Genomic DNA, 57,671 nt, shown 5'->3' with positions numbered 1-57,671 from the left:
CCCCATTGCAAATACAATTCTGCTATTGTGTATCGCTCTTCGTCATCAGCCATTGGTAAATAGTTTTCCAATAATTCTACCGCTTTTTCTGCGTGCTGGGCTTCCATTAAACGAACAGCTTCCATAATTGTTTCCACATTGAACTTCCTTTCTTCACGTTCATCAGGTCTTTATCATAACGGAAAACGAGCAGATGTTCAAAATAAACGCATAGCCAATCATTTTAAAGGTTAACACCTTAGAAAAACTTGGCTATCTCCAAAGTCTTTCTAACGATAACCGTAGTTTTTCTTATACCATAAACCAAAAAAATCTTATACACCCAACTATATACTAACGTTTCCTCATTATCACTCCAATATTCGCCAGATAAGCTTGATAAACATCCAAATAGCAGCAAGCCGAACCATTAAATTATAAAATAGTTCGGCTTGTTTGTACTATAGACATGTTTATCTTGTAAAAAACTTCCATGGGGCATCTTGGGATAAAGACTACATAATTTGGCTTCGCAGCGTAAATAATGGGCTTTTATTGTTCGTTAGCTTGATCGCTGATGTAGTTTTGTCATGACCTCTTTTTAGAAATTATTCGCTCACTGATTTTAAATCTGCATAAAAAGTTGGGTAAGATGTTGCAATTGGAGTTATGTCATTAATTACGACTTCACTTGTGGTGATCAAAGATGCAATAGATGCCATCATAGCCATTCGGTGATCATGATAGGATTCAATTCTATTGCCGTGCAGTTTCGATCGTCCATGAATTAGTAGCCCATCCTCTTTTTCTTCGACTTTTGCCCCTAAATTAGTAAGTGTTTCTGTCACAGCGTGAATGCGATCCGTTTCTTTGACACGAAGTTCTGCAGCATCCTTAATTACTGTCGTTCCTTCAGCTTGAGTAGCTAATAAAGCGATGATCGGTATCTCATCTATGAGTCTTGGAATCATATCTCCTTCAATAATTGTTGCTGTTAACTCCTTGTAACGAATATTAATGTCACCAATACGTTCACCACCTTTTGTTTCTTCCCTCTCAATGGTTATGTCAGCTCCCATTGCTTGTAAAACGTCAATGATTCCTGTACGCGTTTCATTCAACCCAACATGTAATAGTTTTAATTGACTACCTGGAACGATAGCAGCTGCAACGAGAAAGAACGCTGCAGATGAAATATCACCGGGAACGTAAATATCTGTAGCTGTTAATGTTTGTTGTCCACGAACGGAAATATCTAAACCGTTATTTAACAATTCCACACCAAAAGCTTGTAACATTGATTCTGTATGATTTCTTGTAGGTGATATTTCAGTAACAGTAGTAGTTCCGTTTGCAAATAAACCAGCTAAAAGAACAGCTGATTTAACTTGCGCGCTTTTTACAGGTAAATGATAATGAATGGCTTGCAATGTTTTCCCTTCTACAGCTAAAGGGAGATAGTTTCCTTGTGAGCACCCTGTAATGCTTGCTCCCATTAGACGAAGTGGTTCAACAACGCGATTCATAGGGCGTTTTGTTAACGAACGATCTCCATAAAAAGTAGTAAAAAGAGGTAAGCCTGCTAAGATACCTAGTATTAGTCTTGCCGTCGTACCAGAATTACCTAAATAAAGAGGCTCAACTGGCTCAGTAAATGATTGTGGACCTTCTCCGTAAATAGTTAAACTGGATTCTTTCTGTTCAATAGAAACACCCATAGACCGAAAAATATTTACTGTACGCAAACAATCTTCACTGTTTAAAAAATGTTCCACAATTGTAGTCCCATGAGCTAGTGAGCCAAACATAATGGATCGGTGTGAGATCGATTTATCACCTGGTACTTCTATCTCCCCTTGTAAAGGGTTGCCTATCGGTTGTAATATTCGTTCTTTCAACTTTCTATCATCCTTTATCAAACATTATTTTTCGATCATCGTTTCATAACCCGATTCATTTAGGGTGTGTGCACTTATTTTTTGGAGTTTTTCAGTTGCAAAACTTAACCTAAGAGCTCCCATTATCCCTTCCCTAATTTCTAATATTTGAATATTATTTATGCTAATGTTATTATCTGCCAACAGTTTTGTTACATGGGCTAAAGCCCCTGTTTGATCTTGAATATCTACATACAAATCGTAATATGAAGGAATGGCTCCTTTATCTTTCGTACCTAAACCATCACGGTACCGTTTAGCTGTTTCTAAATACGTAATCATCTCTTGCTTATTATTTTCTTCAACTAAATTTTTTACATGTTTCATTTCTGTAATCCATTCTTCTAAAAACAGCGACATTTTCTTTCGATTATGATAAAAGATATCCTGCCAAAGTGTAGGGTTGCTAGATGCAATTCTTGTAATATCGCGAAATCCACCTGCAGCAAGGTTAGGTAAATAAGCGTGCGTCTGTTCCCAATGCTTTGCCTGGTGAACGAGTGAAGATGCAATTAAATGCGGGAAATGAGAAATCACACCAGTCATTTCATCGTGTTCCTTCGCATCTAGTATGAGAAATTTGCTACGTGTCGGTTCAAGAAGCCTTTTTAATGATTGAACATCACACTCTTTACTACGCGTCGTGGGAGTCAATACATAAATTGCGTTTTCAAATAGATGCGCTTTTGCAGCCTGCACCCCTTTTTTATGGGAACCTGCCATTGGGTGTCCACCAACAAAAGATATGTCCATATTTTGTAACTGATTAGCCGCTGTTATCATGGATTGTTTCACGGAAGAAACATCAGAAACGATTAACTTTTGGGATAATTGTATTTCATCTAAAGCTGCTAGTAATTCAATTGACTTAGATATTGGGGCTGCCAAAATAAGATAGTCAACTTGACATACTGTGGTTGTAAAGTCTGTTTTTGCTTCGTCAATGATACCATGGGTCTTGGCGTATTGTAATGTCTCTAAGTCAATATCATAACCAATTACATAATTATCAGCTATTGTTTTTAATGCTTTTGCTATCGACGCGCCGATAAGACCAAGACCTGCTATAGCTATTTTTCGCTTCACATATACATCTCCTTAGCTGTTTTGGTGCTGATAGAGTGAAAGTAATTCCTGCATGCGATACATATCATCCTGTAACCCTAACGTAAATCGAAAAGTATTTGGTATTCCCAACAGCTCACCAGGGCGAACGATAAACCCATGTTGGATTAAATAATCAAACACTTTTGTTCCACTAGTAGGTGTAGAAACAAGCATGAAATTTGTTTCAGAAGGGTAATAATGCCAGCCTATCCTATCCAAGAATGCTTGGAAATCGAGCTTTACTTTTAAGTTTTGCTGCCTTGTTTCTTCAATAAAAGCTTCATCAGCAAGTGCAATTTGTGCGATTTGCTGAGCGATGGAAGTTGTATTGAAAGGTCCACGTACAACGTTTAATTGATTAATGATCTGCTTATTTGCAACCCCATACCCAATACGCAATCCCGCAAGTCCGTATGCCTTTGAAAAAGTTCGTAAAATTATAAGATTGTTGTATTTTTGAATCTGTTCCATTGCATGAAGGTCTTTCGTTTCGTCTAAATACTCATAATATGCCTCATCTAATACGACTAAAACATGTTGTGGACACGTATCCATAAAAGCAATAAAATCCTGCTTGGTTATTGGAGTACCAGTTGGATTATTAGGAGAACAAAGCCAGATAACATTTGTATCTTGATCGATAGCTTCAAGCATACCATTTAAATCATGGTGGCCTTCTATAGTTGGTATCTCCTTTATTTTTGCTCCTTCAATTATTGCGTTATGCTTATATTGAGGGAAAGTTGGTGTAGCCATCACTGTGTTAACTCCTTGAAATAAATAAGCTCGGCAAATCATTTGAACAATTTCTTCAGAGCCACTCCCAAAAATTATTTCTGACTCACTTACTTTTAATTTATAAGCTAAATCTTTGCGGAGTTGTGCTGTATGGCCATCTGGATAAATATCAAACGCAGGCTCATAAGAAGCTAAAAACTGTCTAACTGTATCTGCATAACCATATGGATTTTCATTTGAAGATAATTTCACAATTCTATCTATTTGGTATTGCCTCTTAATATCTTGAATTTGCTTTCCTTGTTGATATGGTGCAATCTGCTTTAACGAAGATTTTGCTTTCATTTTTATTTATCCTCCTTATTCCATTTTGCTAAATCAGGGCGCAAATGAATAGCTTCATTTTGAAAGACATGGTGAATATTTGATTGTTCTAGTTCTGTATTTACAACCATCATTACACGTATACAAAGCTCTAAACTATTCGGCACATCTATTTCTGTCATACACATTACTGGAACATATGTCCAACCCGATAACTCACGCAAACCTTTAGCTGGAAAGGTTGCAGTAATGTCTTTTGTTACAGATATAAAAACATGAGAAACATCTTCTGGTAATACATTATTTTTCTTGATCATTTCCTCAATTAAGTTTTTTGTATTATTTATAATTACATCGGCTGCATTAACAGCTACCGTCGTTGCACCCCGTATGCCTCTAGTCACTTATTCACCAACTTTCTTTTAAAAGAAGATAAGTAGGAAAGCATATCTTCATCCGTCATCTGCTTTATAATTGGTTTACCAACTTGTTCTAGCAACACCATTTGAATACGATGTTGTTTATTTTTTTTATCGTTTTTCATTTTAGCTAATATAGTTTGTTGATCTCCAGTTAGGGAATGAAGCGGGTAGTGGTTTGTTTCTAACCATTGCTTTAGTTGTAAAAAAGGCAATGTCGTATCAAAAACTGATTCGCTAACATGTAGTGCAAATAGCAAACCTATAGCAACCGCCTCACCATGTGCAATAGATCCATATCCTAAATGAGCTTCCAAAGCATGACCCAACGTATGGCCAAGGTTCAAATACTTTCGCATTCCATTTTCTTTTTCATCTTGTTCTACTACTTGTGCTTTAATTTGAATCCCTGAACAAATATGCTCTTGTGTTATAGATGGTGGTAAATTTTGTAAATTTGTAGTTAAAATGGATCGATATATAGCTTCATCAGAAATGAGTGCTTCTTTTACTAATTCTGCGTATCCAGAGCGGATTTCCCGATCATTTAACGTAATTAGCGTCTCAATATCATAAAAAACTCCTTGCGGTGCATAAAAGCTACCAATCAAGTTTTTCCCCAACGGATGGTTAATAGCTACTTTTCCACCAACACTACTATCATGCGCTAATATTGTTGTCGGCATTTGGATATAGTCAATGCCACGCATATAAGTAGCTGCTACAAAACCTGCTAAATCACCAATAACCCCTCCACCTAAAGCAATTAACAAAGAATGACGGTCTAATCCATACTCAATTGCTTCTGTCATTAATTGATTATAGTAATCTATACTTTTCGTCTGTTCTCCAGCAGGTAATATTGTGTGGTGGACATGAAAATCTGAGAGTGTTTCTAATACGTCTCCCAAATATAATTTAGCTACATTCTCATCTGTTATCACCCAAATAGATGAATAACTATTAGTGAAGTAATCCGTAATTTGATTTCGGATGCCTTCTCCAATAACGATAGAATAAGCGTGTGTACTTGCTTGAATGTTTAGTTCTTCCATTTAAAAACACCTGATTTCTTCACGATATGCTTCAATCGCTTCTTTTAACTTTGCAAATTGATCATTTGTAAATTGCTCTGTTAAAGCTTTTGCTAGCTCGAATGCAACAACATGCTCCATAACAACTGAAGCGGCAGGAACTGCACAAGCATCAGATCTTTCAACCGTCGCTTTAAACGGTTCTTTTGTATCGATATCTACGCTCGTAAGTGGTCGTTTCATTAATGTAGGTATAGGTTTCATTACTCCTTTAACCACGATCGGCATTCCTGTTGTCATACCACCTTCAAATCCCCCAAGGCGATTCGTAGTTCGGTAATACCCCTTCTCTTCATTCCAAGCAATCTCATCATGGACTTGACTACCATTCCGTTTTGCCGCTTCAAAACCAATTCCAAATTCGACCCCTTTAAAAGCATTTATGCTTACTACACTTCCAGCTATTCTACTATCCAATTTGCGATCATAATGGACGTAAGAACCAACACCTGCTGGCATTCCTTCCACATAAACTTCACAAACTCCTCCGATTGAGTCTCCAACTTGTTTTGCATCGTCAATTGCCTGTATCATAGGCCCTTCCACTTGTTTATCCAAAACGCGAACGGGTGACCCATCAGCTATTTGCTGTCTTCCTCGTACAGAAAGTTGTTCTTGGTCTTCTGCAACAATACCTGCAATTTCCTTCACATAACCAACGATTTCAATACCCAAATGCTTAAGCAACGTTTTTGCGATAGCCCCTGCAGCTACTCGTGCGGCTGTTTCTCGGGCTGATGAACGTTCTAATATATTCCTTATGTCTCGATGTCCATACTTAAGAGCACCATTAAGATCGGCATGCCCAGGTCTTGGCCTTGTTATAGTTCTACGAATTTTTTGATCTGTTTCTATTGGATCTGCGCCCATAATGTCTTCCCAATGTTTGAAGTCATCATTATGTACAACTAAAGAAATAGGTGATCCTAATGTTTTACCATGCCTCACACCACTCGTAATGTCTACAAGGTCTTTTTCAATTTGCATTCGCTTTCCCCGCCCGTGTCCTTTTTGTCTACGAGAAAGGGACTGATTAATATCTTCTGTTAATAATGGCATTTGGGCAGGAACTCCTTCAACAATCGTAGTTAATTGTTTCCCATGTGATTCCCCTGCTGTTAAATAGCGCACGTTACATTCTCCTTTTATAGAATTTTTCTAATTACTATACCATACCTTACCATGTTTGTGATAATAAAAACTGAAAAAAACAAAGAATTAGTTAAATGAAGCGCTACCATTATTTTAAAGAATCACGATCATTTTTTTAACCTTAACCATGTATTAGAAACTTACCTTATACTTACTTATACTATATGCCACCATTATATACTTTTTGAAAGTAAAAAAGCTCGTAGTGGACCTAGATCTCTACAAGCTATGTATGGTTATTCTATTGATTTAAAATGGGGTTCGTACTTGTAAATTTCTCGTTCTTTAAATTTCATAAAACATCATTCCATTTTTTGATAAAAGAATGTGTCTAATAAACGTAATTGATATTTTTCTGGGTGAAATATTTGTTCCGTGCTACCGACAAATAAAACACCATTTGTATTTAAGGATTCACTAAAACGTTGATAAACGCTTTCTTTTGCTTCATCAGTAAAATAGATGAGAACATTTCGACATATGATTAAGTCAACATTATTTGGATATGTATCAGCTAGTAAATTATGCTTGCGAAACGTAACTTGCTCTTTTATATTAGGAGATAGATGATATAGTCCATGTTGATTCGTGAAATACTTTTGAATAGATTTTGCTGGTAATTCTTTTAAAGCCTGTTTTTGATAAATGCCTTGCTTGGCCTTGCTTAAAGCAGCTTCATCTATATCTGTTGCCATAATTCGATAGGAAGCTCTAGGAAAATGCTCTGATAGCATAATGGCAAGACTGTACGGCTCTTCTCCTGTAGAGCATGCTGCACTCCAAATTGTAAACGAAGGTTTTTTCACCAATGCTGGCATAACTTTAGTTTGTAAAACTTCCCAACGTTTGGGATTACGATAAAATTCAGATACATTTATTGTTAATCGATCCACAAATTCGTTTAGTAATGCTTGATCTTTACTTCATCCAATAAATCTCCTAACCCTAATCCGTGGGACCCTGAGATTGGAAATGGTTCACCAAACCCTAGTGCATAGTATTCATAAATTGTTTCTCTCATTTCTGGGTTATCGACTTTATTAACCCCTAAAACAACAGGCTTGTTTGATTTATATAGCAATTTTGCAACTTCTTCATCTGCAGCGGTAATACCTTCTCTGCCATTTACTAAAAAAATAATGACATCTGCTTCATCAATTGCTACTTCAGCCTGCTGGCGCATTTTCACTAAAAGTGGCTCGTCTCCAACTTCAATCCCTCCTGTATCAATAAGATTAAAACGGGTAGTAAGCCATTCCGCTTCAGCATAAATCCTATCCCTTGTCACCCCAGGAATATCTTCAACAATGGATATGCGCTCGCCAACTAATCTATTAAAAATAGTTGATTTTCCAACATTTGGTCTTCCTACTATTGCTACTGTTGCTTTCCTCATGAAAGGAACACCCTTTCTTTCACATCTTTTTTGCGTTTTTAATTTTTTATGTTTGTTTTAACTTTTTGGCAAACGGTTGATTTGTAGTTATAGTAAAACTTCATTCAATAGTCGCCTTTTCTTATTTCCTGCAAATTTTCCATAACCAAGGTGAAATTTAAAGGTCTTTGTACATATAAGGTTGAGGTATTTTCATCCCTTACTTTAAATTGTTGTAGAACAATTCTTCATTTTTCGAAATAGGACTGTTACAGCACCTTCTATGTAAGGCTAATTCATAAACCAACGTTTATGTAATAAGTTTCTTACTCTAAGTCCTTGCCCTACAAATCGGTTGTATCTTTTTGCCAACTAGTTTGAACAATCTCTATCATAGCAAAAGTAAAGCATACGCACAATTATAATAATAGCCTATCAATGTTTTACGATAATAAATAACTCTTCACTTAATTCATGAGCAATCCCGTCCGTAATTGCTTCTAAATTAGCAGATATATCCTCTGCTTCTTTTCGAGTTTCACAGATGAAAATTGGTGCGCCACCTTCAACAATGGAAGAATTTGTTGTAATGACAGCTAATATAGCCTTTTCTATTTCCATTTATTCGTCTCCCTTTCGATGTACTTTTTGGAGTTAATAGTATAAGCAATAACGGTAGCGTTCTTTCGCCATAAAGAGTTGGGCGATAAGTGTCAAGTTTTTCTTGTAAAAGCGGATTCAGATGGCATGCGTATGGCGCTTTCCAGTATGGGGACAGATCCAATAACTTTTTTTGCTTTTTTAACATCTCTTATTTGTGGTAGTATAAATATTCCAATTCGTCCATCATCTAAATCCCGCTTAATTAACGGAGTCAGTGCTGGAGTTCCTGAATCTCTAAATACGCCTAAAGTTACGGAAACGTCGTGCAAGATGGCTTGTCGTTGTCCCAAATTCGCAATTGTAGTTATGGTATTAATATTATTAGGGGTGAGAACAAAGCCTAAACCGTATTTTAAAATTTCTTCCTGTCTTTCAGGTAAACCAATATTCATAATATAAATATTGTCCACATATAAACCAGCACCCTTGAAATGGAGTGGGTGATGATCTATTTGTACAATATTTTTCATTGTTTTACCGCTCATTAAAATCATTGAAACAGTAACAGAGCATATCGCTGCAAATAATGCTACATAAACATTAAATATAATAAATGTTAATGTAGTTATAAAGGAAGTAAAAATAACTAAGTAATTCCTACTTTCAAACGAAATAGCGATACCCTCAATATAAGTCTTTCCCCTTGGTACTAATTCAAAACTATCAACTTCCGTTAGTGTGTTTCTTTCCATATTTCTTACTTCCCTAAATTGCGTTGCAGCAACAGTCAAAAATGTAACCGCCGTAAATTCTAACTCCATAATGGCTGGAATGGCAACAGAGCCTAGTGAGGCAGCAATAAAACCTAAAGACACGTGAATCACTTTTCCATGTAAATAAGTAGGATATTGCCTATAATCGGTTCTTAACATTAAAATACGTGCTAAAGTTCCAATGATTACTCCAAATAAAATTGGCATCGTATACTCATTCATTAGCTTTCCTCCAGTAGTTTTCCCGTATATAAGCGATTAAGTTCTCTATATTTTCATCCCATGAGAGTGATCTCTAAAATCCGAATCGATCAATATTAAAACGATATACATGGTTAGTATGTCACAAATTTATTGTTTTACTATATAAACAGTACAGAGAAAAAAACTAATGAGGACTATAAAAACGGTCGGCAAAGCGCGTAGATTTTTAGGTGAGTACTTTATTTGGAGGAAAACTTTTTTTGCAGTAATTGGAAGTTAAAATTTATTCTAAGCAGGCGTAATGACATATTGACCAATTTAAGTAATCTCATTAAAAAGACGCTTCCATAGATAGAAAGCGTCTTTTTAACTAGTTTATATGTTACTACAGACATTTGTTATTTATTGTTTATATTTATCTAATTTATCACCAATAAAATCGCTTATATGAAAACCAGATTGGTCATCGTCTTTTTCATATTGACTATATTCTTTTTCTTCTTGTTCTTGTTCTAATTCTCTAATACTTAAAGAGATGCGTTCTTCTTTTTCATTAACATCAAGTACTTTTACTTTCACCGGTTGTCCAGGTTCAAGAACTTCCTGTGGTGTACCAATATGACGTGTGGCGATTTGTGAAATATGAACTAAACCTTCTACTCCTGGCTCAATTTCGACAAAAGCACCAAAGTTTACTAAACGTTTTACTGTTCCATCTAACACATCTCCTTGAGAAATACGTGTCCCAATTCCAGACCAAGGACCAGGTAAGGCATTTTTTCTCGATAGAGAGATTCTCTCACTATCTGGATCTACAGACAAAACTTCTACTTCTATGCTGTCACCTTCTTGTATAACATCAGAGGGATGTTTCACATGCTCATGAGCTAATTGTGAAATATGAACTAAACCGTCTACTCCACCAATATCCACAAAGACCCCAAAGTCAGTAATACGTTGTACGGTGCCTTGGATAACTTGTCCTGGTTCTAATGATTTAAGCAATGACTGTTTCTTTTCTTGTAATTTTTCTTCTTCAACAGCTTTATGAGATAGAATAACTCTATTTTGATCACGAACAAGATCAACTACTTTAACTGTAAGTGTTTTATCCTTATAATTATTAAAGTCTTCAACATAATATGTCTCTACTAAAGAAGCTGGGATAAACCCACGTAGTCCGACGTCAACAACTAAACCGCCATTGACAACTTCTTTTACTTGCGTCTCAAAAACTTCTCCACTTTCAAACTTCTCTTGAAGATCCTTCCAAGCTTTCTCAGCATCTACAGCTTTTTTGGATAAGATAACATCATCTTCTTCGACTTTCTTTACTTTTAATGTCAATGTGTCTCCTTCACTTACAACGTCACTAGCAGCTTCAATATGAAGATTGGAAAGTTCACCGATTGGTAAAATCCCTTCCGTTTTGTATCCGAAATCAACGAGTACTTGTTTATCTTCCACTTTTACTGCTGTTCCGGTTACTGTATCTCCTACAGCTACATTGATTTGTTCATTGTTTGCTTCTTCATTCATATCCATAGCCCTCCTAAAATCTTATGAAATCCCAAATAACTTTTATGTAATAAGCTACTTAAGCTTTCTACCAACTAAAAATAATCTAAAATAAATGCAGTAAAATAATATTCCTTTTTTATAACTTCTAACAATTATAATTATTTGTCAAGTAATGTAGTTTTATTTATTAAGATCTAATAATTTTTGAATTTCTTCCATAATCAAATCTGCTGTTTCTTGAGCGGTTGCTTTTTTTGTTTTTCGACATTCGTCCATAGGGATAGGTTTTCCATAGATAACCTTTAACTGTTTAAATGGTTTATAATTACCGATAATGGCACAAGGAACAATAGTTGCATTGGAGCGTAAAGCAAAAAAACCAGCCCCAGCAAGTGGCTTACTTAATTCTCCAGTCCTACTTCTTGTTCCTTCTGGAAATAACCCTAGTGTATGGCCTTCTTTTAAAATTTGCAACCCTTTCCTTAAAGCATTTCGATCACTCATGCCCCGTTTTACTGGAAAAGCCTGAATACCTATTAATAATTTCCCTAGTAAAGGATTATCAAACAACTCCCCTTTAGCCATAAAATAAATACTTCTTGGAGAAGTGATTCCCACGACTGGAGGATCATAATTAGAAATATGATTGGAACAAATGATAACAGGGCCTGTTTTAGGGACATTTTCTTTCCCGATTACTTGAATACGAAAAAGTGGATAAAAAATAATAGAGACAACCCATTTTGCTATACGATACAAGTTCATTCTTTATTCTCCTCCTACTAAATGTCTTTCGCTATGAGGAGTATGCGTTCCGCAACTTCTTGAATGGACAAAGAAGTTGTATCAATTTCAATGGCGTCCTTTGCTTTTATTAACGGCGATGCTTCTCGTTTTGAATCGATCTCATCTCTTTGTTCTATTTCTTTTTTTAGTTCGTTTAAGTCAGCATGAATTCCTTTTTTAATATTTTCTTCATATCTTCTTTTCGCTCTTTCTTCAACAGAAGCAATTAAAAATATTTTTATATCTGCATTAGGAAGTACATGCGTTCCAATATCACGTCCATCCATTACAACTCCTCGATGTTTAGCAAGCATTTGTTGACGACGTACCATTTCTTCTCTAATCTTAGGATGTTTTGCAACATATGATACGTTATTTGTTACTTCATTTGATCGAATATCATAGGTTACGTCTTCCTCATCGACAAAAACAAGTTGCCCACGGCTATTTTGCTTTAACATGATATCAGTGCTCTCTAATAATTCAATAAGCGCCTCTTCGTTATTAACATTAACAGAATTCTTCAACGCTTTCCAAGTAAGTGCTCGATACATTGCTCCTGTATCAATGTAAATACATGATAGCTTCTCAGCTACAGTTTTTGCTACAGTACTTTTTCCTGCTGCTGCAGGTCCATCAATGGCAATAGTTATTAATCTCTTCATAAATGGTACCTATTCCTCTCCAATACATTTATCCTGAAAAAACTTGGCTATGCCAAGTATATGTGAATAATTATAATAAAAAAAATGCACCAATAATAGCATGTCAATGTTCCTAGTTTAAGAAAGAAGAATTATCGCCAAGACCTTTACGGCACATGCTTATACTAGAAATCTAAATTCATCCATCATCTTGTATATTAGAAAAGATTATCTGTTTATACATATTTTGAACAAGCCCTACTAAATAATAACATATTCATTTTAAAATGGTCCATTCCAAGCTTATTTTTTTATTATGCCATAAGATTGATCAAATAGCTGTTTTTTTCTTGCTTCTCGTTGCTTTTCAAAACAAAATCGTATCAAAAATTGCTCCATTTTAGTATCTAATGTTAAAAATTGAAAAGAGGCTATAGTAATTTTGTTATTTTCCTTCTTTTGATGCACAAGCTTGGCACGTATATTTGGGTACAAAAAAGCCCCTTTAGACATTGGTAAAACTAGCCATAATTCTGCTATTTCCCCAAGAATAGACTGGTTTTTAGGTACGATTAAAGACAAACCTCCGGCACCAACATCATTGGTTACTGTAATAAACGGTGGGAAAAGGTTTTGGTCTGAATGTACCGCAACATCAACAGCTGTTTCCACTCGGATAAAATTTCGTCGCTGAATACGATGAACGTTGTCAGGTTTTTGAATTGCTAAAGAAGGAATCTTACCTTTTATTTTGGTTATTAATTTAGAACGAAATTTATAAATCACTTCATCATCTCCAACAAAAGTGACTTCAAATACCGTTCCTTTTGCAAAGACAGCTGTTTTTTTTGACTTTATATTTACAGGAAAATCAATAAAAATATATTGCTCATTTTTATCAATTAATTTACACCGGTATTGGTTTGCCTTATCACTTCCTTTTTTTTTGGATTGCATGACTTCTAATTGAAACATCGTTCCTATTTTCATTATAACACTCCTCGTATTGTATATTTAGGCGTAATAGCGGTCTATTTGCATAGTTCTTTATGCCTATTATTGCAGAAAAATAAAAAAAGAGGAAGACATATTTTGTCAACCTCTAGCATAATTAACTTCTGAACCACTTAATTTTTCTATTTGTTCTTCTCGTCCATCAATAGCATTGATAAAAATACGGTATGTTTCATTTCCCATGGTTCCTAAAAATTCATATGTTAACACTTCTTCACCAAGATCATTGTCAATAACAGCTAAATATTCTTCTTGAATATCAACATTTGGATTAACCATTTCTCTTGCTTCATCTACACTGATTTTAGGTTCAACTTTTTCCCTGTCACCATGATTCATAAAGTAATCAATAGCTGTTAGACCGAGTATTTCTCCATTATCTAATGCTACTTTGACCTCTAACGCATCGGAATAATAGCGGATACCGGCTTTATTATATAAGAAAGAAAATGCTCCGATATCTCCATACTGAGCGCTTTGGAAAACAGTCATATCTTCAAATTGGTTCTTTTTTAAATATTTTTCTGCTTTCCTCATAGCTGCATTTAAACTGATCTTCTTTTGTTTTATAGGCCTATTAATTAATAGGGTAAATGGATGGCCACCTTTTTGAGATAAATCTAAATAGCCACTTTCTTCCCCATTTTGATAGGAAATACTATATACAGGGACCTCTGCTCCCTTTCCGCTTTCAGTAATTCGAAGTTTATCTTTATCTTTTACGCCTAAAAGATTGCTCGCTTTTGTAAGAGCATTCTCTTTTGTCATTTGATTGCCTGTTAAAAATTTAAATTCGTGGTCTCGTACTGTTTTATTTGATGTAGATGCATTACCGCCTCCTTCAGTAAACCCATCCACTTTTTTCTCTACCGTTTTAAAACCATCAATTATCGTATTATCCATCTGCTGATCTTCATTAGCTAAAGCAAGCTGCACGTCCATCCAGCGTAAGTTGTTTTCTAGTGTTGTATGTTGAACTTTTCTTAGCTCATCTTTAATTTCACCCGATTGCTTGTATAGCTTTTCTAAAGCTTTTGTTTCCTGAACTGATAATGGTTCTTTTTTTAAATCACGCACTGCCGTACGGTAGGTAAACTCCCCAATATTAGCTAAAAATTCTTCTGTCTTATTAAATGGTAATAATCCTAGTGGTAATTGCCCAACATCAGATAATGCTTCCGAAGTAATTCGCCAAATTTCAACAAGTTGCGGCGATAATTGTTGATTAGAGTTCATAGCTAAAGCAGAGCCAATCTTATCGTTTAATACGTCAACTCTGTAGGTTAAATCATGAAATGCTCGCTGATATGTGTTTTCAGCTTGAATGAGAACCGCGTTTTTTTCTTGATGCTCCTGATACCCCCAAAACCCTGTTCCTATAACGCCTATAGCAAGTACGGCAATTAGTATCCAGCGGATCATATCCTTTCACACCTTTCTATTTCGCAAATATATGCTTTCCGATTTTTTTAATTTGTGGTCTTGTCCAAATCCAGCCTGATGTTGCAGTATCTGGATTAAAATAATATATAGCATTTCCAGATGGATCCCAACCGTTAATAGCGTCTAACACTGCTTCCTTCGCAGTCTCATTAGGTGTTAACCAAATTTGTCCATCTGCAACAGCGGTAAAAGCGCGTGGTTCAAAAATAACACCGGATACAGTATTTGGAAATGTAGCACTCTCTACCCGATTTAGAATAACGGCTGCTACAGCTACTTGGCCTACATAAGGTTCTCCTCTTGCTTCTCCATGAACAGCATTTGCCATTAACTGTATGTCGTTTTGCGAGTACCCTTGCGGTACATTGACAGCAGTGTTACTTCCTTGATCGCCCTGCCCTTGATTATTATTTGTTTCACCTTTGTTCTTACTAGTAGATTCTTTATTTCTCTTTTCGCCACCATAATGCGTGAATTTTTTACCTTGATTAATTTGTTGCTTTACATAGTTTTCATCATATTCACTGGCCTTTGTAAGTTTTTGTTTAGTATCTTGCCCAGCTAATCCGTCTATCCCAAGCCCAAACTCATATTGGAAATTGCGTAATGCCCAATACGTCCCCCATCCAAATACACCATCTATCTGTCCGTTATAAAAACCTAAATATTGTAATCTTGCTTGTAATTCAATTACATCATCACCAACAGCGCCATGTTGAATTACTTGAGAACTAAATGCATGCGCTGTTTTTTCCGTCTGTATTACATTCATTCCAAGAAATAAAAAACTGATAAGGCATAATATAATTGTCAGTTTTTTCTCCATCATACACTTCCTCCTGCTATTCATGGTTTTGTGCTGTTAGTTTCCGTTATAATAATCATTTTATTCATCTGATACTTTATATCTGGAAATCAACTAAATAAAAGGATAGCAAGAATTCATGAACAACAAAAAACCTCTATCACTTAATGGATAAAGGTTCAATGTTTACTTTAATCTATCGTTAAATTGCATGGTTTTCTTTCTTTTTTTCGCAAGTTTTACGTAAAGCATGTGGTGACAGATTAGCAATTTTCATTCTATGTAATGCGATAACCCATAAAAAAATCATGAATGGTACTAAAACAACAACCCAATTACTAGAAACTATTGTAAGAATATAGTGATATATGGCGTGTAGTACATACGGTATAAAAAATGCTAAGAAAATATTGCGGCGTTTATGTAAAGAATATATTTTAGCTTTTCCAAAGTAATAGCCCATAATTACACCAAATAAAGCATGTGAAGATACAGGGAAGAAAGCCCGAATAAAGGCATAATTAATTCCGTTAGTAAATAAGTATAAAATATTTTCTAATGTTGCAAAACCAAGACTTATAGCAACAGCATATACAATACCATCATAATGCGCATCAAATTCAGCATGATGATAAATAGCGTACATGAAAATAAACCATTTAAAGAATTCCTCTAAGAGCCCAACAAGCAAAAACGATTCACTAACTGGATGATTAATAATACCTTCTGCTTGAAAAACATATTGTATAAACATGATAGGGAAAACTAACAACATTCCAAAAATAAAGTTTCTCGCAATTAGAGTTATTGGTTCAGAGAAACGGTCTTTTAAATAAAAAAATGACATTAAAGCCAAAGCTGGCGCAACACCAGCAGATAATATAGAAAACATAGCTCCCCCTATCCTTTCCCGTTAGTAAACCTATATCATGTGTGAGCAAATATCATTCATTTAAATTCAATTAGTAAGCTCTATTTCAATAAAACTAGCACGGTCTATACAAATTACACCACTAAATATATAAGTGCTCACACAAATGATATGAATATGATTAATTTGGGATTAAACAGCAAACAATGCAGTTATATCTCTCTGTTCACTAGCTAATCCAACCATTAATTTTATACGAGCTTTTTTACTGTCATAATCTCTTCCCAAAATAACACCAGCTTGTTTTAAATCAAAGGTACTTCCCTTATAATCATACGTGGTGTATACTTCACCTTCAACTGCAGAAGTTGTAATAACTACAATGATTCCTAATTTAACACAACGTTTAATTTCGGTCATCATTCCAGGCGATACTTGCCCTCTACCAACACCTTCTAAAATAATGCCATCTACCTTAGCTTCTCTAGCTGCTCGGATATATTTGTCGTCTGCTTGCATATAACATTTAATAATGTCAACTTCAGGTATCATATTTGTCAATTTATAGTACTCATTTCCAATCGGTTTTTGAAATATATGTACAGATTCGTTATCTATAATTCCTAAATATCCAAAACCAAACGAATTAAACCCCTGTACATTGGAAGCATGCTCTTTTTTTACATAACGAGAATGAAATATTCTTTCATTAAATACGACAACAACACCAACATTGTATAAATCCTTACTAGACGCAGTTAAAACAGCATGTTTAATATTAATAAAAGCATCTGTTCCAACTTCTCTCGGTGATCGCTGTGAACCTGTAAACACAATAGGCTTTTCATGATTTGTAATTAAGTTCATAAAATAAGAAGTTTCTTCTAATGTATCTGTTCCTTGGGTAATAACAACACCTGAAACTTGATCATTCGCTAAATGCAGATCTATTCGTTCTTTTATAGCTAATAAATCGTCAAACGAAAGATGCATGCTGGCTTTTTGTAGCATGGATTCGACTTGTAAGTCAATATGTTTAGGTATATCACAGTACTGAACAATCTCTTCACCTGAGATGACACCAGATTGCAACAGCCCAGTATCTTCTTTTTTTTCGCTTGCGATGGTGCCTCCAGTAGCAATTAGTATCACCTTTTTATTTTTCAATGATTTACACCTACAATCTAGCATATTCTAATTAATCTAATAGTAGCATTTTCATCTTATTTCTTACAAGAAAACATATAACTTTTCGGGTGAAATGTTTACACAGAACGGAAGAACGAGCTAAAGTGAATGCTTAGAAAATGACCTTTAAGAGCAGTATTAAAAATGAATGAAAACAGAGTGAACAATTGCGTTAGTTTAATTTTGATGAAATAGACTGAGCAATTGCTTCTCCATGAAAACGCCCATTTTCAATAAAAATTTTGTTATTATTAAATCCAGCAGCTACCACTCCAGCAATGTAAACGCCAGATATATTTGTTTCATATGTTATTTCATCATAGTTGGGCACACCTGTCGTATCATTCACTTCTATACCTGTGGAAGTAAGTAATGAAAAATCAGGATGATAGCCTGTCATTGCAAATACAAAGTCATTTGACAAACGATATGCTTGTTGATTGACTTCGTAAATTAATGAATTATGAGTGATTTCACATATATGTGCATTAAAAATCATATTTACTTTTTCTTTTCTTACAAGCGAATCAAACTCAGGTAGTATCCACGGCTTTATACTATCTGAATATTTACTCCCGCGATAGAGTACCGTAACATGCGCACCAGCTTTGTGAAGCTCCATTGCTGCATCTACAGCTGAGTTTTTTCCACCAATAACCGCTACATTTTTACGAAAGTATGGGTGAGCTTCTTTGAAATAATGTGATACTTTAGGAAGTTCCTCGCCAGGTATACCCATCATATTTGGCTGTCCATAATAACCAGTAGCTATCACTACTTGCTTTGCTTTATATGCTTGTTTTGTCGTAACAACACGGAAATCATCATCCATTCGTTCCACTTTTGTTACTTGCTCAAATGTATGAATTCTCAACTGTTTACGTTGTGCTACAGCACGATAATAAGAAAGTGCTTGATTACGTACTGGTTTATGCTCTTCTGTAATGAAAGCAACGTCCCCAATTTCCAATCTATCACTTGAACTAAAGAATGTTTGATGTGTAGGGTAATGATAAATAGCATCTACAATATTTCCCTTTTCGATAATTAATGGTTGTATACCTAGATTTTGCAATTCAATTGCGGCAGACATTCCGCATGGTCCTCCACCAATGACAATCACTTTTTCTTGTTGCATAGCATAAAACCCTTCTTTCTATTTTGCAATTATACTTATTTTTATGTATTGAAATGTTGTAATAATGGTTAACAAAAGTAGATTAAAAATGAACTATCAAAAATCCCCTCACCACAGGAAATCCCCCCTGTCTGAACACAATATTATAAGTTTATAGAGAAAAAACTCTTATCCAACTATACAAGATAAGAGTTTTTTCGTCATTTGTTATGCCTAACATCGTACTGCGATTTAAACCCAACCGCGGAATCTGGACGCTTCAGCCATCTTTCGAACTCCAATCATATAAGCAGCCAAACGCATATCCACACGTCTCGTTTCAGCAGTGTTATAGATTGAATTGAATGCTTTAATCATTGTTTCATGAAGCTTAACATCTATTTCTTCTTCTGACCAATAATAGCCTTGATTATTTTGCACCCATTCAAAATAAGATACGGTGACTCCTCCAGCAGAAGCTAGCACATCTGGTACTAACAAGATGCCACGTTCTGTTAGAATTTTGGTTGCTTCCATTGTAGTCGGTCCATTAGCAGCTTCAACTACAATACTAGCCTTAATCTTGTAAGCGTTTTCGTCTGTGATTTGATTCTCAACCGCTGCAGGTACAAGAATATCACAATCCATTTCTAACAATTCCTTGTTTGTAATCGTATTGTTAAAAAGTTTGGTGACGGTTCCAAAGCTATCCCTGCGATCTAATAAATAATCAATATCTAGTCCTTCTGAATCGTAAAGACCGCCGTAAGCATCGGAAATACCTACTACCTTAGCTCCTGCATCGTGCAAAAACTTTGATAGGAAACTTCCTGCATTTCCAAACCCTTGAACGATTACTCTCGCTCCCTTTACATCAAGCCCTTTCTTTTTAGCAGCTTCATTAATGCAAATTGTTACACCCTTTGCAGTTGCAGATTCTCTTCCATGTGATCCACCAAGAACTATTGGCTTACCAGTAATAAAACCTGGACTGTTGAATTCGTCAATGCGGCTATACTCATCCATCATCCAAGCCATAATCTGTGAATTAGTAAAAACGTCTGGTGCGGGTATATCTTTTGTTGGCCCTACAATTTGACTAATTGCACGTACATACCCTCTACTAAGTCCTTCTAACTCCCGAAATGACATTTCACGAGGATCACAAATAATACCACCTTTTCCCCCACCATAAGGTAGGTTGACAATGCCCGCCTTTAAACTCATCCAAATAGATAATGCTTTCACTTCTTTTTCAGTGACATCTGGATGGAATCTTACACCGCCCTTTGTCGGACCAACAGCATCATTGTGTTGAGCGCGGTACCCAGTAAATACTTTAATGGATCCATCATCCATGCGCACTGGAATACGGACTGTCATCATCCGAACAGGGTCTTTGAATAGTTCAAAGACTTCCTCAGGGTAACCCAGTTTCTCCAATGCAGTTTTTACAACAGCTCGTGTTGAACTTAATACATCCATTTTTTCATTTACTTCTTTGGTAGAATCTGCTGCGTTATCGGCTACCATGAATTTACCTCCTAGTATATCTCTAAATAATTTATTGACAGAGGATGTTCAAAAGCTTATGGAAAAGAACAATGGAACTTTTCTCCGTATGGCAAGCAAATGATTAAACATGTTGAAGTTAGATACTGTAGAACAAATCTTTACTGTTCTTTTTGAATTTTTTACTATAACCCCTACCAAAAAGTTTTCCATAAACAAATGGTCCTTTTTCCGCTTTAGTGAACATGCGCTAATAGCTGTACTCAGACATTAGTATACACTTTCGTTGTAAATATGCAATATAATTACTCGCAATTTCTGCTTCTCCTATTACATTAACTTTAAAAAATATATGCTTTAGTCTGAATACAAGATTTATCCCAATAGATATCGTAACATTTTATTAAACAAGGTGCTAGTCCATAATCTTTTTTTAGGTAAAAATATCAATTTATGCAAATAGAGCACGAATTTGTTTTACTGCATCGGTAGCGAATATCAATTTTCCGTATTCTTGTAAACGATAAGTAGTAACAATGCTTGGATTAGCAAATTCAGATAAAACAGCTATGACATCTTCTCGATTCGCACCATTTAACTCCGTATCATTTAACAACATATAATAATAAGGGTCCATGTAATATATTTTTCCGCCAGTAATATTCATCGAAGCTAAAGAAGACGCAACACCAATAACAGCTTCCAAATCACAAAAAGAAAACAACAGTTTTTTATTTTCATCAAGAGTGACCTTCATTTCCACAAATTCATCATCAAAGTCCACATCTTCTAATTTTTGCGTTACAATAACATGCATACCTTGCGCTTGCATTAAATGCACTTGTACAAGCAGTGCCCCTTCTAGTTCAAAGCCTAATTCAGAACTGGCTTCATACATCATATCACTAAACAATTTCCGAACATTTGAACCATCATACCATAAGTCATCTTTTGTAAAGCCTCTTTCAATTAAATCATCAAATGTCAAAAAGATTGTAAATTGGTTATTAGACACTCTCTCAATTCGCATATTGTAACCTCCTTTAAACATCTATCATTAAATAAATCATTTATTCGTAAAAACATCTCTCCATGGTAAAAGAATTGTGCGTTCCGTGACAGGACAGCATAAAAAGATGGAACGAATTAAAAGTTTAAGTGGGTATTTACTGATTTTCTTATTATACTATATGCTACAAATACAATTGTTGAACAATTTCAATTACATTTAAATTACAAATATAAATGAGGTATAAGATAACTTTTTATAGCACCTTCGAAATAAAAGCTATAAATTGAAATGGTAGTAAACAACTTATCGCCTATAATAAAATAAGCACCAACGATGATAAGTAGGATAAAAAAAACAATGAATAAGAATCTTTGCGTAGGATTACTTATTTTTAATCGGGTAGTTTGCTTTTTTTGCTGATGAATCTCTTTCCTTGGTGGTAAATTCAAAATATCTGTATCCATCTCCTGTATGGAATCTGGTACTTGTTCCATAGTATTACTTTCCGCTTCATTTATTTCTTGAACTTTGCGTCGTAATTGTTTTGCTTGATCTCTTGTTGGGTTGTGTTCTGTGTTCATCGCACCCACACCTCTCTTTTAAATCGAATGAAAAAGCCTAATAAAACATCAACGATAAAATGCGCTGTAATTGTAACTACTAAGTTGTCCGTTATACGGAATAAATATCCCAAATAAAAACTAACAAGCAACACGGATACAAGTAATACAGGCTTTCTTAAATAGCGAAAATGTACAAGTGCAAATAGAATACTTGCCACCCAATAACCAAAAGTAGTCTGAATAACGCCTCGAAACAACATCTCTTCAGACAGAGCAACTAAAATGGAAATAGTAACAATAAACCAAACAGGCTGGTTAGCAAACAATTTTTCATTTATTCCACCATCATCGTAATATTTAGCGGGTAACGTGTACGTTAAGAACAAATCAATCGTTACAATGATAAAACCTGGCAAAATTCCATAATAAATTATTTCTTCTGTATTCCAAAAAAACATTTCCTTCCAGCAAACGAAAAAGGATTCAAAGAACAAAAGACTCCCGCCAACGCTAAATAAGATTAGAATCGATTGTGAAATAATCATTTGCTTCCGCAACTCAGCACTATCCATTCGTTTAATATAATCAATTTGTTTCATAAGTATCCCCAATGAGTAATTTTTGCTTTAGTTTTTCCTGCCAGGAATAGTTCATACAAAACGGTGTTTTCTTTTGTACAGGATCCCAGTTTTCCCACAAAAAACCACAATTACTACAACATTGATCAGTAGCAGGAGATAATAATGATGGCGTAAATTCTTTATATAAATGTTTTCTCAAACATTCGGTTTGGTGAATCCAATTTAGTACTTGATTCAACCTTGATTTTTTTGCTTTGTTTCTTTTTTCAATATAGTTGCTAATATATTGATAAGCTTTATTCCAAGTGTCGATATGAAAGTAAATATTGCTTTGCCTTATAATTGCATACCTTTCCAATTGATAACGTATCAATCGCCACTGTTGACTAGAGATACCTAGCTGCTCAGATAATTCTTCTTCCTGTAAAGGCAAATGGTTTTTTTGGTCATGCCATTGCTTTAACTTTTGGAAAACGGCGTCCAATTCATCTATTTCTGGAAGTTCGCGACGAATAATAAACTTAGGTAGATGTATATCTTTCCTGCAGTAAAGCAAAACACTCACACTTGCTTTCCCATCTCTTCCTGCTCTACCAATCTCCTGAATATAACTTTCCAATTGTGTTGTTAAGTGATAATGGATAATTAACCGGATGTCTGCCTTATTAATACCCATACCGAAAGCACTCGTACAACAAACCACGTCAATTTGATCGTTCATAAACTGTTGCTGAATAGAAATACGGTCATATTGCTCCATTCCCCCATGATACACTGCAACACGCCGGTTAATTCTTTCAGCCAACAATACAGCTATTTCTTCCGCTTTTTGACGGCTTGAGAAATAAATTAAAGCAGGTACATGGTATTTCTTGAAAATAGCCGTTAATACTGTCATTTTATCATGTTCATCGTCTACTTTTTGAATGCAAAGGGCAATATTGCTCCGATCTATGGGATAAACATGTTTTTTAAAAGGTGAATTTCCTAACGACTGAATAATATCAGTTTGTACTTTAGCTGTTGCTGTAGCACTGAGCGCTAGTATAGGTGGATAGTTACAGTATGTAATAATGTGCTGTAAACGCATATAATCAGGCCTGAATTCATGTCCCCACTGTGAGATACAATGAGCTTCATCAATAACAAACAAGCTTACTTTCAATGTTTTTAATTTATTTTGTAACATTTCCTGTTGTAGAAGCTCTGGGGATACATAAATTAAACGATACGTATGTAATGTTTGTAATACTTGTTCTCGTTCTTTTCGATCCATAAAACTGTTTATTGCTGCTACTTGCTTCCAATGCTTTGCTTTTAATTGCTTTACTTGATCCATCATTAATGAAATAAGTGGTGATACAACAATAGTTATCCCATCTTGCAACATTGCAGGCAATTGATAACAGATTGATTTTCCTGATCCAGTTGGCAACACACCAATTACATTTTTTCCTGCTATAACATCTTCTATTATTTCTCGTTGTCCACGACGAAAGGACGTATAACCAAAAAATTGGTTTAAATTTTGTTCCAAATAATCTACAGGCTGCTCCACTCTAATCACCTACCTTCTGCGTGTTGGTTACCATTGTTAAAACTAAACGAATTTGAAAATAGGTAATATGCTCTGGTACTTTTTGCTTTATTAGCTTAAGTTTGTAGACCTCCACTTCGTTATATGCCCGAATGATAATTTCTTGATCACACTTTGATACATAATTATCTATTGGGAACGCAGAATCATGCAGTGCAATTTCTACTACGTGGTCATAGATCGTATTCATCCTTAATTTTCTCCTCTTGGCAATCTCCTCAATGGAAAAACCTCCACGCAAATGTTGATAGGTAGTTATAGCTGTATTTGACAAACGACGAGGTTCCGTTGTTTGTATGATATCATTCAATAATGAGTAAGTTTGTTTATATGACTGAATGATATCAAGGATTCGGTGCATAGCTGCTGTTAAAGTTAATTCTAAATCGATTGTAGTTAAATGATGACTACTAGCTAGCTGATGAACGCTTTTTCCATAATTTTCAAAGCTTGTGAGTCGATCTACAAAAATTTCTGCCATATAAGTAGGAAGATTTTGTAAAACCTGCAGTAATTCTTCGTATAATTGTTGTAAAAACGACGAAGTGTCAAGCTTAATTCGTTGATAATAAAGCTTTACCCAAGCTTCAATTGCTTTATCTTCGACAACTGGTATAAAATGAAATTCATTTTTATGTACGTTCGTAATTGTTTGAATCAGTAATTTTAATCGTGGCCAAAATACACGACTACTTTCTCCATTTTGCATCCCAGAGTAATAAGAAAGGGGTAATATTAATTTATGATCTTCTAACCACTGAAGCCCTATAGACGAAAGTATATAAGTTTCTTCATTACCATCTGTAATTTGAATCAATTGTTCTTTTTTCAACTCATAAATTACTTTATCAAAATAAGATTTTATGAGCTTTGGATATATTGAATAAAATTGCTTTAACCCATACATATGTATATCTTGTACCGTTTGAATCGATTTTCTACCTGCTATAATATAGTAAGTTGCTGATGTGGATCGTTCTCCTTTTAATCTATGGATACTACTTAGCATAATCCCTTTCAATATCAATCGTTCTCAGCCCCATCTACTCTTTAGTTTTTAATTTCAAGCTAAGATATAAACTGTGAAATTTATATTATTACGTTCAGCTAGAACACATAGTAACTAATGCAAAAACTATTTATTATATTATAGCATTTGAAGCACATTACAGCATTGAATTTTCATTTTTTTAAGTATAAACTTATATAGGCGGATTTATAAGTTACATGAATATTCTAAGAATGTACTACTATGCTCTTAAAGGAGACTTGAAAAATGTGTTATTATACCAAAGTTGATAGAGAAACATGTATTGCCTGTGGAGCTTGTGGTATTTCAGCACCAGATTTATATGATTATGACGATGATTGTATTGCTTATTTTTTAAAAGATAACAATCTAGGAGTTACACCTGTTGAAGATGATCTAGTTGATGCAATGTTTGATGCATACGAAGAGTGCCCCACAGGTTCTGTGAAAGTTTCTAAACAGCCATTTTAGGGATTACTTATGCTATCAACGTTAAGTTTTTTATACATTCCTATAGCATAAAAAAACTTGTAGAAAATCAAAAGATTCTCTACAAGTTATTATTCCAGTCAGTATCTTTTACTGTAAAACGGTGTAACGCATATTTTTCCATTAAATATGCGATAAGAGGATAAAAGAGCACTAAAAAAACAGCGTTGCCAATAGCATGATTTGTATCAAATGGTAATCCACTTATGTAATATGGCCAAAATGCACCAGTCATTTGATATGTAGTCAGCGAGATAATAAAGCCATAAAAATAACCGCTAAAAACAGTAAAGATTAACAACAGCAAAAACGGTGGTCGTGAAAAAAATTTACCTATCCAACCACTGATAATGCCTATCACTCCCCATGAGATGGCTTGCCAAACCGCCCATATTCCCATGCCAAGTAGCATATTGGATACAAAGACAACAATAACTGTTAACAATAATGCACTCCCCGACCCTAAGATTACCCCTGTAATAATAATTATTGCCGTAACTGGTTGCACATTTGGTAAAAAAGCAAACCAATACCTTCCAACAACTGCAAGTGCCGCTAGTAACGCAATAAGCGTTAATTTATAGGTGTTCATTTATATGCTCATTCCCAAGCTTGAAAATCAAAAACTACTTTATCACCTGGCTTTAATTCATATTCTGCAGCACCAACATTTGGCATCTCACCATTCACGGTATAAATCCACCCTTTTTTCTCACCTTCTTTTGCTGATAAACGTTCAATCGAGGTAATAAATTCTCCATTCTGTTCCGTTTCAACATAAAAATTTTCTTCCATTACATCCATTAAAGTATCGCCTTCTTCAATGGGTACCTCTTTTTCATGTAAGTATTCCGCACCATCGTCTTTAGATATTGTAATCAATACTGTTTCTGCTGCTTGTTCTTCCTGTGTAACTTGATTTTCAGAAGGTTGATTGCTTGATGGGGCAGTAGTTCCTGAATCATCGTTTCCACACCCTACTAATAGAGCAATAGCGACCAGAAATGAACCAAATCGAAATAACCATTGTTTCATAAAGTAACATCCTTTCTAATTCCAATTTTTCATTTATGATATCATAAATACTTGTTTAAAACAGTGGGATAAAATCGTACGATTACTATAAAGTGAAACTTCAATCCCTCTAATTCTTAAAGTGGTAGCTTACAGCACGTTTCATCCAGGATATAACATGCTACTTGCAATCTTATAGCCTTGGTATACGGAGATAAAACGCTGTCCCTTGATTCAACTTACTATTTACATTGATCGTACCTTGATGAGCGTCAATAATATTTTTAGCAATGGCAAGTCCTAGTCCAGTACCTTTTTTCTTTTTATCTCTTGTCCTTGACTTATCAGCTTTGTAAAAGCGTTCAAAGACAAATGGAAGGTCTTCTTCTGGGATTCCACTTCCACTATCTTGTATTTCTACTTGGAAAGCCTCACTATCATTGATCACTTTTATATTTACATAACCTTCTTTACTAGTATGACGAATAGCGTTGTCAATGAGATTTGTAAACACTTGTTCAATTCGATCTGGATCGAATACGGCAGTCGCTTCGTAAATCGACTTATCTAGATGTAAAGATATTTTATTCTCATTAGCCAGCCCTTGAAATTTTTTATAAATTCGTTCTACATATGGTCCAACCTTCACTTCTTCTGTATTCAGGTGAATATGGCCTGCTTCCATTCTAGCTAAGTCTAATAATTCGTTGACTAGTCGCCCCATACGAAGCGATTCTTCATGAGTAATCTGGGCTAATTCATTTTTGTCTTCCTTGGTCTCTGCAATATCATCGACAATTGCTTCACTATAACCTTGGAGCATGGAAATTGGTGTTCTTAATTCATGAGAAACATTAGCAATAAAATCTTGACGTAGCTTATCCATTCTTCTTTCCTCTGTCATATCTCTAATGACCGCAACTGCTCCGCGAACGTAGGCTTGATCATATAAAGGTGTCATCACCATCACCCAATTTCTACCTTGTAGGCTAAGTTCATGCATAGCTTCCGTCTCGCCATCAATGACTTCTTGTAAAATGGTTTTTAATTCATGTGGTAATTTTCGATCTTCAGCACGGTATGGAAGATTATTCTCATAATACCAATCTTCAATAAATCGATCTGCTGGGGCATTGGTAACAATCATGTCTCCTGAACGATTTAAAGTTATTACACCATCTGCCATTGAACTAACAATACTAGATAGTTGCTCTTTTTCCTGTCTTAGTGCATTTAAATGAAATTTCAATTGTCTTCCCATACGATTAAACGCTAAAGCTAGTTCTCCTATTTCATCATGGGTTAAAATAGGCACTTTCGTATTAAATTCACCTCTAGCTAAATCGAAAGCAGCTTCCCTCATTTTAATAAGTGGAGAGGTGATACGCGTGGATAGAAAAAACGCAAATATTGTAGTCAAAACAATAGCAATACCTGCAGCAAGAAAAATAATTTTAGTCGTTTCTGCTTTTGTTTGATCAATAACATTCAGTGACTGATACACATAAATAGCTCCATCTTGATGGTTCATAGGAACGCCTACAATCATCGCCTCTCGTTCAGTACCAGGTAACTTCATTTGCTTACGTACTTGAACATTGTTAGTAAGAACAGAAGAGAGTTCCTCTTGCTTTAGCCAGTCTAATTCTAGCTTGGATAATTGATCATCCTCGCTATTAGAAACCCATAAATCACCATCACCTGAAACAATGGCTACTCGGCTAGCTGGGTCTTTAACGCGCTCAGTTGTTTCTTCAATAATTTCATTTTCATCATGAGTATCCACAAGCATTGAAATTTTTTCAGCTGTTTGTAACATATCCTGCTCTGCTTCCTGAATATGGAAATCTTCAAAAAACTGTAAAAGTAAAATAGTTAAGATAAATAACACGAAAGAAACTAGCAATAGAATCGTTATTGCTAGTTTACCTACTACACTCCGCCAAAACATTAGTCTTCATCCACCTCGAACTTATAGCCAACGCCCCAAACAGTGACAATCATTTTCGCAGCTTCTTGAGATACTTGGTTCAACTTTTCACGAAGCCTTTTAACATGTGTATCCACCGTTCGCAAATCTCCAAAAAATTCATATTGCCATACTTCTTTTAACAAATGCTCGCGGTTAAACACTTTATCCGGTGATTTTGCTAAAAAACATAATAATTCATATTCTTTTGGTGTTAAGCTCACTTCTTCTCCATCCGCAGTAACACGGTGCGCGTCATGATCAATGGTTAAATGAGGAAAAACCAAAACATTCTTCGCAGTTGTATCCGTTTCCTGAAATGTTGCACTTGAAACACGGCGAAGCAAGGCTTTAACTCGCAACACTACTTCTCTAGGACTAAAGGGCTTCACGATGTAATCATCTACACCAATTTCAAAACCTTGTACACGATTAGCTTCTTCACCTTTTGCTGTTAACATAATAACAGGCGTATCTTTTTCTTTTCGTAATTCTTGACAAACCTCTACGCCATCCATCTCTGGCATCATAATATCGAGTAAAATTACATCGTAATGGTTATCAAGAGCAAGCTTTAAAGCATCTGCTCCATTCTCTGCTTCTTCAACGAGAAAACCGTCTCGTTCCATATACATACGTAGTAGTCTTCGAATTCTTTCTTCATCATCGACTACTAACACTTTTGACTCTTTGTCCATTTTTGTTCCCCCTTGTATCCTATCTTGCTAATAAGAGTATAAACTAAGTTGTTTGAAATGTATAAAGAAAACTTGGATAATAAAAAGGCTAGACAAACTGTAGTATTTCCTTACATAACACTATACTAAAAACCATCTAATAATAACATAAATAAAGAAAAGGCACCACTATGACCATAATGATGCCTTGCGATTAGCTACTTAAGCATAGGAATGTAAACCAGCTAAAACAAGGTTTACAACAATTAAATTAAACATAATTATCGCAAAACCGACCGCAGCGAGCCAAGCAGATTTTTCGCCATGCCAACCTCTTGACAAACGTAGATGTAGAAAGGCAGCATAGAAAAACCATGTAATTAGTGCCCAAACTTCTTTAGGATCCCAGCCCCAAAATCTTCCCCAGGCTTCTTCTGCCCAAATAGCAGCAAATATAAGACCTCCCAAGGTAAATAAAGGAAAACCAATCGCTACGGAACGATACGTAATTTCATCTAATAAATCAGGATTCGTTTTCTGAAGTAATGGCTGAATCGTAGCACCCAGTCTCTTTCTGAATACGAGCCTTAACAGTATATAAAGGCCAGTACCAAAAATAAATGACCATAATAATGTATTAAATTTTCGTCCAGCATCTGCGCCATGCATCCATTCCGGAATTTCAAACCAAGGATTCATAACTTTATCTGTTAGTAATGTTCCGTCTGTTGGTGCAGCAATTGCTGGCATATGATATTCTGTTTCTATCGTGCCAGTTCCGGCATTATTAGGATACTCAAAAACAGCTTGATAATTCATGACATTGAATAAAGTTGTTGCTAGTATAAATCCAACAAAGAGAATTAACGAATAAAGTGTTATTTCCAACCAAGTCGTTCGTTTTGTTGTCTTTGATTGGTCTATTTGCCTAATTAAATAGATTAATCCAGCGACAAAGCTAATGGTTAAAATTCCTTGTGATAGAGACACTGTAGTAACATGAATGTATAACCAATGACTTTGCAACGATGGTACTAGAGGGGATACCTCAGTTGGAAACATACTTGCATAAGCAATAATAATTAAAGCGACTGGCAATGCAAATAATCCCAGTACCGTTATTTTATAAATAAAATACAAGATAATGAATCCCAATACTGTTGCCATACCAAAGAATGTCATATATTCAAATAAGTTACTGACAGGAGCATGCCCACTCCCTATCCACCTTGTTATAAAGTAGCCTAGTTGGGTGGAAAAACCAATGATAGCCAATGTAATTCCTATTTTAGCAGCTTTGCCATCTGATTTTCTCTTACTCCCTATTGTAAATGAAAAAAATAAAGTTGCAACTAAATAGAGAAAGAAAGCAGTGTATAGAAGTGTACTACTTAATTCAATTAAGTTATTCATGAAACCCCTCCTAATGAAATGAAAACGTGAACCAACAGATGTCTTCCAATTAAATCTTTGCCCTGAACAAATGGGATGTAGTGTAAGGAACATTTCGTCCAGCATTATACTCTATAAGTCTATTGTACTAATGTTGCCGGACTTAGAAGCTTAACATAATAAATTATACTTTTATTTATCCAGCTCTTGTTGATCCATTACCATTTGAATATGTGTCCCATCAACGATTTTTTCAATATCCTTTTTCACACCATACCAGTTTTTATTCGTATGAGCGGCTAATAGAATTCCACCATTTTGAGGACGAACCCAAATTCTTCTATGGTGCCAATACATTCCCTGAATAACACCGATCATAAAGATAATAGCGCCAACGATAAAGTATGGTAAAGAGTAATCGCGACGTATACTTAACCCGCTAACATCACGAAGTTCAAAGTTTGTAATTCCTACATTATAGTCATTTTCTCCAGTCGCATCTATGTTTTTGCCAATTCCTAAAAAGCTCACTTCTGGTTCACTTCCATCTGGCGGATAAATCATCATCACGAACGCTGGATTTCTAGGGTAATCTGTCTCTGAAGCAGGCTCTCCATTATCATCCAAAAAATAATCCGGATAATAATTGTTAATTTCTACTTTAAACCCACTATCAAGCTCATACTCCGATTTAGGAGAAGTTAAATCAACAGTAAAATCTCCTAATGATTTTTCTTCCCGATCATTTGTTTCATGAATTTTAAATGACATGCTAGAAAATTCATTTTGCTGATACCCCATTTGATACACTGCATAGTCGTCAAAATTTAATGGTTCGTTTAACCGAATATTGCCTTCTTCAATTTTCTTTAATTCTGGTTCTGCACCAGTTACTTCTGGTTCCATCGCTTTATAAATAACCGCATTGGTTTGGTAATTACTTGCAACAGGCGCACCTTCTTGTTCTAAAGCATCTTTGTACAACTCATCTTCCGGGTCATAATTTTCCAAGACAAAATCTTTATTTTCAATGTAGTACTGTTGTTCCGTACCGGGGATCACTTTTTGCTCCCCTTCACGAATCCAGATATATTCATCCATATAAAAAACCGAAGTTTGCCTTAATAAAGCGGCAAGCAAAATAATAATCAACCCAATATGGTTTACATAAGGCCCCCATCTTGAAAATCTACCCTTTTCAGCAAGGATATGCCCATCTTGCTCTTTAATATTATATCTTAATTTTTTTAACCTTTGCTTTATAATATCGATATCTTCTTCATCAACTTGGTCTGTTTGACTAAACAGACGTTGCCTTTGCAAAAATGTTGCATGTCGCTTTGCTTTTTGATTCCGTAATGCACGAAAAAGTGGCACAAAGCGATCAAGGCTACAAATAACGAGTGATATACCTATCAAAGCAATTAAAACCATATACCACCATGAACTATATAAATTATGGAAGCCTAATTGATAAAAAATTTGTCCTAATATTCCATAACGTTCTTCATAAAAAATAGCCGGATCTCTAGAGACTGCATCTGCAGGTATGTATTGTTCTTGCGGAAAGATGGATCCAACTGCAGAAGCTATAAGCGCGATGACAATAAGCCAAATTCCCACTTTAACGGAAGAAAAAAAGCTCCAAACCTTATCAACAATCGATTTATTATATGTTTGGGAGCGTCGTGCAGTACCATCATATCGCATATTTAACAATTTCTTCTTGTCGTTGCCATCAATATGTTGATTTTCTTCTATCGGTTTACCACAAGATTCACAAAGGACGGTACCTTCTGGATTAACATGCCCGCACTCACATTTTATTTTATTCATTTCATTCCCCTTCCCCATTACAAAAAGACATTTACTTAGGCGTTATTTCTTGTAGATAACCATCTAATCTTTCTAAGCTTAATGCTCCATTTACTACCTCTACAATTTTACCTTGTGGGTCAATAAATACAGTGCTTGGAATAGGGCCCACTTTATATAAGTCTCTCACTTGACTATCTTTGTCGTGAGGAATAGGAAAAGTTAAGTCATATTCATCGACGAAACGATGAACAACGAGTTCTGTAGAATCAAGACTAACTGCAACTATTTCGACCCCTTTTTCTTTATATTGTGGGTACAATTTTTGCATGTAAGGCATTTCTTCTTCACAAGGCTTACACCAAGTTCCCCAAAAATTAAGCATTACCCCTTTTCCTTCTAAATCGCTAAGTCGAACTGTTTCTCGTTCGTTGTATTTGTTTATTTGCTCCAGTTGAAAATCAGGGGCATTGTCGCCAACATTGTAAATAATCTTATCATCTTGCAGATTTTGGACGACTGCAAATACAACTGCCCCAACTAGTATAAGTAAAATAACAGATCGAAATATAAAGCGATTTCTTTTTTTATTCTTTTTCTTCTGTTTTATTTCATCTAAACTCATCATGAATCAACTCCCAACAACCATTATAGCATTTTGGAAGAATTTAAATTTTGAATATTATTCAACAATTTTGTTCTGCCAAATGTCGCATTTGCTTTACTTCTTTCGGGGTTAATGGTCGATATTCTCCTGGTTTTAGACCATCAAGAGTTAAAAAACCATATTTTTCACGCTTTAACTTTAAAACTGGATAACCTAATGCTTCCATCATTCGACGCACGTGTCTATTCTTTCCTTCTCTTAAAGTTAGTTGTAAAATAGTATGATTTTTCTTTTTGTCCGTTTCAAGAATACGATATTGTACTGCTTTTAATATATCCTGCTCCGATCGAACTCCTTTTCTCAACCTTGCCAAGTCAGCTTTTTCTGGAATTCCTTTTATTTTTGTAACATACTCTTTATCTATTTGGTATCGGGGATGCATGAGCAAATTAGCAAATGCGCCATCATTTGTTACAATCAATATACCAGATGTATCATAGTCTAATCGACCGACAGGGAAAACACGTTCGTCTACTTCACCTAGTAGATCGGTAATTACTTTTCTACCTTTATCGTCTTTTAAACTGGATATTACACCACGAGGTTTGTACAACAAATAGTAAACAGAAGCCTCTTTTTCCAAAGGAACACCGTCTACTTCAATAAAATCATCATGTTTTACTTTCGTACCAAGTGTTGTAACTACTTGTTGGTTTACCTTTACCTTTCCACCTAAAATTAATTGTTCTGCTTTTCTTCTTGATGTTACACCACTTTGGGCAATCACTTTTTGCAGTCTCTCTTGCGTGTTTGTCATTTTATCACCATTACCTTTATATGTGCAATATATGTTAAGCCTTCATCACGGTTATGAAAAATTTAAAGCTCGATTAAATGAGGCTTCTACACCTAAATTATTTTACCCTTTGTATTCGATTCTTACAAATGAATATCAATTATACTATACGAATAAATAGCTTAGATAACAAATCTTACGCCTTTATTTTATTTTGATATCCTCATCTCGCATCTAATTCATTATAAACATGCAAACAAATTAGTACAAGAACGGTAAAATTCCACCCCAATTAAGAAACTTGGCTTATCGCCAAGTTTCATGACAAGCTTATCTTTTTTTATAAGATAAAGCAACTTTTTCTCTTTCTTCTAGTCTCAAAGAACCCCTAGATATTTAAGCTAAAAAATACAATTGTCATTACTAGTGTTACCCGAACAGAATGGATACAATGATAATGGAAGCAATAATTCCGATTAAATCGGCCAATAAACCAACTTTTAAAGCATATCTCATCTTCTTAATGCCAATGGCCCCAAAATATATTGTTAAAATATAGAGTGTCGTATCTGTACTACCTTGCATGACAGATGCTAGCCTACCTATAAATGAATCTGGACCATGCGTGTGTATTAACTCGGTTGTCATCCCGAGTGCTGCTGTACCTGATATCGGTCTAACCAATGCTAGTGGAATTATATCTGGCGGCACTCCGATCGCTGTTAAAATTGGCGCCAATAAATCAATAAACGCCTCTAATGCTCCAGAACTTCGCAATATAGCTATTGCTACAATCATACCGACTAAAAAAGGAAGCAAGGAAAAAGCCATTTTTACTCCTTCCTTCCCGCCTTCCACAAATACTTCATAAGCTGGCACTTTTTTAATTGTTGCAGTAGCTAAAACAATTAAAATGAAGCAAGGAACTAGCCATGCGCTCACTATTGTTACCAGTTCCATTAAGATGCTGCCTCCCATTTACTTTTGTGATAAAAAATCCGATCAATTATTATGGCGCCCAATGATGATATGAACGTCGCTAAAATAGTTGCCCCAACAATTTCAGTTGGAGATGCAGAGTTATATTGCATGCGTATAGCAATAACCGTTGTTGGGATAACCGTTAGACTTGATGTATTTAAAGCTAAGAAAGTAATCATAGATCTAGAAGCAGCGTCATTTCCACTTAACTGCTTCATTTGCTCCATAGCTTTAATCCCCATAGGTGTTGCTGCATTACCTAGTCCAAAAATATTTGCAGTGACATTGGACAGGATGTAACCAATAGCTGGATGATCTTTTGGAATATCTGGAAATAATCTAACAATAAGCGGTCGAAAGAGTTTCGCCAAAACAGATAGAATCCCAGCTTTTTCAGCAACCTTCATAATTCCGAGCCAAAATACGAGCACACTAATTAGTCCAATAGATAAAGTAACAGCTTCACTTGCGCTAGAGAAAATAGCTTCATTAACCTGATCCATTGTACCGTTTAACATAGCATAAATAATGCCAATGGCTGCCATAGATACCCAAATTATGTTTACCATAACACATCAACTCCGGAAATATACTTAAATAATTGATAAATATTGCTGGAAAATAGTTTCTTATTAACAGATTTCGGTGCTTCATTTAAAACGTTTGTCGTTGCAATGGCTTTGCCATTTAAATAAAATATGTTTTTTCCAATTATGTTGTTATCAGAAATGGTCTCATCAATGAACAGCTGGTTAGATACTTTACTTTTTTCTTGCTTCGTTAATGGGTATTGAATTGCTTTATCTATATAAGCGGTATAGACATCATTACTTTCAGGTAATCGATAAACAAGTCTTTTTGGTTTAGTCAATGTTTCTATATTGTATTCTTCAAAACCCCACTCAAACATCGTAATATGATCTCTCCAATCATCTGGAGCATTTAACGTTACTGCTATTAAATTCATATCATCTTTTTCAGCAGTAGAAACCAATGTTCTTCCAGTTTGTTTCGTATATCCCGTCTTTCCTCCAGTACTATGGTCATAATATTGGGTTAATAATTTGTTTTTATTTTGCCAAGAATATATACGCGTTTCGGCTAAATAAGATGTTGCGCCTGTTACCTTTTGAAATGTAGGGTTTTTCATAGCATAGCGCATTAGTGTCGCCATATCATATGCGGTTGAATAGTGACCTTCTTCATCCAAACCATGTGGGTTAGCAAAGTTTGTATCGTTCATACCTAGCCAACTAGCTTTTTCGTTCATTAAGTAAACAAAACCAGCTTCACTCCCTCCAACATGCTCACTAATTGCTACAGCTGCATCGTTTCCCGAGCGCAACATTAATCCATATACTAGATCTTTTAAACGCATCTTTTCCCCTTCCTCTAAGTAAATCGATGAGCCTTCTGTATAAATAGCTTTTCGACTCGCTTTTGCTTTTTCATGCATCTTACCAGACTCAATCGCAATAATAGCAGTCATTATTTTTGTAATACTTGCAATGTTAGCCTTTGAGTAAGCTTGTTTTTCAAACAATACACGACCTGTGCTTTGTTCCATTAAAACTGCATGATTTGCAGATACTTGTGGTGCAGCATGTCCTTTTACGGGAAATAAAGTAGTCAACAAAATTATTGAGCAAATGGCAACTAAAACAAATCGCATACGCTTGGTTCCTCCCAATCTTGGTCTCTTTACAATCTATGCATGTCCTAAAAAGTTATGCAAACACAATAGGAGACCCTAAAAAGATTGCCATATGTTCACTAGTTTATAAGAAACATTTTGTATGCAAAAACCACTCGCTCTATTATTTTTCTTATACTATAAACCTTTAAAATTTTACTTTTTTATATTGCAAAAAAGTTGGCATTTAGCCAACTTCCATTATGAATGGTCTTCATTTATTTGTTCATTAAAACGCTCAAAAAATAAATCTGCTTCTGTTTCTAATTCTTCATCATTTGCATCTGGTAGAGGTGGTAAATCTTGTAATGATGTTAAACCAAAATAAGTAAGAAACTCTTTTGTAGTAGCAAACAAGATCGGTTTACCTACCGTATCTTTCCTCCCAACTTCCTCAATTAAAAGCCTAGAAAGGAGGGTTTGTACTGGTCGATCACTCTTTACACCTCGTACTTCCTCAATTTCAGTTCGTGTTATCGGTTGATTATAAGCAATAATAGCTAACGTTTCTAACGCTGCTTGAGACATCCTTGTTGTTTGAGGTGTCTCTAGTAATTTCTTGTAATAATGACTATGCTCTGGTCTAGTTGTTAAATGAAACACTTCATGCGCTTGCATCATTCGTATACCGCGATCTGTGCTTTCATATTCCTGCTTTAATTCGTCTAAAACAAGTTCAATCGTTGCTTCTGTTATTTCCAAAACATCTGACAATTGCTTTATTGTTATTCCTTCATTCCCTGAAGCAAACAACAAACCTTCTACAATTGCTTTTAATTTATTTATTTCCACCTTTATTCCTCCATACTAAACACGTATAATTCGGATAACTGCTTCTCTTGTTTACAATAAACTTGATTTTTTTTCATTAATTCCAAGAGGGCAATAAATGTTACAACAATATGAGGGCGAGTTTGTATTGTAAATAAGCGATCAAACAAAATCCCTTCTTTCGCTGATTTTACTGTCTGTAGTACTTCCTCCATTCTCTGTTCAATCGGTATGTCTGATTTTTCAACTTTAGTTTCTAGCGGTGCATCCCATTTTTTTCGTTCAAACATTTGACGTAATGCTTCCAACATATCATAAACCGATGTTTCACCTTGTACGATTTCTGAATGTTTAGATATGCTTTCATCGAACAATAAAGGTGGTCTCGTATAGATTTGATTTGCCTCTTTTTCTATAACCTGCAATTGCAAAGCAGCTTCTTTATACTTTCGATACTCAATTAATCGTTGCATAAGATCTTCTCGTGGATCTTCCATATATTCTTCGGCATCTTCATCTAATTCAGGTTTTGGTAAAAGCATTTGACTTTTTATTTCTATTAGAGTCGCTGCCATAACTAAGTACTCACTAGCAATGTTTAACTCTAGCCGTTTCATAGTATGGATGTATTGCATATACTGTTCCGTAATTTGCGCAACTGGTATGTCATAAATATCAATTTCATATTGATTAATTAAATGAAGTAATAAATCAAGTGGACCTTCAAAAGCATCCAATTTCACCTTGTAAGCTTGCAATTTATTACCTCCTTCCCGAAAAATTATATCATTAATTACAAACGCCTATACACGATTTTGATTTCTAACATACGTTATTACTGTAAGATAAATGTTATTCGAAACATTTAAGGCTAAGTACAAAAAAGGAGGTATATTATTATGAGTGGCGGATATGGTTACGGTGGAGGATTCGCGTTAATCGTCGTACTATTCATACTATTAATTATTGTTGGTGCTGCATGGCTCTAAATCAATATCTTCTACATGGCTAAGCAGCAAACGAAAATAAAAGCCGGCCCTTTTAGGCTGGCTTTTTTTCTAAACATTTCATTCAAAATCATTTGTTTCATCGCACCTTTGATAAAACTCCTGGATTTCTTTTGTCGTAGATACTGTATACTTATTACGGTAAAGTTTATCAACCTCAATAACCATTCTTCTTCCTATCCCTTGATTACGATGTGAAGGATTAACCGAAACATGCTGAATGATAGCATTGCTTTCGTTTTCAATCCGCAAACCAATTGCTCCTAGAACGTCATCTTCTTCCTTCCATAAATACAAATGCCAATCTAGGTTAGCTTCATATTCTCTGATGGTTTGCTGTAGCTTCTTAACATCTTTTTCTTCAGGCATAAAAGAAAGCAAACCCATGGCTATTTTTTCTAGATTTTTCTTAAAGCGAATTAACATAGATACCCCTCATTAACAAAATAGCTTGTATGTGAAATTTATTCAATAGGAGTTTTTCATTTCAAACTAGATGTTTGTATTTGTATCTCCTTAATCAACTTATCTCCCTGTTGTGGATGTTTAAAACGCCCTACAGCAGGATAAAACAATACACAATTAAGCTATTGGTTTTAAGCGGACAATTTAATTATTAACTATATAATATAGAATTTTAAACTAAATGCTCGTAATTATATTTATACACGTTTCCCTTGTTTTGTCAAATATGTACGTAAGAAAAAAAGCTCAACTGCACGGATAGATTACCATAAGGCATTTATTTTTCTTTACAATTCATAACAGTTGACTAATTAATTTAAATTGCATCATAATTACACTTTATATATGTGTTCAGATTTACCCAATAAACTAGCATTGAAAAGATACGGTTTTGGCAAGTATTTAAGATAGTTTTCTAGATATTTTTATTTCGTAGGAGTTGCATAATAATATGTCCATCTGTTTTCTTTCCTTTCCACTTAAAAGGAATTAAATTTACGATCCCTACCCAAAGGTTGAACCAAACAAACAGATGAAAAGAAAACGCGATAGTCATGACATCTATTTTCCAAAATATAAAAGCCATGAAAACACTGAATAAAGGGCCAGAAATAGTTATAATTATTTTTTCCAATCTGCTATAGTCGGGTTGCCGATAACTTGTTGCTAAACCCCCAATAAAAAACAACGGAGCAATAGAAATACGAAACCTACCTACGTGCATTAATGTTTTTACAGTTCCTGCGCCAATTGATATATCCACTTTTTCGGCTTGTAAAAACCAAGCAACTATAGCATGTCCAAATTCATGAAAAAAAATACTAATTGGTGCTACGAAAACGAGGAGGTAAAAAAGCAGTAAAACATCCATACTTCCACCTCAGTTTCATGTGAATCCTTGATTAGCAGGCTTCTCTCCTACACTAGTTTGTGCCCGTACTGACTAATTATTAAAAACGAATGGTAAAAAGAAGGTGCCGCTCTTCCTTCTTGCATAACTATACTTTGAAGCAAGCGTCTTACGGTTTGGCATGGCACCCTTATACAATTACAATTTCTCCGTTTTTACTATTTGTACATTAACTCAGAAAATCTAGTAAATTTATTAACTGGTTTCGGGCTCTTACTATAAAGTTTACAACTTCTGTCACCCCTATGATATCTGACTACATACCAATAAAAATTAAGCCGTATAAACTTTAACTTCCTTCATCACATCTCCGTTTTGCATTGTTTTTGCAAATTGAATTCCTGAAGTTACTTGTCCAAATATAGTGTGAACGCCATTTAAATGTGGTTGAGGTTCATGGACAATAAAAAATTGACAACTTCCTGTATCTTTTCCAGCATGAGCCATTGAAAGAGATCCTTCTTGATGTTTATGCGGATTCCCTTCTGTTTCACATTTAATCGTATAACCTGCTGATCCTGTTCCGTTACCTACTGGACAACCACCTTGACTAACAAAGCCAGGAATAACACGGTGAAATGTTAATCCATTATAAAAGCCATCATTGGCAAGCTTTTCAAAGTTTGCCACTGTATTTGGTGCTGCTTCTTCATATAAATCAAACTCAATTTTATTATCATTTTCCAATAAAATATACCCTTTTTTAGCCATTCTATAAATCTCCTTTTTGTAATAGAACTAATCTCCATTTTATCATGTAATGAAGTCTGTGCAAAGAATTTACTTATTCAAAACTAAGGTCATGGCGGGTCACATCTTTATATGTCTCACGTCTGACAACGAGTTTATCCTTGCCATTTTCCACAAAAACCACTGCGGGTTTTGCAAATCGATTGTAATGGTTTGCCATAGAATAACCATAAGCCCCCGTTGAAAAAACGGCCAAAATATCATTCTGTGAAACGGCAGGCAAAAGTAGATCCCATATAAGCATATCCCCTGATTCGCAACATTTACCAGCAATAGATACATTTTTTTCTACTAGCCAATCTGCTTTATTTGCTAACACCGCTTCATATTTTGCTTGATATAACGAGGGACGTAGATTATCTGTCATACCCCCGTCAACCGCTATATAATTTCGAATTCCTGGAATTTCTTTCATCGAACCTATAGTATATAAAGTAACCCCAGCATTGCCAGCAATTGCTCTACCAGGTTCTATCCAAATTTCTGGCATTGGAATCGCTAAAGTTTCTGCTTGTTTTTGCACTTCATAAACTAATTCTTCTATAAATGGAGCGTAAGATATAGGAGCATCCTCCTTTGTGTAACGAATTCCATAGCCTCCACCCAAATTTAACACATTAGGTACATAATTATACTGTTGCTTCCACATTTTTAATGCTTGAAATAACATATTTGTAGCTAATATAAATCGGTCTGTTTCAAATATTTGTGAACCTATATGGCAATGCAATCCTTGAAAACAAATATATGGGTCATCGATCATCTTTAAAAGTGCATCCTCCGCTTGTCCGTTTTGCAAGTTAAACCCAAACTTAGAATCTTCATGTCCTGTCATAATATACTGATGTGTTTTAGATTCTACCCCTGGTGTTACTCGCATTAAAACGTCCATTTGTTTATTGTAATCTTTAAGCAAGGAACGAATATGTTGTATTTCTTGAAAGTTATCTACCACAATACATCCAATATTATTTTCAATTGCCATCCTAATCTCTGCAATACTTTTATTATTTCCATGAAGGTGAATTTTCTCAGTTGGAAAACCAGCTTGTAATGCTGTGTATAATTCTCCTTCCGATACCACATCCAAATACATTCCCTCTTGCTTCATGACTTGTAACATAGCAATTGATGAAAATGCCTTGCTAGCATAAGCTACTTTCGCAGGAATATCCATTTTTTTAAACGTATTTACAAAAGCGCGACAGTTGTTTCGAATCATTTGCACATCATAAACATATAAAGGTGTTCCATATTTTTTTGCCAATGATACACTATCTATACCGCCAATTTCTAAATGTCCTTGTTTATTTACTGTAAATGGATGATTATCAATTATCATAGCATTAAAAACCTCCGCAACCCTTTCAACATTAAAAAACTTAGCTTATACTATAACCTTAAAATTTTATACTTTTCTAGAGCGCAAGTTATAATTAAAAACTTTACCACATCAACGTATAAATGAAAAGAGACTGATTTAAAAATTCAGGTCTTATCTTATACATCTAACTGTAGTTATACGCCTGATTGTAATATTTTTCTACAACATTTAAAACGTATTATAACTGGTAACTTCAGATTTCTAACAAATCATTACGGTTATAATAGTACGTATTCAGCAGGAGACACGCTTAACTCCTACTGAATAATACCATCATTTTTCAGGCTGACGATAATTGTTTTTAGGGTGAACAATGCTTGGTCTACTATTTGTATATGGTACAGGGATACGAATTAAAGTGTGCAACATAGCCCGTGGATTAAAAGGAATAAATGGCCATAAATAAGGTGTTCGTAAAGATTTAAGGTGAATTAAAAATAAGAGGTGAGCTAAAAATATGGTAATAAAACCAACTAATCCAAATAACCCAGTAACCACCACGAATATAATGTTCACTATTTTATTAGACACGCTTAACTCATAACTGGGAGTAACATAGCCACCTATAGCACTAACAGAGACATACAAAATGACTTCAGGGCTAAACATCCCAACATCGATAGCAATTTGCCCAATTAAAACCGCTGCAATTAAACCCATTGCGGTTGATAAAGGTGTCGGTGTGTGAATTGCGGCCATTCTAAGGAATTCAATACCAATGACAGCCATTACTATCTGGACAGGAATTGAGATATTTCCTTCTTCATTCGGACCAATAAAAGCCAGTTCTTTAGGCAATAAATCCGGTTCCATGACAAATAATAGCCATAATGGTAGTAAATACATGGATGCAAAGATAGCCAAAAATCGAATCCAACGAATAAAAGTACCAATTGCTGGTGTTTGACGGTATTCTTCTGCGTGCTGTAAATGGTGAAAAAATGTGGTCGGTAAAATAATGACACTAGGTGAAGTATCCACAATGATTAAAACATGTCCTTCTAATAAATGATTTGCCGCAACATCTGGACGCTCTGTATAACGTACTAGTGGATAAGGGTACCACTTCCGATCGATAATAAATTCATCAACTGTCTTATCAGCCATTGAAATACCATCAACTTCAATATCTTGAATTCTATCTTTAATTAATTGAATCAACCCTTCATCCGCAACATCATCAATATAGCTTAAGCAAACATCCGTTTTGGATCGTTCTCCTACTTTCAGCATTTCATTACGCAATCTCGGATCTCTTATTCTTCTTCTTGTCAAAGCTGTATTTTCAATAATATTTTCAGTATACCCATCTCTAGAACCACGAACCACTCGTTCAATATCTGGTTCTTCAGGTGTTCTACCTGGATAATTTCGTACATCTATGACGTAAGCAAATCGCTCTCCGTCGATAAATAAAACAATTAAACCCGATAGCATCTGATCTACAGCCTCATCCATTGTTTTTACTTGTTCAACTTGTTGATGTATAAGGCGGTTTTTAATGATTTCTGGAAGCTTTTTACTATTTGCTTCATGATCATTTAAATTAACGAGCTCTTTTAATAAGTCTTGGATGATAATTGAATCGCATAATCCTGTCACATAATAAATTTGAATATCTCGTTTTAATAGTACAAGCTCACGAAACCCTAAATCAAAGGAAACACCAATTCCTAATCTTGTTTTCATATAGTTTTCAGTATGTCTTATTCTAGGATTCACAGGTATTTTTTGATCATGTTGTACCATATGTACGGCCCCCTTTTAGATTACAATAATAATTATGCTGATGGAATGTTTCTCAGGAAATAGCTACAGGGAGCTTGGTTAGAAAAACGGAATATAAAAACAGGTAACAGAACTTACTTGCACATTTAACTTTGCTAGGAAATCCAAATGAAATGGGAATAGCAACTTACATAAAATGCGGTAAGCATTTAATGCTTCATAAAATATAACCACTGGAATAAAGAACCTGCTATTTTTCCAAAGACAATTGCCATAAGCAGCCATAACAAATATTTTTCAATACCAATCCGTTTATATAATATTGGAAATACATTTAGCACTTCTGCTAATGCAGCTGCAAGCATTCCATTAAAAATACCTTGTAATAGCCCCCATACAGCTATAAAAAATACTGAATTGTTCCAAACTACAGACGTAAATGATAAATAGGTTCCGAATAAGCTTCCCACAAGAATACATGCTGTATAAATAGGTAGAAACATTTCTGTTTTACTTAATTGTATAAGCCTAGGAACAATTCCTAAAATGGTAATAAACGCTACATAACCAGCTCCTACAGCAAGCCCTGCACTAAATCCAATCAAAACTTCAAGAAGATGAGTGAGGATGGTCAGCATCGTTGTGCGCATTTTCATATTGAATTACGTAATCATCTAAATCTTGCTGGTAATTATAAATTTCTACTTCTAATGGGCTCGGCTCTTCATTAAAGCGTTTATTAAACCAATGATTAAAGAATAACAGCATACCAATTCCTAATCCTAAAGAATAGGGGATTTGCAACCATAACGGATATTCTTTTTTCTCTCCAGTTAACAGAAAATGAACTTTTTGATGTACTTCCTGCATACTTACATCATAATGAAAATTCATAATTGTCATTGCTGTTCCAACAAAAATTAATAACCAAACACTAAGAGCAATAAGAACAGAAGGAGACTTTCTGCGCTTATTAATCCGAATTATTGTTTGATTTGGGCCAATTAATTGAAAATCCAGATCTGGAAAATTACGATTCAAATGTTCAATAACTAAAAAACTGTCAATTACAACAATATTTTTATCTTTTTTACCCAATCGATATATTGGTGCATATTCAATTTCCTTTTTCTTTGTATCATTTGTGGATATCACTGCAATATCTTTTAGTTGTAACAATTGATATTCAGTTAATTCCATGTTTTTTTTCATTCTTACATAAACTTGGTTGGGCACTCTTCTCCCTCCAAACGCTTCGGATACTTGTACCATTAGTATTTACTAAAACCTTAAGATTTACACAGGTTATTTATAATGAAAGATTTTCTATCATTTAATCTGCTATAAAAACTTGAGAAATCACCGTCTTTTTTGCTTGTACTATTTTCTTTAGCCCAAAGGTTCGTAATAGGCTATATTTCCCCCGCTTAAACTAATCCAACTCGCATCTACCAATTCTTGCAACAGTAGCACGCTTATAATTCGGAAAAAACCTTCATTCATATTTTCCTATAGTACAAAAATGATCCCATCTACCGCATTTGGCAAATGAGATCATCTTACTACTAGTTTTATTTAAACATCAATGTATAGTTTCATCTCTTCTAATATTTTCTTCTCTAATCGAGATACTTGAACTTGCGATATACCTAAACGTTTAGCTACTTCAGATTGTGTTTGATCTTTGTAATAACGCAAATAAACAATGAGTCTTTCTCTTTCACTTAGGTCGCGAATAGCCTCTTGTAAAGTGATCCTTTCAAACCATTTTGTATCTTGATCGGAAATTTGATCTAATAACGTAATCGGGTCACCATCGTTTTCAAATACCGTTTCATGAATAGATTGTGGCGATCTACTTGCTTCTTGTGCATGGATAACTTCTTCTGGTGAGATTTCCAATGCCTCTGATAATTCATTTACTGTTGGTGATCTGCCGTTTTTTTTCGTTAATTCATCTTTTTTCTTTCGAATCCGGTTCCCAGTTTCTTTTAATGACCGACTAACTTTCACAGTTCCATCATCCCGAATAAAACGTTGAATTTCACCAATAATCATTGGCACAGCATACGTGGAAAAACGGACATCATAGGATAAATCAAACTTATCAATGGATTTAATGAGACCAATACTTCCAATTTGAAACAAATCGTCTGGGTCATATCCTCTGTTTATAAACCGTTGTACAACCGACCATACAAGGCGGATATTTTTTTCCACTAATTTATCTCTTGCTACTTTATCCCCTTGCTGACTTTTTTCAATTAGTGTTTTTACTTCCTGATCAGATAATGAATCGCTCCTATTATCCCCTTGTACATTAACATTCATCGCTAAGGCCTTTCACGATGAGCACATCGTTTTTGCGTTGGTTAATTGTTTGGTCATGTGTACAGTTGTTCCTTGTTCAGGATTAGATATAACCTCGACAGTATCCATAAAGTTCTCAATAATTGTAAAACCCATACCAGATCGCTCTAACTCAGGTTTGGAAGTATATAGTGGCTGGCGTGCTTCGTCAATATCATCAATCCCAATTCCGTTATCCTTGATAATTAATTCCACTTGTTCATCTATTAACGCACAGGTTATTGTTACCTCATGATGAGGTTCATTATTATAAGCATGAATAATGCAATTGGTTACAGCTTCTGATACTACTGTTTTAATTTCTGTAAGCTCGTCCATTGTCGGATCGAGCTTACTTACAAAAGCAGCTACGGTTACTCTAGCAAATGATTCATTTTCACTAACACTTGAAAAGGTAACTGTCATTTCATTTTTCACGATGCCACCCCCAACGTCTCTAAAGCAAATTGTTCGTTCTCCTCTAATCGAACAATCTTAAATAATCCCGACATTTCAAACAACCTTCTTACTGGAGGGGAGACAGAACAAACAACCATCTCTCCTCCTAACTGTAATACTTCTTTATACCTTCCCAACACTACTCCTAGTCCAGAACTATCCATAAAATCCATAGCTTCTAAATTTAAAACTACATGTTTAATGTCATGCTCACACATTACTTCTTTCCATTCTTTACGTAGTTGTTCTGCTTCATGGTGATCTAATTCCCCAGAAAGGCGAACAACTAATACATTCTCTTTAACAGCAAATGTTGAATGAAGTCCCATTGCCTTTGTCTCCTCCTTCTTTCATACTGCCATACTTTTATAGTTCGAGAATCTAGAATATAAATCCTGCTCGTTGACAAAAGAAGAAATAGTTCTGCCAAAATAGAAATAATTAATCATTTTTCGCCATATTTTGCCATACACGCTTCCAAAGAGTACCGAAAGTCGCTTCATGAATAGTATCTTTAACAGTCAAATTACTTCTAGATAAAATGTTATCTTTATCTTTTACAATAAGCTCACCTACAGAATCTCCTTTTTGAACAGGAAGTTGAATATCTTCTTTCATAACCACTTCTGTAGTAATATTGTCAATAGAATCTCCCCGCTCAAATAATGTACTAATAGATTCTGCAGCAACTACATCAGTTTGTTTGTTTTCAGCTTTAGTTAGGTTTAATTCGGTTATTTTATCGCCTTTTTCAAATAATTTTTGCGTTTGATAATGGTTAAATGCATAATCAAGCATTTTAGAAACTTGTTCATTTCTTTCTTTAGAAGAACTTGCTCCCATAACTACTGCAATAACTCGCATTTCTTCTTTTTCCGCTGTAGCTGACAAACAATATTTTGCTTCACTTGTATAGCCTGTTTTTAGCCCATCAACACCTGCATAAAACTTTACTAGCCGATTTGTATTCACAAGCCAAAATTCATTATCTTCTCCTTTACGTAAATAATCCTCATAAATGGAGGTATAGTTAGTAATATCTTCATATTTTAGCAACTCTTTCGACATCACAGCCATATCATGAGCTGTACTGTACTGCTCATCAGCAGGAAGCCCTGTTACATTTTGAAATTTTGTGTTTTTTAATCCAAGTTCTTTTACTTTTTGGTTCATTTTCTCTACAAAAGCATCTTCACTTCCAGCTATTCGTTCTGCTAAAGCTACACTAGCATCATTACCGGAAGCTATGGAAATTCCTTTTAACAAGTCATCAACACTCATCTCTTCTCCGGCTTCTAAGAATATTTGCGACCCTCCCATAGAAGCAGCATGCTCGCTTACCCTTACTTGTTCGTTTATTTTTAAATTTTCTTCATCTAATGCTTCCATAATTAATAACAGCGTCATAATTTTCGTCATACTTGCTGGTGGTAGTTTTTCATGCTCATTTTTATGGAATAATATCTTTCCTGTATCACGCTCCATCAAAAGAGCTGATTTAGCATCTTCAGCTAACTTTTGATTGTTATTTTTTTTCACTTCTTCAGCACTTACGAAAGTTACCGCGTTTCCCATGAGAATACAGACAAGGCTGATGATGCATAGAGTTTTTTTCATTCTTTTCCCTCCAATATTCCTATGTAGCTTATCCATTTTTAACCGTTATAGATGCTTTAGTTCCTATTCAGACGTCATATATATAGGCTAACCAAATTAGATATTTTTTATACCAAAATATTGGAGATAAGTTTACTTTATAATGCTTACTTTATAAGTAGATTAGAAAGACTTGGCGATCGCCAAGTCTTTATGGTGATAAAATGTCGTCGTTTTACCTATACTATAAACCTAAAAATCTTATGCGTTCCTATAGCACAAAAATAAATGGCTCACATTGAGCGAGCCATCACCTATCTTGACATAGTTTCCTAACTTAAGGAAAGTTGTTAAACTAGTTTTTCGTCAAAATGTATAAAATTTCACCTGTTTTATATTTAGAATTAAACGAAAGCTTTTACCATTCTCTAGAGACTAAAGATCATGATTGCAAAATAGCACTCTTGCATATAAGCATAACTTCAAACCGGTTAAGGTGAAAGAAAACCACTGAAGAAATATACTTTTATGATTCTGTAATCATACCATGAATTAATGTTGGTGCTTTTATTTCATTTGTAGAAATAGTAATACTATTGTAAAGCTTCTCTTTAACATCGTTAACGTCTTCTGTATTTGCATAGATTGTAAGTAAAGATTCTCCTTCTAGCACACTGTCTCCAATCTTCTTATTTAAAACAAGACCAACTGCTAAATCAATAACTGCATCTTTCGTTGCTCTGCCAGCGCCTAGCATCATCGCTGCCGTTCCAATGTCATCAGCTACAATTTCAGATATTTTTCCTGAACTTTTAGCTGGCAGTTCTATTTTATAAGATGCTTGGGGTAAAGTTTCAGAATGATCGACTACAGAAGCATCTCCACCTTGAGATTCAAGAAAAACCTTAAATTGCTGTAATGCCTTGCCATTATGCAGGTTTGCTTCTAATTTCTTGCGCGCCTCATCAATTGTGTCAGCCTCCTCTGCTAAGACGACCATTTGGCTTCCTAATGTTAAGCAAAGCTCCGTTAAATCTTCCGGCCCTTTCCCTTGCAATGTTTCAATAGCCTCTTTCACTTCTAAGGCGTTTCCAATTGCTCGACCCAGTGGTTGGCTCATATCAGAAATAACCGCCATCGTATTTCTTCCTACTTTATTTCCTATTGTAACCATAGCCGTTGCAAGTTCCTTAGCATCATCCAAATCTTTCATAAAAGCCCCAGCGCCCGTTTTCACATCAAGAACGATAGCATCTGCACCTGAAGCAATCTTTTTACTCATAATAGAACTAGCAATCAGCGGTATTGAATTTACTGTTGCCGTAACATCTCTCAAACCATAAATTTTCTTATCAGCTGGAGTAAGATTGCCTGACTGACCTACGACTGCTACTTTGTTTTTATTAACTAATTCTATAAATTCATCATTGGATATTTCAACATGAAAGCCCGGCACAGACTCTAATTTATCAATTGTACCACCTGTATGGCCTAGACCTCTTCCACTCATTTTAGCTACCGGTACACCTACAGAAGCAACGAGTGGCGCAAGGATTAACGTTGTTGTATCACCAACGCCTCCAGTAGAATGCTTATCTACTTTTATTCCTTCAATAGCAGATAATTCAATCTGATCCCCTGATTCGACCATAGCTTGGGTCAACTCAGCACGTTCTTGATCATTCATATCTTGAAAATAAATTGCCATTAATAGAGCACTAACTTGATAATCAGGAATTTCTCCATTCGTATAACCTTGAATAAAAAATTGAATTTCGTCTTTTGTTAAAGCTTGATTGTCTCGTTTTTTTTCAATAATGTCATACATGCGCATGTTTATCAACCTAACCTTTCCGGAATTTTTTCAATTACTTGCTTAACAAATTGCAGAAATGATTCTTTCACTCGTTCTGTAGTTTCAATTACTTCATCATGGGTTAATGGCTGATCAAGAATACCTGCTGCCATATTCGAAATGCAAGAAATACCAAGGACTTCCATACCAGCATGTGCTGCAACAATAACTTCAGGAACCGTCGACATTCCAACAGCATCGCCGCCTAACGTTCGAAGCATACGAACTTCAGCAGGTGTTTCATATGAAGGGCCTGTATTGCCAACATACACCCCTTTTTGAATTGGTAAACCAATGTCTTTAGCGCAAGATTCAGCATGTGCAATTAATTTTGTACTATACACTTCCGACAGATCGGGAAATCTTACTCCTAATTGATTATCATTCTTGCCAATTAACGGATTGGCCCCCATGTTATTGATATGATCTGTAATAAGCATAAGATCTCCAGGGTGAAATTGTTCATTTACGCCACCAGCCGCATTGGTAACAAGAAGAGTCTCCATTCCAAGCTCTTTGAAAACACGAACAGGAAAGGTAACCTGTTGCATTGGGTATCCTTCATAATAATGAAAACGTCCTTGCATCGCAATAACTGGTTTTCCTTTTAATATTCCTGAGACTAATTGCCCTTTATGACCTGATACCGTTGATACTGGAAAATGTGGTATCTCGTTATATGGAATAACTACTGCATCTTCAATTTCATCCGCTAACACGCCTAACCCTGATCCTAGAATTAAACCTATTTTAGGTTGATGTTTTATTTTTTGTTGTATATATGTGCTTGCTTGCTTTATTGCTTCTGGCTTCATACGCGATTCCCCCCTACTATTTTTAAATGCTATTTAAGAAGCTTGTCCCATGTTTTGGCATTGAAACTTCAAAATTTTCAGCAATGGTTGCACCAATATCAGCAAATGTTTCACGAATTGGTAACTCTTTTCCTTCTTGTATACCATTATGATAAACAAGTAGTGGAACAAACTCTCTAGTGTGGTCTGTACCATGGTGAGTTGGATCATTACCGTGATCAGCGGTTATAATTAATAAATCTTTATCCTGTAGTTTCTCTAGTACTTCTGGAAGTCGAACGTCATAAGCTTCCAAAGCTTCGGCATAACCATCAGGATCACGACGATGTCCGTACTTTGCATCGAAGTCAACTAAATTTAAAAAGCTGATTCCATTAAAGTCTTCTTCCATAGACTCGACTAATTTTGTCATTCCGTCATCATTATCTTTTGTACGTACTGCTAACGTAACCCCTTCCCCATCATAAATATCAGAGATTTTTCCTAAAGCAATAACATCGTATTGATTATCCTTTAGTTCATTCATAACGGTTCTTCCAAAAGGCTTTAAAGCATAGTCATGGCGATTTGAAGTTCGTTCAAAGGCATCTGGTTTACCAATAAACGGCCGAGCTATCACACGACCAACCATATACTTTTCATCTAATGTTAGCTTTCGCGCTATCTCACAAATACGATACTGTTCATCAATTGGAATGATTTCTTCATGTGCAGCGATCTGCAAAACAGAATCTGCCGAAGTATATACAATTAACGCACCTGTTTCCATATGTTCTTCGCCAAGTTCTTCAATAATTTTCGTACCAGACGCTGGTTTATTTCCAATTACTTTATGACCGGTTTGTTGCTCCAGTTCTTGAATAAGTTCAGCTGGAAATCCCTCTGGAAAAGTGCGAAACGGCTGTTCAATATGAAGCCCCATTATTTCCCAATGACCTGTCATCGTATCTTTTCCATTCGAAGCTTCTTTCATTTTTGTATAATGCGCTTTTGGAGAATCCGCTTTCTCAATTCCTTGAATTTCTCTAATATTACTTAAGCCTAAACTCCCCATATACGGCATATGAAGTCCATTCCGATGTGCTGCAATATGTCCTAAGGTGTCAGCCCCCTTATCATTAAACATTTCAGCGTCTGGCGCCTCTCCAATACCTACAGAATCCATTACTACAAGAAAAATACGTTTAAATTTTTGCAATGACATTCCCTCCTTCTATTAGTTATGTTCCCGAAAATAAGAGAAACTATGTTTACATTCCATGTTGTAGGATGTCAGACAACTAAGTAAAAATTAAGCTCTGGGATGATAACTTGTATAAACATCCTTTAGCCTAGTTTTTGTTACATGAGTATATATTTGTGTTGTGGAAATATCTACATGTCCCAGCATTTCTTGAACAAGTCGTAAATCTGCCCCATTCTCTAATAAATGTGTAGCAAAAGAGTGCCGTAATGTATGGGGCGTAATTGTTTTGTTTATACCGGCTTCCAACGCTCTTTTCTTTAAAACTTTCCAAAAACCTTGTCGTGACAATGGTTTACCATGTTGATTTACAAATAGAGTATCTGTCTTAGGATGACGTTTAATTAACTTCTTTCTTCCTTGTTGCAAATAGTTCTCCACTGCATGGATAGCTGTATTACCTAATGGAACAATACGCTCTTTCGACCCTTTGCCTACACACTGCACAAATCCCATGGTGAGATGTAAGTCAGAAACTCTTAAAGTAATCATTTCAGTTACACGTAATCCTGTTGCGTAGAGAAGTTCAAACATCGCTTTATTTCTTACCTGTAATGGGCTTGTCCCTGGAATGTTTAAAAGCGCATCCATTTCTTTGACAGATAAAACATCTGGTAGTTTGCGCTCTTTCTTTGGTGTTTCAATATGCAAACTTGCATCATGGGTCACAATTTGCTCACGAACTAAAAATTGATGAAACGCTCGCAGTGAAGAAATATGACGAGATATCGTAGCTGACGACTTATTATCGTCTTTCAAGCTGTATAAAAACTTGGTCATATCTGTTCGTGTAACTTCTTCCCAATTCTTTCTTCCTACAATTGTTTTTAAGTATTGAATATATTGGTTAATATCTCTTTGGTAGGATGTAAGTGTATTATCTGACAACCCTCGCTCAATTCGCAGATACTGAAAAAAATCTTTTGCACTATCATGTAACATAATTTTACTCCCCTAAACGGAAAAATAAATGAATGCGTTCAAAAAAACTATGCTCTTCTGAATATACTTTCACAGCAGGGCCTTCAGGTGGGGCGTAGCGATGAAAGTGCTCATATTCAGCATGCATAACACGTAAACCATAGTAAAATAATAAGGTGAACGCAACAAACAAAAAAAACACTTTTACAATATCCATTAGAATTGTTCTCATACATTTTGCTCCTCTAAAAATACCTTTATAAAAAAGATATGCAGAAATAGAGGTGCAATATACGTATTAAAGTAAAACTTCATATAACAATAGTTTCCTAACTTAACCATAGCAGTTTGTTCCGTCGTACTTGGTTTCTGTACTAACATTGAAACTCTTAACCTAATAAGGTACGACCGTCACTTGCAGGGTTAAAATAAAAAACTAGCAAAGAGTCTTATCTTTAATGTACAGCTTTTATCACCATTTGTAAATGATTTTCCATATGTAAGTTATTATTTTTTTAGTTCGTTTCCTATCGATTTAAGCGAATACAAATTTTCTAGGTTCCATTATCCAATGAAATAAACGATTTAATAAAGATACGTGCTTCTAGTATAATAGCATGAAACTTAACTAGAAGCACTTACTGTTACAGCTTGGCATTGCTTACAAACACCATGGAATGTGAGTCGGTGATCCTTTACTTGAAATCCCCATTCATTTTGAACTATTTTTTCAACCTCTTCAAGTAAATCTTCTTCAATTTCTTCAACTGCACCACATTCGGAACAAACGAGGTGGTGATGCGAATGTTTTGCACCTTCTTTTCGTAAATCGTAACGAGAAACACCATCACCAAAATTTATTTTATCAACAATTTTCAATTCCGATAATAATTCCAATGTACGATATACAGTTGCCAAACCTATTTCTGGGGCTTTTTCTTTTACTAATAAATAAACATCTTCCGCACTCAAATGGTCTTCTTCCCTTTCCAATAAAACACGGACAGTAGCCTCGCGCTGCGGTGTTAACTTATAACTTTGGGCATGGAGTTGTTTTTTAATCCGGTCAATTCGATGTTCCATTGGGCTATTACCTCCCTCATATCCCATCTTTATTATATGCGTGGATGAAAATTGTGTCAAAGCAAAATCATATCACATTGTATTTATAATAATTATAATATAATATGAATTATTAGTAAAATGACCGAACAACCCATTGCATTGCCTCATTTGCAATAAATGTTTCCAAAAGAGCAGCAACACTAGCAAAAAAAGCCAACAATGAAAATAATATGACGTATCTTCCAAAAGGTTGAAAAACTGGTTGTGATATTTTATTAGTAAATAATTTACTCAATAATGTTAAAGAAAAAATCATTGCCAAGCTACCTGCTATAATATATACAGGTATAATAAGAAAGTTCTGTGGGGCGATGGATAAAGTAGCGATCAACAAGCCATTCATTCCTAGCTGATTAACCATAAAACCAACAGAGAACCCGATTACCAAACCTTTAAGAAAAATTAGGATCCAAACTAATGGCAAACCGATAACAGATAGTCCCAACACAAATAAAAGCAATAAATACTTAATATGATAAAAAAAACTATTTTTGAAAATTTCATCGTAATTCGCTAGTTCATTATCTGTTATCTGTTTAAAAAATCGTTCTAAATAGAAGAATAAATCTTGTTTCTGAACAAAATTCATACTATTAACGAGGATTGCGCCAAATATAACACCGGTTAAAAATAGAATGACCATAAATAAATAGATTGTTGCATGTTCTTTAACGTGATTAATGAGAAGCATTTTATTTTTCTGCATTGGAATCCTCCATTCAAATACTGCTATATTAAAATCTATGAAGGTAACCAAGCAAAAATACCATGTTTCTATTAACTTTCTATCAAAAACTATACATTTACATATGCTTTTCCTATTTGTAATAACTTAATAAGAGATAGTTGATGTCGTGTTATATTACATAATAAATCCTATTCGCAGAGTGAAGGTTTATCAATTCTATTAGCAATTCACTTAATAAAACCATATTTACCTCCGCCTCCTTCTTGAACATGTAATTTCCCATTTCTCATATCAATAATTGCTTGTGCTATTTGTTCTGATACTACAAGAGCAAGTTTCTCCCTAGTAGTTTGATGTATAATATGCATCTCTGTTCCAAAGCTTTTCAAAAGTTTTTCATATGTTTTCTTCCCTATACCCGGCAAGTATTCCAATGGAACTTGATACGTATAGTCAGGTCGAGAGCTACAATGTTCATCCGCCTCCTTTAAAGCTGCAATTCGGTCTGCTACGCCTTTAATATGTTTTTTAGAATGGCAATTAGGGCAAACAGATTTTTCTACCGCTAAATAAGTTAAGCATTCACTGCATACCGTTCTATAGTATTTACCTAATTTCGGGTTCATTCCGTAATTATTCTGTATTTTCCTGCCATTTTTGTTCGCTAATACGAATTGAAACTCTTTAAATGAAGGATGTTTCATTTGCATATGCTGATACTCTCGTGCGATCTTCCCTAAAGAATGTGCATCAGAGTTAGTTAGATATGTGAAAGAATGCAGTTCCTCTATCTGATCGGCCATCTGCGTATCAGCACTTAGACCTAGCTCCATTCCATCAATTAAATCTGGAGATAGTATTTCTGATAAAGTTCGTAAAACACCCTTACCATACAAACTTTTAAAGGGAGTAAATATGTGCGCGGGAATAAACACACCTTGTAAGTCTTTTACTTTCCATTGTAATTCTTTAGCAGATCCATAAAAACGTTGCGAGCTTAAGGAAATATTTTTCATCCGATGGCTAAGCCATTCAGAAAATAACTCCATTTGGTGGATTTGGGGAAAATAGCAAAGAACATGAATCGGTCCTTGCCCCTTGGCATCATTCACCTCAATTTCTGATCCTAATAGAAGCGTCACCGAGTCAAATCGAATACCACCTTCTTGTAACTCTTTAGCATCCCCTTGAACTATCAACTGTTTTAACTCCCTTAACACAGCAGGCACTTGACAGTCTACCACACCTACCATATCAATTCCTTTATTTCTACTTGCTTCTTTTAAAATCGCCGGTAATGTCAGACGGTTAGAAGCCGTTATTTTCACAGGGTCATTGTACATGTCACGACCAATATGGATGTGTAAGTCAGCCGTATACGAGGATAGCATTTAGCTCAATCCTAATGCGTGTAAATAGAGAATAGCATACTTTGTTTTTGCATCGTGAATTCGTTCTGCTTCTACGTATTGTTTGGCTTCTTCTAATGATAATTCGACGATTTCAATAAACTCATCCTCATCTCCGTCAACGCTTTCGTCTAACGGCTCCAACTGATCCGTAATATATATATACATTAATTCGTTCGCAAACCCTGGCGAAGAATAAAATGAAGTTACAAATGATAATTCTTCCGTCGTATATCCTGTCTCTTCTTCTAATTCACGAATTGCTGTAGTCTCAGGATCTTCACCTGGCTCCAATTTGCCAGCAGGAATTTCCAAAATAGATTTTTCTAAAGGTTTTCGGAATTGTTCCACTAGTACAATTTTATTATCTTTCGTTATAGGAATGATTCCTACTGCTCCCGGGTGTTTAATAATCTCTCTTTTCGCCTCTTTACCATTTGGAAGTTTTACATCATCTACTTGTAAATGTACGATGTTTCCTGTAAATATTTGCTTGGAACGTATCGTTTTCTCTTCAAATTTGTTCATTGATATCACCCTTGTTATTGATTCGTTTTTCCTTATTTTATCATAAAATCACACGTATGGTTTGTTTTAACGGTTATGAGTAGATAAAATAGAGTTACTAGGCAAGGTTATAACGTCCAATATGAAGTTGGGAAGTTAATGGCTTACTACACATCATTTCTAACATAGTCGACAGCTACACTGCTGCTTCCATAATTTTATAAAACATACCTAATTATAAACTTTATAGTAAGTGGTAAAAAGGTAACAGCAAAGGAGAAGAAAGATGAATTTAAACCAACTTGGAAAATCATCCATTTACATTTCAGAATTAACATTAGGCTGCATGTCGTTAGGAACAGATTTACAAAAAGCCAAGTATATTATTGACTATGCGCTTGATAATGGTATCAATCATTTAGACACAGCTGATTTATATGATTTTGGTGAGAATGAAAAAGTTGTTGGAGAAGCGATCAAACAGAAGAGAAGCCAAGTAATTATTACTTCAAAAGTAGGCAATCATTTTGATAAAGTAAAACAAACTTGGTTTTGGGACCCTTCTAAGAAACATATCCTCAATGGTCTAAAAGCAAGCCTTCAACGCCTACAAACAGATTATATTGACTTTTATATGCTACATGGTGGCACCATTGAAGACCCAATTGACGAAACTATTGAAGCCTTTGAAGAGCTGAAACAGGAAGGACTCATTCGAGCTTATGGCATATCCTCGATACGACCTAATATTATTAAAGAATTTGTAAAAAAATCATCTATAGACGGTGTTATGATGCAATATAGTTTGTTCGACCGACGACCTGAAGAAGAAACACTTGACCTTTTACTACAAAATCAAATTAGTGT

The 57,671-nt window shown here is 35.1% G+C and carries 61 protein-coding genes and 1 pseudogene (1 of these 62 running past the window's edge); 3 read left to right on the top strand and 59 right to left on the bottom strand.

Annotated features, from left to right (window positions below; translation table 11 throughout):
- The 26 genes and pseudogenes from HLX49_RS01440 to HLX49_RS01315 form a co-directional block, all read right to left on the bottom strand.
- Positions 1–137 carry the 5' portion of a tetratricopeptide repeat protein gene (locus HLX49_RS01440; protein ID WP_077703672.1) on the bottom strand. 1,132 nt of this gene lie to the left of the window's left edge, so 137 of the gene's 1,269 nt are visible here — the first part of the coding sequence; its start codon is at positions 135–137; its stop codon lies beyond the left edge, outside the window.
- 450 nt (positions 138–587) lie between these two features.
- Positions 588–1,877, bottom strand: a complete 1,290-nt coding sequence (gene aroA, locus HLX49_RS01435; RefSeq protein WP_296360593.1) for a 3-phosphoshikimate 1-carboxyvinyltransferase — start codon at positions 1,875–1,877, stop codon at positions 588–590.
- 24 nt (positions 1,878–1,901) lie between these two features.
- Positions 1,902–3,002: a prephenate dehydrogenase gene (locus HLX49_RS01430; RefSeq protein WP_077703670.1), complete on the bottom strand. Its 1,101-nt coding sequence runs from the start codon at positions 3,000–3,002 to the stop codon at positions 1,902–1,904.
- A gap of 12 nt (positions 3,003–3,014) precedes the next feature.
- Complete coding sequence (hisC, locus tag HLX49_RS01425; RefSeq protein ID WP_077703669.1) at positions 3,015–4,106, bottom strand: histidinol-phosphate transaminase; 1,092 nt, start codon at positions 4,104–4,106, stop codon at positions 3,015–3,017.
- Positions 4,107–4,108: 2 nt separating this feature from the next.
- Positions 4,109–4,489: a chorismate mutase gene (gene aroH, locus HLX49_RS01420; protein ID WP_073004162.1), complete on the bottom strand. Its 381-nt coding sequence runs from the start codon at positions 4,487–4,489 to the stop codon at positions 4,109–4,111.
- Positions 4,486–5,559, bottom strand: coding sequence for a 3-dehydroquinate synthase (aroB, locus tag HLX49_RS01415; RefSeq protein WP_077703668.1), 1,074 nt, complete (start codon positions 5,557–5,559; stop codon positions 4,486–4,488). The genes aroH and aroB overlap by 4 nt, the downstream gene beginning before the upstream one ends.
- On the bottom strand, positions 5,560–6,729 hold the full coding sequence (aroC, locus tag HLX49_RS01410; RefSeq protein WP_077703667.1) for a chorismate synthase: 1,170 nt from the start codon (positions 6,727–6,729) through the stop codon (positions 5,560–5,562).
- 323 nt (positions 6,730–7,052) lie between these two features.
- Positions 7,053–7,643, bottom strand: coding sequence for a CheR family methyltransferase (locus tag HLX49_RS01405; RefSeq protein ID WP_296360588.1), 591 nt, complete (start codon positions 7,641–7,643; stop codon positions 7,053–7,055).
- A 26-nt stretch (positions 7,644–7,669) separates the two neighbouring features.
- Positions 7,670–8,146 (bottom strand): annotated as a pseudogene (locus tag HLX49_RS01400) (GTPase); the annotation flags it as partial.
- A 414-nt stretch (positions 8,147–8,560) separates the two neighbouring features.
- Entirely contained in the window at positions 8,561–8,746 is a 186-nt protein-coding gene (locus HLX49_RS01395) for a capping complex subunit for YIEGIA (protein ID WP_073004188.1), read from the bottom strand.
- A gap of 92 nt (positions 8,747–8,838) precedes the next feature.
- A complete protein-coding gene (locus HLX49_RS01390; protein WP_077703656.1) occupies positions 8,839–9,723 on the bottom strand; it encodes a YIEGIA family protein in 885 nt (294 codons plus the stop codon).
- A 384-nt stretch (positions 9,724–10,107) separates the two neighbouring features.
- Positions 10,108–11,244 (bottom strand): 30S ribosomal protein S1, encoded by a 1,137-nt coding sequence (gene rpsA, locus HLX49_RS01385; protein ID WP_296360586.1) that lies wholly within the window; start codon positions 11,242–11,244, stop codon positions 10,108–10,110.
- Positions 11,245–11,406: 162 nt separating this feature from the next.
- Entirely contained in the window at positions 11,407–11,991 is a 585-nt protein-coding gene (locus tag HLX49_RS01380; protein ID WP_077703654.1) for a lysophospholipid acyltransferase family protein, read from the bottom strand.
- A 17-nt stretch (positions 11,992–12,008) separates the two neighbouring features.
- On the bottom strand, positions 12,009–12,677 hold the full coding sequence (gene cmk, locus HLX49_RS01375) for a (d)CMP kinase (protein ID WP_296360584.1): 669 nt from the start codon (positions 12,675–12,677) through the stop codon (positions 12,009–12,011).
- Between the two features lie 282 nt (positions 12,678–12,959).
- Entirely contained in the window at positions 12,960–13,646 is a 687-nt protein-coding gene (locus HLX49_RS01370; protein WP_296360582.1) for a flagellar brake protein, read from the bottom strand.
- 105 nt (positions 13,647–13,751) lie between these two features.
- Positions 13,752–15,092, bottom strand: a complete 1,341-nt coding sequence (ypeB, locus tag HLX49_RS01365; RefSeq protein WP_296360579.1) for a germination protein YpeB — start codon at positions 15,090–15,092, stop codon at positions 13,752–13,754.
- A 16-nt stretch (positions 15,093–15,108) separates the two neighbouring features.
- On the bottom strand, positions 15,109–15,942 hold the full coding sequence (sleB, locus tag HLX49_RS01360; protein ID WP_101933902.1) for a spore cortex-lytic enzyme: 834 nt from the start codon (positions 15,940–15,942) through the stop codon (positions 15,109–15,111).
- A gap of 178 nt (positions 15,943–16,120) precedes the next feature.
- Complete coding sequence (prsW, locus tag HLX49_RS01355; RefSeq protein WP_073004202.1) at positions 16,121–16,810, bottom strand: glutamic-type intramembrane protease PrsW; 690 nt, start codon at positions 16,808–16,810, stop codon at positions 16,121–16,123.
- Positions 16,811–16,981: 171 nt separating this feature from the next.
- A complete protein-coding gene (locus HLX49_RS01350) occupies positions 16,982–17,956 on the bottom strand; it encodes an asparaginase (protein ID WP_237342728.1) in 975 nt (324 codons plus the stop codon).
- A 193-nt stretch (positions 17,957–18,149) separates the two neighbouring features.
- Positions 18,150–19,115, bottom strand: a complete 966-nt coding sequence (locus HLX49_RS01345) for a YpdA family putative bacillithiol disulfide reductase (protein ID WP_077703649.1) — start codon at positions 19,113–19,115, stop codon at positions 18,150–18,152.
- Positions 19,116–19,346: 231 nt separating this feature from the next.
- Positions 19,347–20,627 carry a Glu/Leu/Phe/Val family dehydrogenase gene (locus HLX49_RS01340; protein ID WP_077703648.1) on the bottom strand — a complete coding sequence of 427 codons (1,281 nt, stop codon included), beginning with the start codon at positions 20,625–20,627 and terminating at the stop codon, positions 19,347–19,349.
- 430 nt (positions 20,628–21,057) lie between these two features.
- A complete protein-coding gene (locus tag HLX49_RS01335) occupies positions 21,058–21,636 on the bottom strand; it encodes a genetic competence negative regulator (protein WP_077703647.1) in 579 nt (192 codons plus the stop codon).
- A 203-nt stretch (positions 21,637–21,839) separates the two neighbouring features.
- Complete coding sequence (locus HLX49_RS01330) at positions 21,840–22,199, bottom strand: hypothetical protein (protein WP_077703646.1); 360 nt, start codon at positions 22,197–22,199, stop codon at positions 21,840–21,842.
- Entirely contained in the window at positions 22,196–22,780 is a 585-nt protein-coding gene (locus HLX49_RS01325) for a CPBP family intramembrane glutamic endopeptidase (protein ID WP_077703645.1), read from the bottom strand. Before HLX49_RS01325 ends, HLX49_RS01330 begins: the two co-directional genes overlap by 4 nt.
- Complete coding sequence (locus tag HLX49_RS01320) at positions 22,767–24,320, bottom strand: RecQ family ATP-dependent DNA helicase (protein ID WP_101933900.1); 1,554 nt, start codon at positions 24,318–24,320, stop codon at positions 22,767–22,769. The genes HLX49_RS01325 and HLX49_RS01320 overlap by 14 nt, the downstream gene beginning before the upstream one ends.
- A 1-nt stretch (position 24,321) precedes the next feature.
- Positions 24,322–25,386: a YpbB family protein gene (locus HLX49_RS01315; RefSeq protein WP_296360570.1), complete on the bottom strand. Its 1,065-nt coding sequence runs from the start codon at positions 25,384–25,386 to the stop codon at positions 24,322–24,324.
- A gap of 249 nt (positions 25,387–25,635) precedes the next feature.
- Here HLX49_RS01315 and HLX49_RS01310 point away from each other — a divergent pair, with 249 nt between their 5' ends.
- Positions 25,636–25,860, top strand: coding sequence for a ferredoxin (locus HLX49_RS01310; RefSeq protein ID WP_077703642.1), 225 nt, complete (start codon positions 25,636–25,638; stop codon positions 25,858–25,860).
- 79 nt (positions 25,861–25,939) lie between these two features.
- Here HLX49_RS01310 and HLX49_RS01305 read toward each other — a convergent pair whose 3' ends face one another.
- The 13 genes from HLX49_RS01305 to HLX49_RS01245 all read right to left on the bottom strand — a co-directional run bounded on the left by HLX49_RS01305 (position 25,940) and on the right by HLX49_RS01245 (position 38,351).
- The gene (locus HLX49_RS01305) at positions 25,940–26,470 is read right to left on the bottom strand and encodes a DUF6580 family putative transport protein (protein ID WP_101933899.1); all 531 of its coding nucleotides are present in this window, start codon (positions 26,468–26,470) and stop codon (positions 25,940–25,942) included.
- Positions 26,471–26,478: 8 nt separating this feature from the next.
- A complete protein-coding gene (locus HLX49_RS01300; RefSeq protein WP_296360566.1) occupies positions 26,479–26,913 on the bottom strand; it encodes a DUF4430 domain-containing protein in 435 nt (144 codons plus the stop codon).
- Positions 26,914–27,085: 172 nt separating this feature from the next.
- The gene (locus HLX49_RS01295) at positions 27,086–28,843 is read right to left on the bottom strand and encodes an ATP-binding protein (protein WP_296360564.1); all 1,758 of its coding nucleotides are present in this window, start codon (positions 28,841–28,843) and stop codon (positions 27,086–27,088) included.
- The gene (locus HLX49_RS01290) at positions 28,843–29,559 is read right to left on the bottom strand and encodes a response regulator transcription factor (RefSeq protein ID WP_073004232.1); all 717 of its coding nucleotides are present in this window, start codon (positions 29,557–29,559) and stop codon (positions 28,843–28,845) included. Before HLX49_RS01290 ends, HLX49_RS01295 begins: the two co-directional genes overlap by 1 nt.
- Positions 29,560–29,760: 201 nt before the next feature.
- Positions 29,761–30,951, bottom strand: coding sequence for a c-type cytochrome biogenesis protein CcsB (gene ccsB, locus HLX49_RS01285; RefSeq protein ID WP_077703638.1), 1,191 nt, complete (start codon positions 30,949–30,951; stop codon positions 29,761–29,763).
- Between the two features lie 171 nt (positions 30,952–31,122).
- A complete protein-coding gene (gene resB, locus HLX49_RS01280; RefSeq protein WP_296360560.1) occupies positions 31,123–32,766 on the bottom strand; it encodes a cytochrome c biogenesis ResB family protein in 1,644 nt (547 codons plus the stop codon).
- A gap of 31 nt (positions 32,767–32,797) precedes the next feature.
- The gene (gene resA, locus HLX49_RS01275) at positions 32,798–33,370 is read right to left on the bottom strand and encodes a thiol-disulfide oxidoreductase ResA (RefSeq protein ID WP_077706888.1); all 573 of its coding nucleotides are present in this window, start codon (positions 33,368–33,370) and stop codon (positions 32,798–32,800) included.
- A gap of 61 nt (positions 33,371–33,431) precedes the next feature.
- Positions 33,432–34,169 (bottom strand): pseudouridine synthase, encoded by a 738-nt coding sequence (locus HLX49_RS01270; protein WP_296360559.1) that lies wholly within the window; start codon positions 34,167–34,169, stop codon positions 33,432–33,434.
- A 408-nt stretch (positions 34,170–34,577) separates the two neighbouring features.
- Positions 34,578–35,108, bottom strand: coding sequence for a spore maturation protein (locus HLX49_RS01265; protein ID WP_077703635.1), 531 nt, complete (start codon positions 35,106–35,108; stop codon positions 34,578–34,580).
- The gene (locus tag HLX49_RS01260) at positions 35,108–35,698 is read right to left on the bottom strand and encodes a nucleoside recognition domain-containing protein (protein ID WP_077703634.1); all 591 of its coding nucleotides are present in this window, start codon (positions 35,696–35,698) and stop codon (positions 35,108–35,110) included. Before HLX49_RS01260 ends, HLX49_RS01265 begins: the two co-directional genes overlap by 1 nt.
- The gene (locus tag HLX49_RS01255) at positions 35,692–36,801 is read right to left on the bottom strand and encodes a D-alanyl-D-alanine carboxypeptidase family protein (protein ID WP_296360555.1); all 1,110 of its coding nucleotides are present in this window, start codon (positions 36,799–36,801) and stop codon (positions 35,692–35,694) included. The genes HLX49_RS01260 and HLX49_RS01255 overlap by 7 nt, the downstream gene beginning before the upstream one ends.
- 222 nt (positions 36,802–37,023) lie before the next feature.
- On the bottom strand, positions 37,024–37,614 hold the full coding sequence (gene scpB / locus HLX49_RS01250; protein ID WP_077703632.1) for an SMC-Scp complex subunit ScpB: 591 nt from the start codon (positions 37,612–37,614) through the stop codon (positions 37,024–37,026).
- A 2-nt stretch (positions 37,615–37,616) separates the two neighbouring features.
- Positions 37,617–38,351 (bottom strand): segregation/condensation protein A, encoded by a 735-nt coding sequence (locus tag HLX49_RS01245; RefSeq protein ID WP_077703631.1) that lies wholly within the window; start codon positions 38,349–38,351, stop codon positions 37,617–37,619.
- A gap of 141 nt (positions 38,352–38,492) precedes the next feature.
- On the opposite strand from HLX49_RS01245, the gene HLX49_RS01240 reads away from it, so the two are divergent.
- Positions 38,493–38,582 (top strand): YjcZ family sporulation protein, encoded by a 90-nt coding sequence (locus tag HLX49_RS01240; RefSeq protein ID WP_021291215.1) that lies wholly within the window; start codon positions 38,493–38,495, stop codon positions 38,580–38,582.
- 78 nt (positions 38,583–38,660) lie between these two features.
- Here HLX49_RS01240 and HLX49_RS01235 read toward each other — a convergent pair whose 3' ends face one another.
- From HLX49_RS01235 to HLX49_RS01140, 20 genes are all read right to left on the bottom strand, one after another.
- Positions 38,661–39,026 carry a GNAT family N-acetyltransferase gene (locus tag HLX49_RS01235; protein WP_077703630.1) on the bottom strand — a complete coding sequence of 122 codons (366 nt, stop codon included), beginning with the start codon at positions 39,024–39,026 and terminating at the stop codon, positions 38,661–38,663.
- 454 nt (positions 39,027–39,480) lie between these two features.
- Complete coding sequence (locus HLX49_RS01230; RefSeq protein ID WP_077703629.1) at positions 39,481–39,936, bottom strand: site-2 protease family protein; 456 nt, start codon at positions 39,934–39,936, stop codon at positions 39,481–39,483.
- Positions 39,937–40,248: 312 nt separating this feature from the next.
- Positions 40,249–40,686 carry a peptidylprolyl isomerase gene (locus HLX49_RS01225; protein ID WP_077703628.1) on the bottom strand — a complete coding sequence of 146 codons (438 nt, stop codon included), beginning with the start codon at positions 40,684–40,686 and terminating at the stop codon, positions 40,249–40,251.
- A gap of 73 nt (positions 40,687–40,759) precedes the next feature.
- A complete protein-coding gene (gene lysA, locus HLX49_RS01220) occupies positions 40,760–42,067 on the bottom strand; it encodes a diaminopimelate decarboxylase (RefSeq protein ID WP_296360547.1) in 1,308 nt (435 codons plus the stop codon).
- A gap of 315 nt (positions 42,068–42,382) precedes the next feature.
- Positions 42,383–43,858 (bottom strand): spore germination protein, encoded by a 1,476-nt coding sequence (locus tag HLX49_RS01215; protein ID WP_077703626.1) that lies wholly within the window; start codon positions 43,856–43,858, stop codon positions 42,383–42,385.
- Positions 43,859–44,046: 188 nt separating this feature from the next.
- Positions 44,047–44,475: a stage V sporulation protein AB gene (locus tag HLX49_RS01210; RefSeq protein ID WP_296360618.1), complete on the bottom strand. Its 429-nt coding sequence runs from the start codon at positions 44,473–44,475 to the stop codon at positions 44,047–44,049.
- Entirely contained in the window at positions 44,447–45,073 is a 627-nt protein-coding gene (locus HLX49_RS01205; RefSeq protein WP_101933898.1) for a stage V sporulation protein AA, read from the bottom strand. The genes HLX49_RS01210 and HLX49_RS01205 overlap by 29 nt, the downstream gene beginning before the upstream one ends.
- Positions 45,074–45,412: 339 nt before the next feature.
- Positions 45,413–46,168: an RNA polymerase sporulation sigma factor SigF gene (sigF, locus tag HLX49_RS01200; protein ID WP_077703623.1), complete on the bottom strand. Its 756-nt coding sequence runs from the start codon at positions 46,166–46,168 to the stop codon at positions 45,413–45,415.
- A 12-nt stretch (positions 46,169–46,180) separates the two neighbouring features.
- Positions 46,181–46,624, bottom strand: a complete 444-nt coding sequence (spoIIAB, locus tag HLX49_RS01195; protein ID WP_073004262.1) for an anti-sigma F factor — start codon at positions 46,622–46,624, stop codon at positions 46,181–46,183.
- Positions 46,621–46,974 carry an anti-sigma F factor antagonist gene (spoIIAA, locus tag HLX49_RS01190; protein WP_073004264.1) on the bottom strand — a complete coding sequence of 118 codons (354 nt, stop codon included), beginning with the start codon at positions 46,972–46,974 and terminating at the stop codon, positions 46,621–46,623. The genes spoIIAB and spoIIAA overlap by 4 nt, the downstream gene beginning before the upstream one ends.
- 112 nt (positions 46,975–47,086) lie before the next feature.
- Positions 47,087–48,262, bottom strand: coding sequence for a D-alanyl-D-alanine carboxypeptidase family protein (locus HLX49_RS01185; RefSeq protein ID WP_077703622.1), 1,176 nt, complete (start codon positions 48,260–48,262; stop codon positions 47,087–47,089).
- 505 nt (positions 48,263–48,767) lie between these two features.
- Positions 48,768–50,075 (bottom strand): pyrimidine-nucleoside phosphorylase, encoded by a 1,308-nt coding sequence (locus HLX49_RS01180; protein ID WP_296360542.1) that lies wholly within the window; start codon positions 50,073–50,075, stop codon positions 48,768–48,770.
- A 5-nt stretch (positions 50,076–50,080) separates the two neighbouring features.
- Complete coding sequence (locus HLX49_RS01175; protein WP_296360540.1) at positions 50,081–50,911, bottom strand: purine-nucleoside phosphorylase; 831 nt, start codon at positions 50,909–50,911, stop codon at positions 50,081–50,083.
- Between the two features lie 22 nt (positions 50,912–50,933).
- Positions 50,934–52,109, bottom strand: a complete 1,176-nt coding sequence (gene deoB / locus HLX49_RS01170) for a phosphopentomutase (RefSeq protein ID WP_101933897.1) — start codon at positions 52,107–52,109, stop codon at positions 50,934–50,936.
- 93 nt (positions 52,110–52,202) lie between these two features.
- Positions 52,203–53,096, bottom strand: coding sequence for a site-specific tyrosine recombinase XerD (gene xerD, locus HLX49_RS01165; RefSeq protein ID WP_077703618.1), 894 nt, complete (start codon positions 53,094–53,096; stop codon positions 52,203–52,205).
- Positions 53,097–53,100: 4 nt separating this feature from the next.
- On the bottom strand, positions 53,101–53,307 hold the full coding sequence (locus HLX49_RS01160; RefSeq protein ID WP_077703617.1) for a DUF4227 family protein: 207 nt from the start codon (positions 53,305–53,307) through the stop codon (positions 53,101–53,103).
- Between the two features lie 392 nt (positions 53,308–53,699).
- Positions 53,700–54,158 (bottom strand): ferric iron uptake transcriptional regulator, encoded by a 459-nt coding sequence (fur, locus tag HLX49_RS01155; protein WP_073004277.1) that lies wholly within the window; start codon positions 54,156–54,158, stop codon positions 53,700–53,702.
- 112 nt (positions 54,159–54,270) lie between these two features.
- Positions 54,271–54,906 carry a stage II sporulation protein M gene (gene spoIIM, locus HLX49_RS01150; RefSeq protein WP_077703616.1) on the bottom strand — a complete coding sequence of 212 codons (636 nt, stop codon included), beginning with the start codon at positions 54,904–54,906 and terminating at the stop codon, positions 54,271–54,273.
- Between the two features lie 209 nt (positions 54,907–55,115).
- Positions 55,116–56,279, bottom strand: a complete 1,164-nt coding sequence (locus HLX49_RS01145) for an endonuclease Q family protein (protein ID WP_077703615.1) — start codon at positions 56,277–56,279, stop codon at positions 55,116–55,118.
- Positions 56,280–56,825 (bottom strand): NUDIX hydrolase, encoded by a 546-nt coding sequence (locus HLX49_RS01140; protein WP_296360529.1) that lies wholly within the window; start codon positions 56,823–56,825, stop codon positions 56,280–56,282. It abuts the gene before it with no gap.
- A gap of 265 nt (positions 56,826–57,090) precedes the next feature.
- Here HLX49_RS01140 and HLX49_RS01135 point away from each other — a divergent pair.
- Positions 57,091–57,671, top strand: a 581-nt coding sequence (locus HLX49_RS01135) for an aldo/keto reductase (RefSeq protein ID WP_296360526.1), incomplete at its 3' end; no start/stop codon positions are given.

Source organism: Virgibacillus sp., assembly GCF_013393565.1.
GTDB classification, from domain to species: Bacteria; Bacillota; Bacilli; order Bacillales; family Amphibacillaceae; genus Virgibacillus; species Virgibacillus dokdonensis.
Note: the sequence above shows the minus strand (reverse complement) of the source record. Positions and strands in the feature narration are given on the sequence as shown.

Bases quoted from the DNA above. Each gene is read 5' to 3' on its own strand.
- hisC (WP_077703669.1), bottom strand. From the start codon at position 4,106: ATGAAAGCAAAATCTTCGTTAAAGCAGATTGCACCATATCAACAAGGA.
- aroB (WP_077703668.1), bottom strand. From the start codon at position 5,559: ATGGAAGAACTAAACATTCAAGCAAGTACACACGCTTATTCTATCGTT.
- HLX49_RS01395 (WP_073004188.1), bottom strand. From the start codon at position 8,746: ATGGAAATAGAAAAGGCTATATTAGCTGTCATTACAACAAATTCTTCC.
- HLX49_RS01390 (WP_077703656.1), bottom strand. From the start codon at position 9,723: ATGAATGAGTATACGATGCCAATTTTATTTGGAGTAATCATTGGAACT.
- rpsA (WP_296360586.1), bottom strand. From the start codon at position 11,244: ATGAATGAAGAAGCAAACAATGAACAAATCAATGTAGCTGTAGGAGAT.
- HLX49_RS01380 (WP_077703654.1), bottom strand. From the start codon at position 11,991: ATGAACTTGTATCGTATAGCAAAATGGGTTGTCTCTATTATTTTTTAT.
- cmk (WP_296360584.1), bottom strand. From the start codon at position 12,677: ATGAAGAGATTAATAACTATTGCCATTGATGGACCTGCAGCAGCAGGA.
- HLX49_RS01370 (WP_296360582.1), bottom strand. From the start codon at position 13,646: ATGAAAATAGGAACGATGTTTCAATTAGAAGTCATGCAATCCAAAAAA.
- ypeB (WP_296360579.1), bottom strand. From the start codon at position 15,092: ATGATCCGCTGGATACTAATTGCCGTACTTGCTATAGGCGTTATAGGA.
- sleB (WP_101933902.1), bottom strand. From the start codon at position 15,942: ATGATGGAGAAAAAACTGACAATTATATTATGCCTTATCAGTTTTTTA.
- prsW (WP_073004202.1), bottom strand. From the start codon at position 16,810: ATGTTTTCTATATTATCTGCTGGTGTTGCGCCAGCTTTGGCTTTAATG.
- HLX49_RS01345 (WP_077703649.1), bottom strand. From the start codon at position 19,115: ATGCAACAAGAAAAAGTGATTGTCATTGGTGGAGGACCATGCGGAATG.
- HLX49_RS01340 (WP_077703648.1), bottom strand. From the start codon at position 20,627: ATGGTAGCCGATAACGCAGCAGATTCTACCAAAGAAGTAAATGAAAAA.
- HLX49_RS01335 (WP_077703647.1), bottom strand. From the start codon at position 21,636: ATGCGAATTGAGAGAGTGTCTAATAACCAATTTACAATCTTTTTGACA.
- HLX49_RS01330 (WP_077703646.1), bottom strand. From the start codon at position 22,199: ATGAACACAGAACACAACCCAACAAGAGATCAAGCAAAACAATTACGA.
- HLX49_RS01325 (WP_077703645.1), bottom strand. From the start codon at position 22,780: ATGAAACAAATTGATTATATTAAACGAATGGATAGTGCTGAGTTGCGG.
- HLX49_RS01310 (WP_077703642.1), top strand. From the start codon at position 25,636: ATGTGTTATTATACCAAAGTTGATAGAGAAACATGTATTGCCTGTGGA.
- HLX49_RS01305 (WP_101933899.1), bottom strand. From the start codon at position 26,470: ATGAACACCTATAAATTAACGCTTATTGCGTTACTAGCGGCACTTGCA.
- HLX49_RS01300 (WP_296360566.1), bottom strand. From the start codon at position 26,913: ATGAAACAATGGTTATTTCGATTTGGTTCATTTCTGGTCGCTATTGCT.
- HLX49_RS01295 (WP_296360564.1), bottom strand. From the start codon at position 28,843: ATGTTTTGGCGGAGTGTAGTAGGTAAACTAGCAATAACGATTCTATTG.
- HLX49_RS01290 (WP_073004232.1), bottom strand. From the start codon at position 29,559: ATGGACAAAGAGTCAAAAGTGTTAGTAGTCGATGATGAAGAAAGAATT.
- ccsB (WP_077703638.1), bottom strand. From the start codon at position 30,951: ATGAATAACTTAATTGAATTAAGTAGTACACTTCTATACACTGCTTTC.
- resB (WP_296360560.1), bottom strand. From the start codon at position 32,766: ATGAATAAAATAAAATGTGAGTGCGGGCATGTTAATCCAGAAGGTACC.
- resA (WP_077706888.1), bottom strand. From the start codon at position 33,370: ATGAGTTTAGATGAAATAAAACAGAAGAAAAAGAATAAAAAAAGAAAT.
- HLX49_RS01270 (WP_296360559.1), bottom strand. From the start codon at position 34,169: ATGACAAACACGCAAGAGAGACTGCAAAAAGTGATTGCCCAAAGTGGT.
- HLX49_RS01265 (WP_077703635.1), bottom strand. From the start codon at position 35,108: ATGGAACTGGTAACAATAGTGAGCGCATGGCTAGTTCCTTGCTTCATT.
- HLX49_RS01260 (WP_077703634.1), bottom strand. From the start codon at position 35,698: ATGGTAAACATAATTTGGGTATCTATGGCAGCCATTGGCATTATTTAT.
- HLX49_RS01255 (WP_296360555.1), bottom strand. From the start codon at position 36,801: ATGCGATTTGTTTTAGTTGCCATTTGCTCAATAATTTTGTTGACTACT.
- HLX49_RS01240 (WP_021291215.1), top strand. From the start codon at position 38,493: ATGAGTGGCGGATATGGTTACGGTGGAGGATTCGCGTTAATCGTCGTA.
- HLX49_RS01235 (WP_077703630.1), bottom strand. From the start codon at position 39,026: ATGTTAATTCGCTTTAAGAAAAATCTAGAAAAAATAGCCATGGGTTTG.
- HLX49_RS01230 (WP_077703629.1), bottom strand. From the start codon at position 39,936: ATGGATGTTTTACTGCTTTTTTACCTCCTCGTTTTCGTAGCACCAATT.
- HLX49_RS01225 (WP_077703628.1), bottom strand. From the start codon at position 40,686: ATGGCTAAAAAAGGGTATATTTTATTGGAAAATGATAATAAAATTGAG.
- lysA (WP_296360547.1), bottom strand. From the start codon at position 42,067: ATGATAATTGATAATCATCCATTTACAGTAAATAAACAAGGACATTTA.
- HLX49_RS01215 (WP_077703626.1), bottom strand. From the start codon at position 43,858: ATGGTACAACATGATCAAAAAATACCTGTGAATCCTAGAATAAGACAT.
- HLX49_RS01210 (WP_296360618.1), bottom strand. From the start codon at position 44,475: ATGCTGACCATCCTCACTCATCTTCTTGAAGTTTTGATTGGATTTAGT.
- sigF (WP_077703623.1), bottom strand. From the start codon at position 46,168: ATGAATGTTAATGTACAAGGGGATAATAGGAGCGATTCATTATCTGAT.
- spoIIAA (WP_073004264.1), bottom strand. From the start codon at position 46,974: ATGGGACTTCATTCAACATTTGCTGTTAAAGAGAATGTATTAGTTGTT.
- HLX49_RS01185 (WP_077703622.1), bottom strand. From the start codon at position 48,262: ATGAAAAAAACTCTATGCATCATCAGCCTTGTCTGTATTCTCATGGGA.
- HLX49_RS01180 (WP_296360542.1), bottom strand. From the start codon at position 50,075: ATGCGCATGTATGACATTATTGAAAAAAAACGAGACAATCAAGCTTTA.
- HLX49_RS01175 (WP_296360540.1), bottom strand. From the start codon at position 50,911: ATGAAGCCAGAAGCAATAAAGCAAGCAAGCACATATATACAACAAAAA.
- xerD (WP_077703618.1), bottom strand. From the start codon at position 53,096: ATGTTACATGATAGTGCAAAAGATTTTTTTCAGTATCTGCGAATTGAG.
- HLX49_RS01160 (WP_077703617.1), bottom strand. From the start codon at position 53,307: ATGAGAACAATTCTAATGGATATTGTAAAAGTGTTTTTTTTGTTTGTT.
- fur (WP_073004277.1), bottom strand. From the start codon at position 54,158: ATGGAACATCGAATTGACCGGATTAAAAAACAACTCCATGCCCAAAGT.
- spoIIM (WP_077703616.1), bottom strand. From the start codon at position 54,906: ATGCAGAAAAATAAAATGCTTCTCATTAATCACGTTAAAGAACATGCA.
- HLX49_RS01145 (WP_077703615.1), bottom strand. From the start codon at position 56,279: ATGCTATCCTCGTATACGGCTGACTTACACATCCATATTGGTCGTGAC.
- HLX49_RS01140 (WP_296360529.1), bottom strand. From the start codon at position 56,825: ATGAACAAATTTGAAGAGAAAACGATACGTTCCAAGCAAATATTTACA.